The following is a 57,671-nucleotide window of genomic DNA, read 5'->3' on the forward strand; positions in this document are numbered from 1 at the left end:
CATGCATTGGCATGGCCAAAACGGTTGGCAACAGATGTGCCTGCACTCGATTTATTTGAGACGGCTCAACTGAATTTTCAGCAACCGGATATTGTCAAGTTTCCAGCATTGGACCTGGCGCGTCAGGCTATGCGGGCCGGTGGTTTGGCACCGACGGTATTAAATGCGGCCAATGAAATTGCAGTTGCTGCATTCTTGCAACAACAGATCCGATTCACCGAGATTCCTCAGGTGGTGGATCATACTTTGCAAGTTGTACAAAATGCCAAAGCAGAAAACATAGACATCATTTTACAGACTGATATGATCGCTAGACAGATTGCAGAAAAGTATATTGTGAGTAAGGGAGGCTAAATCGTATGAATGCACTATTTATGATTGTTGCAGCGATTCTATTGCTTGGTCCTTTAATTGCAATTCACGAATTTGGTCATTATTGGGTGGCACGTAAACTTGGTGTCAAGGTTCTGGTCTATTCAATTGGTTTTGGTCCAACTTTATTAAAATGGCAGTCTAAAAAATCAGGGATTCAATACCAGCTTTCTGCTTTGCCACTTGGTGGCTATGTCAAGATGCTGGATGAGCGTGAAGGTAATGTTGCTGAGCAAGATTTACCGTATGCCTTTAACCGGCAGTCTCCTTGGAAACGCATCGCCATTGTTGCTGCGGGCCCATTGATTAATCTGTTTTTTGCAGTGTTTCTGTTCTGGATTTTGTTTCTGCCGGCACAAGAGCAGTTGAATACCCGTATTGGTAAAATTATGCCAAATACACCGGCTGCTCAAGTTGATCTGAAGGTGGGTGACAAGATTGTCAATGTTGATGGTCAAACAACACCAACATGGGAAAAACTGAATTATGCGCTGGTAAATCGTGTCGGTGAAACCGGGCGGGTTTCGATCATCGTTGATCGTGCGGGTACTGAAAAGCAGGTGAGTCTACCGATTAAAGATTTCCTGAAAGATCAAAGTCAGTCTCCTTTGGATGTGCTAGGTTTCTTGCCTTACCGTCCGGTTATCCCGGCTAAAGTCAAAGAACTGAGTGCAGATGGTGCAGCAGTACGTCAAGGCATGAAAGTGGGTGATCAGATCGTTGCAATCGATAATGTTGCAATGAAAGACTGGTTTGATGTCGTCGATGTGGTTCAAAGTTCACCGGAAAAATTGTTGAATATTGATGTGTTGCGCCAAGGCCAGATTGTGCATTTGCAGGTCATGCCGCAAGGTCAGCGTGACAATATGGGCAATACCACGGGTGTACTGGGTGTGAAGAGCGATGCAGGCAAGATCACGATTCCAGCTGAATATAAACAAACCATTCAATACTCACCGATTGAAGCTTTAGGTGTTGCCGTCGATAAGACCACTCAGCTCTCAGGCATGATTTTTAATTCAATTATCAAGATGGTACGTGGCTTAATTGGTCTGGATAACCTGTCTGGTCCAATCACCATTGCCAAAGTGGCTGGACAAAGTGCGGAAATGGGATGGCAAACCTTTATCTCATTTATGGCGTTGATGAGTGTCAGTCTGGGAATCCTGAATTTGTTGCCGATTCCGATGCTGGATGGTGGTCATCTCGTGTACTACTTTATCGAAGCAATTCGTGGTAAACCTGTTTCTGAACAAATACAGATGTTTGGTCTAAAAGTTGGTATGGTACTGCTCGGTAGCATGATGCTTTTGGCTTTATTTAACGACTTCATGCGTTTATAACAACGCAAATGGAATTTAACTTACTGGAAAATATATGGGCATGCGTCACACACATTTATTAATGCCTTTGGCACTGGTTAGTGCGATGGCAGTGGTACAACAAGCATACGCTGCAGATGAGTTTCTTGCGCAAGATATACGAATTGATGGCTTAGTGCGTTTAACACCTGCAAGTATCTATTCTATGTTACCAATAAATAGTGGCGATAGAGTAAGTGATCCGATGATTGCTGAGGCAATTCGCACTTTGTATGCTTCTGGTTTATTTGATGACATTAAAACTTATAAAGAAAATAATGTCTTAGTCTTTAAAGTTGTTGAACGTCCAGTGATTTCAAAGCTGGAGTTCAAAGGTAATAAACTGATTCCTAAAGAAGCCTTGGAACAAGGCTTGAAGAAAATGGGAATCGCGGAAGGTGAAGTCTTCAAAAAATCTGCCTTACAGATCATTGAAACTGAGCTGGAGCAGCAATACACCCAGCAAGGTCGTTATGATGCTGACGTCACCGTTGAAACAGTTGCACGTCCAAATAACCGTGTTGAGTTGAAGTTAAACTTTAACGAAGGTACTGCGGCAAAAGTTTTTGATATTAACATCATCGGTAATACCGTGTTTAGTGATAGCGATATCAAACAGGCTTTTGCGGTAAAAGAAAGCGGCTGGGCTTCTGTGGTAACCCGTAATGACCGTTATGCACGTGAGAAAATGGCTGCCAGTCTGGAAGCTTTACGTGCTTTATACCTAAACAAAGGTTATATCAATTTTAATATTATCAATTCACAACTGAACATCAGTGAAGATAAAAAGCACATCTTTATCGAAGTTTCAGTAGATGAAGGTAGCCAGTTCAAGTTTGGTGAAACCAAATTCTTAGGTGATGCACTTTATAAACCAGAAGAGCTCACGGCACTTAAACTGTATAAAGATGGCGAAACCTATTCACAAGAAAAAGTAAATGCGGTTAAACAGCTTCTGCTGCGTAAATACGGTAATGCAGGTTATTACTATGCAGAAGTAAATGTTGTACCTGAAATCAATAATGAAACAGGTATTGTTAACCTGAATTATTATATCAACCCAGGTCAGCAAGTAACGGTACGACGTATCAACTTCACAGGTAACAGCAAAACTGCAGATGAAGTGTTGCGTCGTGAAATGCGTCAAATGGAAGGTGCGTTGGCGAGCAATGAGAAAATTGATCTTTCCAAAGTCCGTTTAGAACGTACCGGCTTCTTTAAAACGGTTGATGTCAAACCGGTTCGTGTACCAAACTCTCCTGATGAAGTTGACTTAAACGTTAATGTTGAGGAACAGCATTCGGGAACAACTACACTGGCTGTCGGTTACTCACAAAATGGTGGTGTAACCTTCCAGGCGGGTTTGAGCCAAACTAACTTTATGGGTACAGGTAACCGGGTTTCAGTGGACTTATCCCGTTCAGAAACTCAAGATTACTATAACTTAAGTGTGACTGATCCGTACTTCACCATTGATGGGGTGAGCCGTGGTTATAACGTTTACTATCGTAAAACCAAGTTAAATGAAGACTATAACGTTAACAACTATGTAACGGATAGTATTGGTGGTAGTTTAAGTTTTGGTTATCCGATTGATGAAAACCAAAGTTTAAGTGCCTCTCTAGGGGTTGACCAGACTAAGGTACGTACAGGTCCAAGTGTTTCGACTTATATTCGTGATTATTTATTGGCCAATGGTGGTAAAGAGACACACCGTTCAGCGGATCGCTGTAAAGTAGATTTAGTGCCTATTATGGGACCAGATCCTAGTGATCCTACGAAACAGATCGTTACCGGCTATGAGCCATGTCCTGAAGATCAGGTTTACTCATTTGGTGATCAGTTTGAAGGTAAATATCTAACTTATAACCTAAACTTAGGTTGGTCTTATAACACTTTAAACCGTCCAATTTTCCCAACGTCGGGTATGTCACATCGTGTGGGTCTAGAAATTGGTCTACCGGGTAGTGATGTTGACTATCAAAAGATGACTTATGATGCGCAAGCGTTTAAATCACTAGGTGCAGGCTTTGTACTGCGTGGTTATGGTAAGCTCGGCTATGGTAATGACCTACCGTTCTATAAAAACTTCTATGCAGGTGGTTATGGTTCGGTCCGTGGTTATGACAACAGTACCCTAGGTCCGAAATATCCAAGCGTTATTTTCCAGGAAACTGGACAGAATGATCCAGATCCTGAAGAAGTCGGTGGTAATGCACTGGTTCAGTTTGGTACCGAGTTGGCCTTACCTTTACCATTTAAAGGCGATTGGGCACGTCAGGTTCGTCCAGTGTTATTTGCCGAAGGTGCACAGGTCTTCGATACGCAGTGTGATGTTCCAAAAGGTAAGGTCCGTATTGATGGTCAAGATGTAGATATCAAACAATATTGTAAAGACAATTATAATTTTGATTTCGGCAATATGCGTTATAGCGTTGGTGTCGGTTTTACCTGGATTACCATGATTGGACCATTGTCACTTAGCTATGCATATCCGCTGAATGATAAGAAAGGCGATGACACTAAATCTATCCAATTTGAAATCGGTCGTACTTTCTAAGTACGGCCTCGCTTAGCGCTGTAAAATATATAAAGGATGCAATAATGAGAACATTAACAAAGCTGATGTTAGGTTTAGGATTAACAGTTTCTGCAACGGTCAATGCTGCAGGACTGGCTGTAGTTGATTTGGCTAAGGTTGTAGAAAGTAGTACTTATCTTAAGCAACAAAATGCAAGTTTGAGCCAGTCGGTAAAACCGACTTCAACCCGTCTTGAGCAATTGGGTAAAGAACTGGAGTCTTTACAACAAAAAGCACAGACTGATGGCCAAAAAATGAATCAGGCCGATATTCAGAAGTTAACTGCTCAATATCAGTCAAAATTGAGTGAATTCAATTCAACTCAGCAAGGTTTACAAACCAAAGTTCAGTCGAGTTTGCAGGCGATGAATACAACTTTTGAAACACGTGTGAAGCAAGCTGCTGAACAATTGCGTAAAGAGAACAACTTAGACTTTATTTTGAATAAAAATTCTACGATTGCCTCTGACGCTCAGTATGATTTAACTGATAAAATGATTCAAAAGGTTAATTCAATTAAATAATCAATGAATAGACGTAGTTATCGTTTAGAAGAAATTGCTCACCTTGTCAAAGGTGAGTATTTCGGTGCACAAGATTTTCAGATCTCGGGCTTGGCAAGTTTAGAACATGCGCAAGAAAATCAGATCTGTTTCGTGAATGGCGAAAAATATCTAACTCAGGCTGAAGCCAGTCAGGCGGGTGCCTATATCGTCACAGCCTCGCTGAAATCACAACTGATCGATAAACAAAACTTTATTGTTGTCGATAATCCTTATCTCGCATTTGCGACTTTAACGCATATATTTGAAAAAAAGATTAGCCAACGCGGTATTGAAAGCACCGCCAAAATTCATCCCTCTGCAATGATTGCCGATGATGTATATATTGGCCACTATGTTGTAATTGGTGAAAACTGTGTGGTGGGTAACAATACGATTATTCAGGCACATGCTTTTATTGATGATGAAGTCGAGATTGGACAAGACTGTTTTATTGATGCACATGTCACCATTACCGGTGCTGCAAAACTGAAAGATCGCGTGCGTATCCATGCCAATACCGTTATTGGTACAGAAGGTTTTGGCTTTGCACCGTATCAAGGCAAGTGGCATCGTATTGCACAACTGGGTTCGGTTCGGATCGGAAATGATGTACGAATCGGTTCAAATTGCAGTATTGACCGTGGTGCACTGGACGATACAGTTCTGGAAGATGGTGTCATTATTGATAACCTTGTGCAAGTTGCTCACAATGTGCATATTGGTGAAAATACCGCGATCGCAGCCAACTGCGGAATCGCAGGTAGTGCACGGATTGGCAAAAACTGTATCATGGGCGGTGCCTCAGGGGTGGTTGGACACCTTACAATTGCAGATAATGTGACACTTACTGCAATGTCAATGGTCACAAGAAATATTTCTGAGGCTGGAACGTATTCTTCTGGCATGGGACTTTTTGAAAATAGTCACTGGAAAAAGACGATTGTGCGTCTCAGACAATTAGCAGATGTGCCATTGACCCAAATCACTAAAAGGCTTGATCATATGCAAGCTCAATTAGAGTCCCTTGAATCAACCTTTAAGTTACGTAAATAATTTATTATGACTGAGTCTACATCTCCAGCATTTACGATGCCTGAATTACCCATGGATATTCTTACCATTCGTGAATATTTACCCCATCGTTATCCATTTTTATTAGTTGATCGCGTTACGGAAATAACTGAGAACAGTATTGTCGGTTATAAGAACGTCTCGATTAATGAAGAGTTTTTCCAAGGGCATTTCCCGACTTATCCAATTATGCCTGGTGTTCTAATGATTGAAGCATTAGCACAGGTTTCTGGAATCTTGGGTTTTGTCTTAACTAATCAAAAGCCGAAAGCAGGTTCACTGTTTTTATTCGCAGGTGCAGAAAAAATCAGATTTAAAAAACAGGTTGTTGCAGGTGACCAGCTTGTCTTAAAATCTGAACTTGTGATGCAAAAACGTGGCATTTACAAGTACAATTGTACTGCTAGCGTTGATGGCATTGTTGCTGCAACGGCAGAGATTATTATTTCACACCAGAAAATAGAGCAGACATGAGTAGTCAAAATTTAATACATCCCACAGCAATTATTGACCCGTCTGCAGAAATCGCATCTGATGTACAAATTGGTCCGTATTGCGTTGTGGGTCCAAATGTAAGTATTGACTCTGGTACAAAATTACATTCACACGTTGTTATTGGCGGTTTTACGAGAATTGGTAAAAATAATGATATTTTCCAGTTCTCGAGTATTGGGGAAATTTGTCAGGATTTAAAATATCAGGGCGAAGAAACCTGGTTAGAAATCGGTGACCACAACTCGATTCGCGAACATTGTACCTTGCATCGCGGTACGGCTCAGGATCATGGCCTGACCAAAATTGGTAGTCATAACCTGTTAATGGTAAACACGCATATCGCGCATGACTGTGTGATTGGGAACCATAATATTTTTGCCAATAATGTCGGTGTTGCCGGACATGTCCATGTTGGCGATCATGTGATTGTCGGCGGTAATGCGGGCATTCACCAATTCTGCAAAATCGATTCATATAGCATGATCGGCGGTGCAGCACTCATTCTTAAAGATGTACCAGCTTATATCATGGCCTCCGGTAATCCAGCGCGTGCTTACGGTATGAATATCGAAGGAATGCGTCGTAAAGGATGGTCTCGTGATACGATTCAGGGTTTACGAGAAGCTTATAAACTGATTTATAAATCGGGCTTAACCACTGAACAGGCGATTGAACAGATTCGTAATGAAATTCTGCTCAAAACACCTGAAGCCCAGCTGTTCATTGATTCATTGGAACAATCCACACGCGGTATCGTGCGTTAATCAATGACGAGAAGCAAAAAAAGACACATGAGTGTCTTTTTTTATGCCTGATTTTCTTCCTCGACAAATAACTGCCGATACTGTTTTGGCGAATGTTCAAATGTGCGTTTAAAGGCTTGGCTAAAGGCCGTTTCTGAGGAATATCCGACTTTATTGGCAATCTGCTGAATTGAGTAGTTACTTTTACGTAAGTATTGGCTGGCCAGACGCATACGATGTTGCTGCAAATAGGCCAGAGGTGATTCACCAATTACCTCATGGAATAAGCTGGCAAACTTGGAACGTGACATACAGCATTGTTCTGCCAGTGATTCCACTGTCCAAGCGTCTTCAGGATGATTGTGAATGGCCGCCAGACTATTACTGAGCTCAGGATGATTTAAAGCACTAAGCCAGCCATGTTGACTTGAGATTTGTTGAATATGATCGCGAATACATTTGATTAATAAAATATTGACTAAGTGATCGATGATGATATCGCGACCGGCCTGAATATTCTGTGTTTCTAAGGCCAGGAAATGTAAGCCGATTTGCAACCATTCCGGTGCATTGGTATCGCCATGTTGCAGATGGATTATTGGCGGCAAGGCCTGAATAAAAGGGCGTGCCATGATGGTATCAATCTGACAGCGTATCGTCAGAATCAGATTTTTTTCAGCGGAATCAGTACCAAATTCGATAGCGTCTTCTTGATGTCCATCAAACAGTTTAGATATATCTACCGCATCGACCAGTTTGGTAATGGCATTGTCTGCTCCTGTATGAGCTTTACCTGAAGGAATAACTACAATTTCACCCGCATGGGCAGTTAAACTATTTTGTGCATCAATTTGAATAAAAACAGAACCTACCAGAACAATATGTACAAGCAAAGCCGTTTGATCTTGGCAAATGAAACTCCATTCTCCTTGAGTTTTCAAGTAGATATATTCAGTGTGGTTTAAATGAATATCCGCAAATATTTTACTTAAAGCATCCATATGATTTTTTAACGATGTATTCATTTAAATTATAGAGAGCTGCGCCAATAACTCAATATGTGTTTATAGGACAAAAACAGGGGGAATGATGCCAAAGACTTTGACATAGCTTTTTTGGACGCTTGCAACTGTCATGAATTCCATAATTCATCAAAATATACTTATATATACAAAGACATGGATAAGATGATGAATGCGCCAGTAAATGTTGAGCAAGAACTTACGCCAGTAAGCATTCCAAAGTCAAAAACTCAGTTGGATCGTAAACGTTATTTATGGGCGATTAGCCCGGCTTTACCTGCCATTGGGATTGGTATTTTAGCAGGTTATCAATTTGCACCACGTCCATTGAAAAAAATCTTTGCTTTAGGTGGTCCAATTGTTTTACACATTGTGATTCCAACAATTGATACGATTATTGGGAAAGATGCCAATAATCCGACAGATGAAGATATTAAGCTGCTGGAAAAAGACCCGTATTATTCTCGTTTGGTGAAAAGTTTTATTCCCTTACAATATGCCGCCAATGTCTATGCCTGTTATTTAACCAGTCGTAAAGAAACATCATTCTTAGACAAAATCTTATTGGGCATCTCAATGGGAGCCGTCAACGGGATTGCAATTAATACCGCACATGAGCTGAGTCATAAACATGATCGTATTGATCATATCTTGTCGCATCTTGCATTGGTGCCAACGGGTTACAACCATTTCCGTATTGAACATCCTTATGGTCACCATAAGCGTGCTGCTACGCCTGAGGATCCAGCATCTTCACAAATGGGTGAAACCTTCTATGAGTTTTGGCCGCGTACCGTAATCGGATCTTTCAAATCGGCAATTGAGATCGAAACCACACGTTTAAAACGTAAAGGCAAAGAGTTCTGGTCAACTGAAAATGAATTGCTCCAAGGCTGGGGCATGAGTGCTGCATTTCATGGTTCAATGATTGGTTTGTTTGGTAAGGGGGTAATTCCTTATTTGGCCACTCAAGCGTTCTATGGCATTAGTTTGTTTGAAATTATTAACTATATTGAACACTACGGCCTAAAACGTCAAAAAGACAAGAATGGTAAATATGAACGTACCATGCCTGAGCATAGCTGGAACAATAATAATATTGTGACCAACCTGTTCTTGTATCAATTGCAGCGTCATTCAGATCATCATGCTTATCCAACCCGTCCATTCCAGGCATTGCGTCATTTTGATGAGGCGCCAGAGTTGCCAAGTGGATATGCGAGTATGCTATTGCCTGCCTTGATTCCACCGCTATGGTCAAAAATGATGGATAAGCGGGTATTTGATCATTATAAAGGTGATTTGAATAAAGCGAATATCTATCCAAAGCGTCGTGCCAAACTATTTAAAAAATTTGGTGTAGTGGATCAATCTTTACAACAACTTTCGGTTGTGACTGAAACGACTAAATAATTCAAAAAGTATCTTCAAAGCAAGGCACTGATGAGTCATCATCAGTGCCTTTTTATTTTCTTGTATTAAAACTTTAACCAAGTACGGATTTTACATATTCTTGCTGTATATCTATGTATAACTTAAAAATAATCTTATCAGCGATGTATGAGGCAAAGATGACAAAACATTATGATTATATTGCGATTGGTGCTGGAAGTGGCGGAATTGCCTCGGTAAATCGTGCCGCCATGTACGGGAAAAAGTGTGCCTTAATTGAAAAAGCCGAGCTTGGGGGAACCTGTGTCAATGTAGGCTGTGTACCTAAAAAAGTGATGTGGTATGCGGCGCATGTAGCTGAGGCCATCCATAAATATGGTCCAGATTACGGTTTTAACAGTAAGGTTGAATCTTTCGACTGGCACACCTTAATTAAAAATAGACAAGCATATATCGATCGGATTCATCAGTCCTATCAAAATAGCCTAAGCAATAATAAGGTTGATCTTATTCATGGCGCGGCTCATTTTATTGATAAAAATACCATTGAAGTCAACGGTGAGCGATTTACTGCAGATCATATCCTGATTGCAACAGGGACCCAGCCATCATTACCCAATGTTGAAGGGGTTGAATATGGTATTGATTCAAATGGATTCTTTGAACTGACCGCTTTACCAAAGACCACTGCAGTGATCGGTTCGGGCTATATTGCGGTTGAGCTGGCGGGTGTACTCAATGCTTTGGGCTCACAGGTCGGATTATTTATTCGTAAGGATTTACCGGTAAGACGCTTCGATGCATTTGTGAGTGAAACCCTGGTAGAAGTCATGCAAACAGATGGTATTGCGGTTCATACTCAAGCTGTGCCAACGAAAATCACAAAAAATGCTGATGATTCCGTTACCTTGTATTTAGAAAATGGTGAAAGCCATACGGTGGATTGCTTGATCTGGGCAACTGGACGGGAACCGAATACGACCAGTTTGAATCTGGAGAATGCCAATGTGCTGCTGGATGATCGCGGCTATATTCAAGTCGACAAATACCAGAATACCTCACAGCAAGGAATTTATGCGGTGGGCGATATTACCGGGAAAATGGAGCTGACTCCGGTTGCTGTGGCTGCGGGGCGTAGACTGTCTGAACGTTTATTTAACCATAAACCGGATGAGCATCTGGACTACGACAATATTCCGACCGTGGTGTTTAGCCATCCACCTATTGGCACCGTAGGAATGACTGAAAAAGAGGCGATTGAACAATACGGTCAACAAGCGGTAAAAGTCTATAACTCATCTTTCACTGCGATGTACAGTGCTATTACCCAGCATCGTCAGCCCACCAAAATGAAACTGGTTTGTGTGGGTGACAATGAAAAAATTGTCGGTATTCATGGGATCGGCTTTGGCATGGATGAGATTTTGCAAGGTTTTGCGGTGGCTCTAAAAATGGGAGCCACTAAGCAAGATTTTGATAATACGGTTGCGATTCATCCTACCTCGGCAGAAGAGTTTGTGACGATGCGATAAATGGCCGTAATCCAATATCATGCTTGAGATCGGAATCTGGTTTAGCTCATGCTTAAACTGGATTTCGAATTTAGGATTTATTTGGTTAAAGTCATTTCTATAAATAACAGTTTTTCTTGGCTATTAAGTCTGATATCCACCTCATTAAAATGAATATTATGGGGTTGATTAAACGAGTCAAGCGTCCTGAGTAATTGTTGCTGATCTTGATAGATATATAAGCTTTGGGGCTTTGCACATATTGTTTCTATTTGCCTGATATATTTATTTGTCCCATACACGATAAAGGAATCGTGCACTTTGTAATCATAGTGGTGCTTAAACATCTCAGGTGGGTGAACATAATGAAAAGTCAGATAAGGAAAACGCCATCTGGTTTTAATCGTCGGGTTTATACAGTTAAACATTTTATTTTCAAAAAATAGGCTGGGTTTTGTTAGAAATTGAGCCTTGATTTGGCTGGTTGTCGATGTATCGAGTCGATAGATGGTAATAAATTTTCGAATACTGACATCTTGTTGCGTATATTGGATAACCGGATCATTCAATTTGATAGGCAGAAAAATATATTGATTGATTGAGGTCATTTGCCTAAATGCTGCCTTAATATAGTCAGCTTGCTGATAGCGATAAGACATATATAGACTTAAACAGGCAAAAAAAATCAAAGAACAAATAACCAAGATAATAATCAATATATTTTTTATGATTAGAATTAAGGGGTCTTCAAATCTTTGCAGTTTCGGCATAGGAAGATATTTTTATTATACAAGTTAAAAGCTGGAAAAGACTTTAACGCCTTTTCCAGCTCAAGCAAAGTTATTTCAGTTCACTTGATGATTTACCTAATTCACGACGGGCAATGATCAATTGCTGGATCTGTTGTGTACCTTCAAAAATATCCAGAATTTTTGAGTCACGCGCCCATTTTTCCAGTAATTCATCTTCGCAATAACCGACACTGGCAGCCAACTCGACACATTTCAGCGTAATTTCATTACCTATACGGCCTGCTTTGGCTTTGGCAATGGATGCTTCTTTGGAATTTGGCTTTTTATTGTCTGCCATCCAGGTTGCCTTGATCATTAATAAGCGCGCAGCTTCCCACTCGGCTTCCATACGATAGATTTGTGCAGCTAGGTTTGAGGTCTGTAAGTAGGGTGTTGCATAGTCAGGATCAAGCTGATCTTTAAAAATTTCCTTGATACGCTCTAAAGAGGCTTTGGCACACCCAATTGCCATTGCTGCGACCAGTGGACGGGTGTTGTCAAAGGTTTCCATTACACCAGCGAAACCTTTAGCCACATCAATTTCTGGATTTCCCAATAAATTGGCAGCAGGAACACGGCAGTCAATAAAGCTGATTACCGCAGTATCAGAGGCTTTAATGCCCAGTTTATGTTCCAGACGCTCGACTTTCATGCCTGGTGTGCCTTTAGCAACGACAAAAGACTTGATCGCAGCACGACCTAATTTTTTATCCAGCGTGGCCCAGACCACCACCGAGTCGGCACGTTCACCCGAAGTGACAAAGATTTTTTCACCATTCAGGATATAGTCATCCCCATCTTTGGCCGCCGTGGTCCGGATCGCAGCAGAGTCAGAACCACAACCCGGCTCTGTGATCGCCATCGCTGCCCAAGTTCCTTTGAAGCGTTCAAGTTGCTCATCATTAGCAACTGCCGCGATGGCAGAGTTCCCCAAGCCTTGACGCGGCATACTCAGTAACAGGCCCGTATCGCCATAGCACATTTCAATAATGCCGAGCGCTGCTGACATATTGCCACCATTCACAACCGTATCCGGGTTTACCGTACCACGTTTGCTGGCATTGGCTGCACCGACACCTTCACCACTTTCATTCATACCATCCAGTAAAGCCGCCAGCATATCCAGCTCTTTGGGATAGGCATGTTCAGCTTTGTCATATTTACGTGAAATAGGGCGTAAAACATTCAGCGCAGTTTCATGTGCCTGATCTACCAGCATTTTGAATTTTTTCGGATTTTGTAAATTCATTATTGTTCTCCAAAATTAAGCATGTAGGCCAGAATGCAGGATTGCAGTCGCACGCAGGTCACGATACCAACGCTCAACAGGATGCTCTTTGGTAAAGCCATGACCACCTAGAATCTGAACGCCATCCGTTCCGATTTTCATTGATTTTTCAGCACAGAGCAGACGTGCCAGATAGGCTTCACGATGGAAAGGTTGACCAGCCTCAGCCAAACTTGCAGCATTGAGCACCAGCATGCGCATGGCATCAATTTCAATCGCCATATCTGCGATCATAAAGGCCACACTTTGACGATGCGAAATAGGTTCACCGAAGGCAGTACGTTCATTGGCATATTTAATACAGTAGGCTTTGATTGCTTCGCATGTGCCAATTGCCATGGCACACCACATCAGGTTGCCCAGATCAACAAAGGCAGTGTAATCAAAATCAGCATCGCCTAAGCGTAATGCCGGGGTCTGATTGAATTGCAGCGTCGCCGTTTCAGCGGCTTTTAGGCCCATTGCAGGGTTGGCTTTGATGGCAATTGTTTCATTGGATTGCACCACAAAAATATCAGGTTGACCGTTGAACTCCGCACTGACCAAGAACACATCAGCAATGTCACCTAAAATGACCAAGCTTTTTTCACCGGTGATATAGAACTGCCCATTGGCCTCAGTTGCCGTAGTTTTTAACTGGTATGGGTTAAAAGCCGGAGTTGCCTCCTGAAATGCGAAAGTCGCCGTAACATCAGTATCTTCTGCAAACACAGGTAAATACATCGATTGCACTTGGGTTGAGCCCCAGCGGGTGATTGCATTGATAACACTAAAGGTACTGAGCAAACCTGCGGTTAAACTGAAATCACCTTTAGCCAGATTTTCTGCGATCAGGATATTGCTGACAATGTTTTGTTCTGCTGCCACACCGCCCAATGCCTCTGGCAAAGCGTAATAGTTAAGTCCTAAATCAACCAGATGTTGCCACAACTGTTCAGGGAACTGGGCCTGATGATCTGCCTCATGCGCCAAGCTGTATAGGACTTCTTCAGCAAATTGTGACATCGCGTCAACCGTCATTTGCTGTTCTTCAGTCAGGCTCAGATCAAACAGATTCTTGTTGGTCTGGTTGGGGAGACGTTGTTTGTCGAGTGGTTGCGGCTTAAATGCTTTTTGTGTTTTATTGAGTACCTTAAAGCCTGTTTTTGAACCCTGATATAATGATTTTTCTACAAATTTTCTTAATTTGAGTTGATCAAGCATTTCGCTTCCTGCGAGTTTGGTGATCAAAGATAGCCCAAACCCTTGAGCCTTATTCATCATGTTTGACATGGTTATATCCTGGAGGATGGTTGTAAATTTATGCTGACATGCCCAAGCTTAAAAGACTATGTCTTGTGTGACGGGGGAAGTGGAGAAAGATAAAGGGTAAAATGAGACTTTAATGTTATTTATGTAGTTGTTTTTTATTATTTAAAAAAAACAGGAAGAAAATAATTTTTTATAAAATTGACTTAAATGACAGGGGATTGAGTCAGCCTGAATCGCTTTATTGTTCAGTCGATTCAATCCGTTATTGCTTGGTTAGGGTTTAATCCAGACCTTCGGTTAATATGACGATATATTCACCTGCCAAATCACGATGCTTTTTGGCTTGCTGATAGGCATCGCTGTGATACCAGTCCTGTGCTTCCTGCATCGTGCCAAATTTAATGATGGCAACGCCGTCGCTTTCAATATTTTCCAGAGCAATCGCTTGTCCATAAAAAACAATCGGTTCAGCTGAAAAACCTTGACTGGCCTGGCGTGCCAAAGTGGTGTAGGTTTTCATTTCATCTTTATTTTTTAATTCTTTACGAATCAAAATGATATAAGCGCTCATGGATTTTCCTGCATTAAACTGAGGGTGAACATAGCCTATTTTGAAAGGCCTTGATGGATCGTTAAGGGGTATCCATCAAGCACTAATTTTAAGCTGCGCGGGCAACCAAAGTTAAAATATCATAGGTTGCCACCAATTCATCTCGTTGATTTTTTACCTTGATATCCCAGACCACAACGCCGTGTTCAGGTTGAGATGGATCTTTTTGCGGTTTAGGTGTTTTCTGCTTACAGGTCAGTTCAACACGAATCGAATCACCAATTTTAACCGGCTCAACAAAACGTAAGTTGTCCATACCATAATTGGCAATCACAGGACCTTGGGCGGCATCGACAAATAATCCCGCTGCTGCTGAGACAATGAAATAACCATGGGCGACACGCTCACCAAAGAACGAATCAGCCGCAGCAATTTTATCGGTATGAGCATAAAAATAGTCACCGCTGAGGCAGGCGAAATTCACAATATCTGCTTCAGTTACAGTACGGCGTGCAGTCAGTAAACGCTCGCCAATCACCAGCTCATCAAATGATTTTTTGAATGGATGAACGCGGTCTTGATTGATATTTGCACCTGCGGTCCATGAATGGGTGACCTGAGTCAGGCTATTAGGTGAACCTTGAATTGCGGTACGTTGCATATAGTGTTTGACTGCACGGATGCCACCCAGTTCTTCACCGCCACCAGCACGACCAGGTCCACCGTGAACGAGATGCGGCAGTGGAGAACCATGTCCGGTACTTTCTTTGGCTGATTCTTCATCCAGAATATGGACACGCCCGTGCCATGGCGCAATTTTCTGGATGATCTGTTCAATATTTTCATCCGCATTTTTTACTACTGAGGCCACCAGACTGCCTTCACCACGAGCCACCAGATCAGCCAGTTCGTCGATGGATTGATAAGGCATCAAGGTACATACCGGGCCGAATGCTTCCGTGGTATGCACTGAGACGGCTTCTAATGGTTTTTCGCATCGTAAGAGTGTTGGTGGAAAGAAGGCACCTTTTTCTGGATGGTCCGCATTAAATTTGAATGCGCTATCTCCACCAAATACAATTTGGGCTTCTTTTGCCAGTTCAGCCACTTTGGCTGCCACATCAAGCTTTTGTTTCGGGCTGGCCAATGCGCCCATCGTCGTATCCGGTTTTTGTGGATCACCCACCACGACTTTTGCCAGTTTAGCGCTCAGTTTTTGCTGGACTTGTTCAAGCAGAGCATGAGGAACAAAGGCACGGCGAATGGCAGTACATTTTTGTCCAGCTTTGGTGGTCATTTCACGAAATACTTCGCGTACAAACAGGTCTAGCGTTGCTTCATTCGCTTCTGGACTGAGAATCGCGCTATTGACTGAATCTGCTTCCATGCTGAATGGAATTGAATATTTGTTTAAATGCGGATGATTACGCAGCTTTTGCCCGGTATAGGCCGAGCCGGTAAAGGTCACACAGTCCTGCGGGCCTAAATAATCAAATAGATCATTAATTTGACCACAGATCAGTTGTAGTGAACCTTTGGGTAAGATACCTGTTGCAACAATCGCCTCAACAACCGCTTGGGTCAGTTGGGCACCCTCAGTCGCGGGTTTGACAATACATGGCACGCCAGCCAATAAGGTTGGTGCAATTTTTTCCAGCATGCCCCAGATCGGGAAGTTAAAGGCATCGATATGAACAGCAACACCAGCTTTAGGGCTTAAAATATGCTTGGCACCAAAAGTGCCGTTTTTAGAGAGCTGAATCCAGCTATCTTCAGTAATGATTTTTTCATCATTGAGTTCACGGCGCACTAGGCTTGAATAGGCGAATAAGGTCTGAATCCCGCCTTCGATATCAATCCAGGCATCTTTACGGGTTGCACCAGTGGCATGCGCCAGGCCGTAGAACTGTTCTTTTTGTTCAAGTAAATGCTGGGCAATTTGTTTTAAGGCATGGGCACGTTGATGAAAAGTCCAGTTTGCCAGTTCAGTACCATTTTGCTTGGCATACTTGACCACTTGCTGCATGTCGATGCCATGACTGCTGACGGTATAGATCGGCGCACCCGTAATCGCATGGATAACAGTACGCGTATCTTCGTGGCTGGAATGCCAGATTCCATAGACATAAGACGCCAGTCTGGTTAATGGCTGGCTTGAGCTTTGTTCATCAATATCCTTGGCTGTTTCTTCTTGGTGTGCTTGTTCAAGCATGATCAAACTCCATTTTTATGTGATACATCAATTCTAGAAATATTAAAAATATGATTCATAATTTCATATTGAACGCGTTAAAAGTCAACCTTATTTTGTTTTAAAGTCGAAATAAAATTTTTAATAATATAATTAAAATTAAATAAATCAATATTTTGAATTTGATTTCATGGTTGATTTTAATTTGATACAAAAATATTGATTGACTTTGTTTTGTGTGTATCGAAAAATAGATTCATGGATGAAATCCTCAAGGAATTGACATATGGAAAATAATTATCAGAAATTTGAGCACAATATTGCCAATGACATCACCATCGAAGCCAAGGATGAAATGCCTGAGGCCTATCGTAAAACCTTGATTCGCCAGATTGGACAACACGGTCATTCGGAAATTGTCGGCATGCTGCCAGAAGGTAACTGGATTACTCGTGCACCGACCTTAAAACGTAAAGCGGTATTACTGGCGAAAGTCCAGGATGAGGCAGGACATGGTCTCTATCTTTACAGTGCGGCTGAAACCCTGGGTGCAGACCGTGATGAGATGATGGAAAAACTGATTGATGGGAAAATGAAATATTCATCGATCTTTAATTATCCAACGGTGAGCTGGGCTGATGTCGCGGCGATTGGCTGGTTGGTGGATGGTGCTGCAATTGTCAATCAGGTGGCCCTATGTCGTACTTCTTATGGGCCGTATGCGCGTGCCATGGTGCGGATCTGTAAAGAAGAAAGTTTCCATCAACGTCAGGGTTTTGAAGCCATGATGGCATTGGCCGCTGGTTCACCAGAACAAAAACAAATGGCGCAAGATGCGGTGAACCGTTTCTGGTGGCCTGCTTTAATGATGTTTGGCCCAAGTGATGAGCATTCTCCAAATAGCGCACAAAGTATGGCATGGGGAATCAAGCGCTTTAGCAATGATGAATTGCGCCAGAAGTTTGTCGATAACACTGTGCCACAAGTATTACAGCTTGGCCTAACAGTGCCTGATCCTGACTTGAAATGGAATGAAGCAACCGGTCATTACAGCTATGGCGAGATTGACTGGCAAGAGTTTAATGAAGTGATTGCGGGTCGTGGGCCTTGCAATCATGAACGGATCGAGGCACGCCGTAAGGCTTGGGAAAATGGCAAGTGGGTGCGTGATGCAGCCGTGGTCTACGCCAAAAAACAGCAAAACCAAGTCAGTAAAGTCGCTTAAAACAGAATTGATGGAAAAATTTAAGGATATCGTAATGGAAAATAAGAACAATTGGTCGCTTTATGAAGTGTTCGTGCGGAGTAAACAGGGTTTAAGCCATCGTCATGTGGGTAGTTTAAGAGCGCCTGATGACGAGATTGCACTGCAACATGCACGTGATGTGTATACCCGTCGCAATGAAGGCATCAGTATCTGGGTGGTTCGTTCAGAACTAATCAAATCATCACAACCGGATGAAAAAGCCGAGTTTTTTGAACCTGCACTGGACAAAGTCTATCGTCATCCGACGTTCTACCATATCCCTGATGGCATTGAGCACATGTAAGGGAGTATGCAAATGAACAATATCGCTTTATCTAAGTTTTTATTACATATCGGCGACAGCCAACTGGTGTTGGCACAACGTCTAGCCGAGTGGTGTGGTCATGCGCCTGAACTGGAAATTGATATTGCATTGGCCAATATTGGTCTGGATTTGCTCGGTCAATCCCGAAATTTCCTGACCTTGGCAGGGCAATATGAAGCCGAAAAGCGTGATGAAGACCAGTTGGCCTATTTCCGTAATGAACGTGAGTTTCTGAACTTACTATTATGCGAACAACCGAATGGTGATTTTGCGCAAACCATCGTGCGTCAATGGTTAATGGATCATTACCATGTGCTGTTATTAACCGCTTTAGCTGAATCGGCAACGCCAGAAGTTGCTGCATTGGCGGTGAAATCCTTAAAAGAAGCCAAGTATCACATTCGTTTCTCCACCAGCTGGATGGAGCGTTTAAGTCTCAGCACAGCAGAGGCGCATCAACGTGTACAACAGGCATTAGACAACTTGTGGCGCTTTAGCGCTGAACTGTTCGAACTCACGGCGGAAGAACAGGTACTGGTTGAACAAGGCATCATTCCTGATGTATCCAGTGAAAAAGCGCAATGGGATCAGGTCGTCGCAGCAGAACTGAAGCGTTTTGAATTGAGCATTCCTGCAAATGGTGCCTACCGCCGTGGAGCCAAGCAGGGCTTGCATACCGAGCATCTGGGTTATCTGCTGGCTGAAATGCAATCCATTCAACGTAGTTATCCTGAAATGACTTGGTAAGGCAAGGAGTGTCGCCATGCATATGATTCGTCATTGTATTGACCAATGTTGGGATGTTTTACACAAGGTCAGCGATCCAGAGATTCCAGTGCTGTCGGTGGTGGATTTGGGCATGATCCGTGGCGTGGAGTTGAATGAACAGCAAGAAATTATTGTTCGATTGACACCAACTTACAGCGGTTGTCCAGCTACTGACTTGTTAAAAGTACAGATTGTCGAAGCACTGACAGCAGAAGATTTGATTCCCGCAAAAGTCATCATTGATTTATCAGAAGCATGGACCACGGACTGGATGTCGGACGCTGGCAAACAGAAACTGCAAGCCTATGGCATTGCTCCACCAGAAGGTACGGCACAGCAATGCGGAACGCATGTACATCTGAGCGATGGTGTGGTTTGTCCCCATTGCAAAAGTCGTAAAACCCGACTGTTAACCGAGTTCAGCTCCACCGCTTGCAAAGCCTTGTACAAATGTCAGGACTGCCTTGAACCCTTTGATTATTTTAAATGTATTTAAAGTCTTGGATAAGGAAATCAGCCATGAGCCAATTTATTCCATTAAAAGTAAAAACAATTACACCACAGACTGATCAGGCGATTTGTATTGCCTTTGATCTGGCCGTAGAACAACAGCAACAGTTTCAATTTCAGCCAGGGCAGCATCTCACTATTCGCCATTTAACTGAAGCTGGGGAAATTCGCCGATGCTATTCAATCTGTAGTTATGCACCAAAAGAAGACATCAGCATTGCTGTGAAAAAGATTGAGCAGGGCCAATTTTCCAACTGGGCCAATGAACATTTAAAAGTAGGTGATGTGCTGGAAGTGATGCCACCGCAAGGGGTGTTTTTTCAGAAAGCGGCGCGAACCGGCGGTCAGGCGTATTTAGGGATTGCTGCGGGCAGTGGCATTACTCCGATCCTATCGATTATCAAACAGGTGCTGTTCGAGCAAGACTCGGCGAATTTCACCTTGTTATATGGCAATCGTTCGTGGAAACAGACCATGTTTGCCGAGCAGATCATGGACCTGAAAGACCAGTTTAAAGAACGTTTTCAGCTCATCAATATTTTCTCTCGGGAATTCAATGACAGCGAGTTACTGAATGGCCGGATTGATGAAGACAAGCTCAAGCAGTTATTTGAACATGACGTGTTAGAACCAGACTTTGACCATGTCTTTGCCTGTGGTCCTGATGAAATGATGGACACGGTTGAACGTCTCTTACCGGATTACGGGGTGGCTAAAGAACGCATTCATACCGAGCGTTTTAATACCGGGCATGTCCGTAAACGGTCAGCGGAAGTCGATGCCAATCGTAAGGAAGAAAAAGTCAATATCGTACTCGATGGACGAGAGTTGATTGTTGCGGTTGGACAAGAAGACGAAAGTATTCTGGATGCTGCCTTACGTGCAGGTGCGGATTTGCCTTATGCCTGCAAAGGTGGCGTCTGCGCAACCTGTCGCTGCAAGGTACTGTCAGGTGAAGTGGATATGTTCTTGAATTATAGCCTTGAACAGGATGAGGTGGAAAAAGGCTATGTGCTGAGCTGCCAGACCTTACCCAAAGGCGCAAATGTGCGTTTGAGCTTTGATGAGTAGAGTAACAGTGATGCAAACATTGATTCAGGTGGAAACACCGACGGATGGTGTCAGGCTGTTGAGCTTGAATCGTCCAGAAAAACGCAATGCCTTGAATAATGCCACCTTACAGTATCTATGTGATTTGCTGGAACAGGCTGAACACGATGCCCAAGTGAAAGTGGTTGTGCTAACCGGCAATAGCAATTGTTTTGCTGCGGGTGCAGACCTGAGCGAGTTAGCGGCAATGGATGCGGTGTCCTTACAACTCGATATTCGTCCAAAGCTGTGGCAAAAAATTGACAGTTTTAGCAAACCTATCATTGCAGCAGTGAATGGTTATGCCTTGGGTGCAGGATTTGAACTGGTGTTGCATTCGGACATGGTGATTTGTGGTGACAATGCCAAATTTGCCTTGCCGGAAATTGGCTTAGGCATGTTACCCGGTGCGGGCGGAACACAGCGTTTAGGCCGTCTGGTGGGACAGCAACTGACCATGCGCTGGGCCATGACGGGTGAAATGATCCCAGCTCAGCAGGCACAGCAACATGGCATCTGTAGTGAAGTGGTACCGGCTGCGCTTACCGTGGAATATGCCATTCAACTGGCAAGCAAGATTGCCAAGCAGGCACCTTTGGCAATTCGGGTGATCAAGCAATCGATCAAAAGTATCCATGAAACCACATTAAGTCAGGGACTGAAATCCGAACGGCAAAACTTTGTCTGGTTGGCAGCCACCAAAGATCGAAATGAAGGCATTAATGCATTTTTTGAAAAAAGAAAACCAGTTTTTAGAGGTGAGTAAAAATGGACTATAACAATATTATCGTGGAAGAAAAAAATGCGGTGGGTTACTTAACCTTTAACCGTCCACAGGCCTTGAATAGCTTTAATGTAGACATGCACCGAGAAGTCGCAGAAGTTTTGAATCTCTGGGCGAAAAAACCGGAGGTTCGCTGTATTGTGATCAGCGGTGAAGGCCGTGGTTTCTGCGCAGGACAGGATTTGGGGGATCGTGTCGTTGATCCGAACGCTGCGGCACCCGATCTGGGATATTCGATTGAAACTTACTATAACCCGCTGATTAGAACCCTTGTGAATATGCCGAAGCCCGTGATCTGTGCCGTAAATGGCGTGGCGGCGGGGGCCGGAGCAAATATCGCCTTGGCCTGCGATCTGGTGATTGCCGCCAAATCTGCCAACTTTGTGCAAGCCTTTTGCCGTTTAGGTCTGGTACCTGATTCGGGCGGAACCTGGTTCCTGCCACGTGCAGTCGGTCATGCGCGTGCTATGGGGCTCGCGTTGCTGGGTGATAAATTGCCTGCTGAAACTGCCAAAGAATGGGGCATGATCTGGGATGTCGCTGAAGATAGTGAATTAAAAAGCAAGGTCACAGAGCTGGCGGAACGTCTTGCCAAGCAACCGACTTTTGGTCTGTCACTGATCAAAAAAGCGCTGCATCAATCCAGTAACCATAGCTTTGATGAACAAATGCATTTAGAACGTGATTTTCAGCGTATTGCTGGGCGTTCGGAAGATTATCGTGAAGGGGTTCAAGCCTTTATGAATAAGCGCGAGCCAAATTTTCAGGGGCGTTAAGCATGATGAGTTTCGATTTATCCCATGCCAAAATCGCCGTGATTGGCTCGGGGACCATGGGAGTTGGGATTGCCCAGTTGGCGATCATTAATGGTCACGCTACGATTCTGTATGATCTCGATCGCGAAAAGGCTCAGCAGGCGGTTGATGGATTACATCAGACTTTTGCCAAACTGGTTGAAAAAGGCAAGTTAACGCATGAGCAGGTTCAGCAGGCATGTTCCCGTCTAAGCATTGCCAACGGTATAGACGATTTAGCAAATGTGGATCTAGTGATTGAGGCCGTGGTTGAAAAACTGGAGGTCAAGCAGGCATTGTTTCAACAGCTTGCAAGCATTTGTAGTGAACAGACTATTTTTGCCACTAATACCTCTTCAATCTCAGTCACTGCCATTGCAGCAGGGATTCCACAGCCTGAACGTGTGGTGGGTTTACATTTTTTCAATCCTGCACCAGTAATGAAGTTGGTCGAAATTGTCCAAGGTTTAAAAACGCCAGTTGCCTTATGTCAGGCCTTAAAAGCCTTGATGCTGGTTTGGAAAAAAATCCCGGTGCTGACCAAATCAACCCCTGGTTTTATTGTGAACCGGATTGCCCGTCCATTTTATGCAGAAGCGTTTCGTGCCTTGCAAGAACAGGTCACCAGCTATGATCAGCTGGACTATGCCTTAAAGCAGTGTGGTGGTTTTGCCATGGGGCCATGTGAGTTAACCGATCTGATTGGGCAGGATGTGAATTTTTCTGTGACCCAAAGTGTGTATGAAGCGTTCTTTTATGAGCCACGTTACCGCCCAAGCCTGATTCAGAAAGAACTGGTCGATGCAGGCGCATGGGGACGCAAATCAAAACAAGGTTTTTATCATTACGATGCAAGAAACCAGTATTCGACATTTCAACCTCAAGCCCTGAGCACCACACCTTTTCAAGCACAGATACAGGTTAAAGGTACATGGTCTCAGTTACCAGAGTTATTCACACGCCTGGCACTCAATAGCGGGACTGAACATGAAGAAAATATCATTCAGATAGACGATATTGATCTGCGCTTAAGTCAGGGTGAATCTGCCCACCTGAACTATCTAAGCCGTAAAACGGTATTGATGGACTGGCATCATGATTTTGTGCAGGCGCAAGCGGTGGTACTGAGTCATAACCCGTTATGCCAAGCCGATGATCTGGCAAAAGTTGAGGCATTTTTTGCCCAATATCAGATTCATGTGATCTGGATTACAGACCATCCTGCATTATTAACTTTACGTACCATTGTCTTGCTGATCAATGAAGCCTGCGAGGCCAGCCTGCACGGGATTGCCACTATGGAAGATATTGATAATGCCATGCGATATGGGGTCAATTATCCTAAGGGACCGTATCAATGGATGATGCAACTGGGCGCAGCGTATGTGCTACAAACCCTCAATAATTTATATGCCATTTATGGCGAAGAAAAATATCGTGCAAGTCTTTATCTCAAGCAATACGTGGCAAAGCAACAAAGCCTGGCGCTCGATGATTCAAAAGATTTAACCGCATGTGCATAAAAAGGAGTGATCATGGAAGACGTGTTAATTTGTGATTTTATTCGCACCCCGATTGGCCGCTATGCTGGTGCGCTCAGCTCGGTACGTACCGATGATCTTGCGGCATTGCCTATCAAACATTTAAAAGAAAAACATGCACATTTACCGTGGCAGGATTTAGATGAAGTATTTTTAGGTTGTGCCAATCAGGCGGGTGAAGATAACCGTAATGTGGCACGTATGGCAAGCTTGTTGGCGGGATTACCAGAAGCGGTTCCTGCCATGACCGTGAATCGTCTTTGTGCTTCAGGGCTGGATGCAGTAGGTTTGGCGGCACGTTCGATCAAATCGGGCGAATCACAATTTGTACTGGCGGGCGGGGTCGAGTCGATGAGTCGGGCACCTTTTGTGCAAGCCAAGCCAACCGAGGCTTTTGGTCGTAGCCCTGAAATCTTTGATACCACCATTGGCTGGCGTTTCATTAATAAAAAAATGAAAGCTGACTATGGGACGGACAGCATGCCTGAAACCGCTGAGCATGTGGCTGAAAAGTACCAGATCAGTCGTCAGGATCAGGATGCATTTGCGCTTCGGAGTCAACAAAAAGTGGCTGCGGCACAACAAGCCGGCTTTTTTGAGGGTGAAATACTGCCTGTTGAACTGGCCGATCGTAAAAAGAAGATCACTGTCTTTTCACAGGATGAGCATCCGCGTGCCGATACCAGTCTGGAGAGCTTGGCAAAACTGAAAGCTCCATTCCGTAAAGAAGGTGGTTCGGTGACGGCGGGTAATGCATCGGGTGTCAATGATGGCTCGGCGTGTGTGTTGCTGACCAATCGTCAGTTTGCCGATACACATGGCTTAAAGCCGTTGGCACGTGTGGTGGCGATGAGCAGTGCCGGGGTTGAACCGAAATATATGGGTATTGGACCAGTGCCTGCAGTACAAAAATTGTTGAAACAAACGGGTCTGAGTCTGGATCAAATGGATGTGATTGAGCTGAACGAGGCTTTTGCCGCCCAGTCATTAGCTTGTATGCGAGAGTTAGGTCTTCAGGATGATGATACGCGTGTTAATCCGAATGGTGGCGCGATTGCACTCGGCCATCCGCTTGGGATGAGTGGCTCGCGTTTGGTGATGACCGCAACCAGAGAACTGAAAAGACGCCAAGGTAAATACGCGCTTTGTACCATGTGTGTCGGTGTTGGGCAAGGTGTCGCCCTGATTTTAGAAAATATAGCTTAATTCAATTGAAACGAAACGGTTCGAATAATATAACGAAACAGGAGAGACGGCAGTGGATAGCCTCATCACAGAAGACGTAGAAAAAATGACGCTTGCGGAGTTGCGAGCGCTTCAAACCCAACGGTTAAAACAGACATTGACTTATGTTTATGCCAATAGTCCGGTCTATAAGAAAAAGTTTGATGATGCAGGTGTGCATCCCGATGATTTCGTGACACTGGATGATTTGGCCAAGTTTCCATTTACCACCAAACAGGATTTACGTGATAACTATCCCTTTGGCATGTTTGCAGTTCCGCAAGAGCAGATCGTTCGTTTACACGCATCTTCAGGTACCACAGGAAAGCCAACAGTCGTGGGTTATACCCAAAAGGATATCAATACCTGGTCGGATATTGTGGCGCGTTGCTTGCGTATGGCGGGCTTGAGTGCCAAGGACATGATTCAGGTGGCTTATGGTTATGGCCTGTTTACCGGTGGTTTAGGTGCACATTATGGTGCTGAACGCTTGGGTGCAACCGTGATTCCGATGTCAGGTGGTCAGACCGAGAAACAGGTACAACTGATTCAGGACTTTAAACCAACCGCGATCATGGTCACACCATCGTATTGTGTCAGTATTATTGAAAAACTTGAGCAGCAGTTAGGCAGTGCGCGGAATACCTCGTTAAAGGTGGGCATTTTTGGTGCAGAACCCTGGTCTAAAGAGTTACGCCGTGAGATTGAGGAGCGCCTGAATATCAAGGCACTGGATATTTATGGCTTATCGGAGATTATGGGCCCGGGTGTCGCCATGCAATGTCTGGATGAAGGCGAAGGGCTGACCATCTGGGAAGATCATTTTTATCCTGAAATCATCAATCCTGAAACTGGTGAAGTGTGTAAGGATGGCGAACTGGGTGAACTGGTATTTACGACCATTACCAAAGAAGGTTTGCCGATTATCCGTTACCGTACCCGTGATTTGACCCGTTTGCTGGCAGGCCAAAATCTGGCGATGCGCCGTATGGACAAGATCGTAGGACGTAGCGATGACATGCTGATTATTCGTGGCGTAAATGTATTCCCGACCCAGATTGAAGAACAGATTCTACAAGTTCCAAGTCTGGTACCGAACTACGAAATTCTGGTTGCCAAGCAAGGCCATATGGATACCTTGCATATTCGTACCGAGATGTGCCATAACTGCGACATGCAGGCACAACAACTGGCCCAGCAACTGATGCAGCGGATTAAAACCATGATTGGTATTTCCGTGACAGTCGAAGTGGTGAATGAACTGACTTTGCCGCGCTCGGAAGGGAAGGCAAAACGGGTCATTGATATGCGTCAGATTGCTTAACATTATGAACATTCAGGGTATAGTATCGTCTATATCCTGAATCTAAACGCCAAGATAAACCTATGAGTGTAAAGTTACAGCAAATTATTGATTCGATCATCCAGAATGAAACCTTAAGTGGCACGTCTCTGATTACAACCATTTTTGGGGATTCAATCTTGCATCGTGGCGGTAATATTAGTCTTGCCAGCTTGATCCAGTTGATGGAGCTGTTCAATTTTAATGATCGTGCTGTCAGGACTTCGGTTTTTCGTTTGGTCAAAAATGAATGGTTGGGTTCAGATAAAATTGGTAGAACCAGTTTTTACCGGATTACAGATGCTAGCCGTTTCAAATACTTACAGGCTGAGCAACGGATTTATAATGACCAGATGAAAGAATGGGATCATTGTTGGGATCTGATCCTGATGTCGAGTCTGGATACCGACAATAAGGCTTTTCTCAAGAAAGAACTGGAATGGCTGGGCTTTGCCAATATTTCGACCAACCTGATGGCGTACCCGGGTTCGAATCGACTGCAATTGCAAAAACTGCTGGTTGATCTCAACATGAGCGAGCAGGTGGTGGTGTTTAAGGCTGAGACCTTACAGTTATTTAATAACTCGACTGACACCATCAGCCGTATGTTAGAGACCAACTGGCCGATTGATGAGTTGCGTCAACGTTACCTGCAATTTCTGGATATGTTTCGGGAGATTGGTGCAATCTTGATGCAAGAGGATGAACGTATTGAACCGATTCAAGCCTTTCAGATCCGGACCTTGCTGATTCATTATTATCGCCGGATTTTACTCAAGGATCCTGCTTTGCCGTTAGAGCTGTTGTCGACAGACTGGCCTGCAGTCAAGGCACGAACTTTGTCCATGAATATTTATAAAAAAGTCTTTGAAGCTGCAGATGATTATTTCCTGTCGGTTGCGGCAACCTCGGAAGGGCCTATGCCCAATGCGACTGCACATTTTTGGCGGCGTTTTGGTGGCTTGAGCCAAAATAATGAGAGAGTGGTTGATGCCTTGTTACAGTATTGATGGGGTAATTCCTGTCGTTCATCCTGATGCATTTGTTCATCCGACGGCAGTGTTGATTGGTGATGTCATCATTGAAGCCGGCGTCTATATTGGTCCTTTTGCCTCATTACGCGCTGATTTTGGCCGGATCCATATCAAGCAAAATGCCAATGTCCAGGACAATTGTATCATTCATGGTTTTCCTCAAAGCGTCACCCTGATTGAAGAAATGGGACATATTGGTCATGCTACGACCTTGCATGGCTGCCGTATTGGCAAGAATGCCTTGATCGGCATGAACAGTGTGATACTGGACTATGCCGAGATTGGTGAAAACAGCATTATCGGTGCCAATAGTCTGGTGAAAACCAAGGATCATATTCCAGCCAATGTACTGGCTATGGGCAGTCCTGCAAAGGTTGCGCGTGATTTATCAGAACAGGAACGTGCATGGAAAATCAAAGGTACGCAAGAATATATCCAGCTGACACAGCGCTGTTTAGACAGCATGACCGAGGTTAAGCCCTTAACAGCCGATTCATCTGAACGTAAAACCTATCAGGATTTTCAGTCGGAGCATCAGATTAAACCCGGTACCTAAGTCATTAGCTTGAGTTTAAGGTATTCAGATGTTTTTATTTTAGAGATCAGCGAATCAATAATTCTCCAGATTAGCTCGATGATGGTCCATAAATTGTATGCAAATATGAGTGGTATCTCAGTAAAAAGTTACCGAGTTTATCAGTAACTTTTTAGCTCCTTCGTCATATTGAATAGGTCATTTTAAGATTTAAAGTTGATATTCAATATGCATTGCTTAAGCGAATCTTTTGTTTTCTGAGAACTTTGTAAATAAACAGAAAAGCACCCATCGCTAACCAGAAACTGCCAAATTTTAAGGCGGATGAATCAAGGTTAATCCACAGACAGGCAATGCTAATGACCGAGAGTAGTGGTAGGAAAAGATTGAAAAATTTATTTCTAAATCCTGAACGCTGTCCTTCTTTAATGTAAAACCTGACAAAGACTGACAAATTAACAGCGGTAAAGGCAACCAGAGCACCAAAGCTGATCAGGCTGATCACTTGAGCCAGATTCAAAAACATGGCACTTAAAGAAATAAATCCAACAAATAACACCGAGAAAAATGGAGTGCCAAGTGAGCCATGCAGCGTGCCAAAATACTTTTTAGGGAAAATATTATCTTTACCCATGATGTAGAGTAAGCGAGAGGCACTGGCATGTGAGGCAAGACCAGAAGCCAGCGTATTCATAATCTGTCCGCACAGGAAAATTGACTGAAATAGTGCGCCGCCGACATAAAGTACGATTTCTGGCAATGCTTCTGACGGATGTTGGAAACGTGCATTGGTAGGATAATACAGCTGAATGAACCAGGAAGCGCTAAAGAAAATCATGCCACCAAAAAGTGTGGTCAGGAGAACCGCATAAGGAATCGTCTTGGTGGGATTCTTGGTTTCATTCGACAGCGTGGTCACCGCATCAAAACCCAGAAAAGAAAAACACAGTACCGATGCGCCTGCAACCAGCGGCAGTAACTCCTGTGGGCCTGTCCATAAAGGATTTAAGGTCAGTACATATTCATAACCTTGTGTGCTTCCAATGCCTTGAATCACCAGATACACAAAAATGATCATCAGGATAATCGGTGCAAACACAAAAATCAGACTGAGGTTGGCGAGTAAACGAATCCTGAAGCAATTGACTAAGGTGACCAGACCCGCCGAGACCATGACCCAACACCAGTACGGGACACTGGGAATGAGGGCGGTTAAATAAAGGGCTGCCAGCAAGACATTGATTAAAGGCAATAATAAATAGTCGAGTAAGGTACACCAGCCGACAAACAAACCACTTTTCGGTCCTATGCTTTCCGCGGTGTAGGTATAGGCAGAACCTGCTTTTTCAGAGTGTTTGCTAAATCGTGCATAACTAAAAGCTGTCAGCAGCATGGTGGTCAATGCCAATAAATAAGCCAAGGGCACATGACCATGAGTGATGCCTGACACAATGCCAAAGGTATCAAATACTGTCATCGGGGTCATATAAGCAATGCCGATCACAGTCACTTGCCATAATGAGAGTTTTTTAAATGAAGCAGATTGTTGTTCCATAATGTTGCAACCTGATCTATTGTTGTTTTCTATCCAGAAAAGCACATGTAATTTTTAGGCAAAAAAATCCCCTGGCTCGTTGTAGCAAGCCAAAAAATTAGAGATTTAGAGGAGCGTAGGCGTTAAACCTTGAATTGAGGTTTGATTAACGCTAAATCATGACTAACTGGAGCGATTGACTCGGTAAGCTATTCAAAGACGTATGAGTCAGGTTCTTGAGAAGTGTTCCAGTTCGGATACTAATGTCATTTGAGGTAATGACGCGGGCAATATTATTGGTAATGGCGGCTTTTTGTTTGATATTTTTTAGTTTTGGAAGCAGCACTTTTTCCAGTGCAGAAACCAGTACATCAATTGCAATAACACCAACGAACTGATTCTGTATCATCACAGGATGAGCCATGGTAATGGTATAAGCGCCATTGCAGATATAGTCGACATAAGGCCCATAAGTACAGGGTTGTTTATTTTTCGCAGGTTGCTGGAACCATTCAAAAGTACGGAAATCCAGAAAACGTTGGGCATTCTGGTAGTTTTCAAGCTGTGCTTGCTGTAATTGATTTTCTTTTTTATACCACCATTCCAGTGTCCAGTATTCCTGCTCGGTGCTTGTTGCGGGACTATAGCTGGCAAAGCCCATACCTTGACTATACTGGCTTTGATGCAGGGCAAGCTTGATTTCCTGCTGCAGTTGTTTACGTTCAGTGGTAGACAGTTTGATGTCTTTAAGCTTTGCTGTTTTATCTTTGGCTAGAATCTGACTCGCTTTGTTGGCAAGACGTTCTGCCAGAGTAGAAGTCTCTTGAGTGACTTGCTCAAGCAGCGTTTGAAGCTCTTGTATGGGTGTCTGTTGGGTCATTCCGATAACTCCTAAAATTCCATATTTTTGAGATCTATGCTTTTTAGATATCCCTTTTTTTATTGTTTTTAATTGATTGATAACTTGTATTGGAGCATTTGATCCGTTTGCATAGAGATGATTTTTCTCGCCTGGAGAACTGCTTCATCCTCATTTCCCTGAGTAAATGATGACAAAATTTTATGGTATTGATCTACAACTGTTTGGTGAAAGACATCATCTTGGTACAAAACAGCAATAAGTGGGGCCCATTCTGCCTGTATCGAAAGTTCCTGATTGGCCAGTCGCGCTGATTGGGCAAATGAGGTCAGGGTGAGCAGACAGCGTAAATCAAGTTGCGCTCGTATGTCTGCTTCGCTGGCTTGATGAAATTGTTCAACCATTTCCTTGATTTTAGCCAGCTCATCTTCGGTGGTTCTTTGTGAGGCCAGATAAGCACTATGACTTAAAATCGCACTATGAAATTCACCAAGATCAGCCAGATATTCACTGGAGGCCTGACGTAAAGGATGCAGACTTAGACGTAAATCGGCAGGTAATTCACACACAAAACTTCCGCCATTTCGGCCACGTCGCGTATCAATTAAGCCTTTTACCCGCAAGGTCGTGAGCGCTTCACGTACCGTGATAGGCGAAACACCCATTAAACGAGCTAGGTCAGCTTCATTCGGAAGCTGTTCCTGACTTTTAAGCAGTCCTGAGATAATCGCATTTTCCAAACGTTCAACCACCTGTTCAGAGCGGGTCGATTGTGTGATCGGTGCAAAGATTATCGTATATGCTGACATAGCTAGTTCTCTAAAAGCGAAGCTGAATGACTTCGCTTAATGATACGGATCATGAATTAAAACACGCCAAAATTGTGTATTGCCTTTTCATCTTCTGGAACAGCAGGGATTGCATCCCAAAGTTCCGCAATTTTGCCATTTTCGAGACGCCACAATTCAAAATAGGCATGTCGGTTTCCTGCAATACTGCCTTCTGAATGAGTCAGCACAAACTGACCATCGGCAATGCTTCGGTGCGTTTTGGAGTATACCAAACCTTCACCTTGATTACGGATTTTGTTCAGGAAATCAATGACTGAATTTACCCCGTCACCTATATCAGGACTATGTTGCAGGAAATGATCGCCGTCCGTATAGGTTCTGAACGCTTCATAATCCCCGTCAATCAAGACCTTTTGAAAAAAATCTCGGATGATTTTACGGTTTGCTTCACGGTCGGCATGATGATCAATCTGGGTCGGGCCATCCAGTTGGGTACGTCCACTGATATTGGGCTGCGCTTCAGGCACCAAACCGTCCCAATGCTCAACGATCTTGCCATCTTTAACCCGATAAATGTCAAAACCGACCAAAGGTGTTTCATCTAGCCCATGAAAGCGACCGTGAATCGCCACCAAATCACCGTCACCCAATACACGAATCGGTTCGTGGCGAATGTCTGGACAATCCTGAATCAGTTGACGAAGACCGGACAGGCCATCTGTAACCAATGGTGAATGCTCGATAAAGTCTTTAGAAAAATAACGTTCTAAAGCACGAGGATCATGTAAATTAAACAAGACATGATGAGCCTGACTAACAAAGCGTTTGGTTTCCTGAATATCCATTCTATGCTCCTATCTGTAGCTTGTGTCTTAGTCATTTGAACTCATAACATGTTTGATACGTGTGTATTCTTCAAACCCATAACCTGATAAATCTTTGCCATAGCCAGATTTCTTGAAACCACCGTGTGGCATTTCAGCAGTTAATGGAATATGGGTATTGATCCAGACTGTACCAAAATCTAACTCGCGTGATAGACGGGTTGCGCGGGCATGGTTGGTGGTCCAGACACTTGAAGCAAGGCCATAGTCAATATCATTGGCTTTTTCAATGGCATCCGCTTCATCTTTAAATTTCTGCACCGTGATGACAGGGCCAAAGATTTCATTTTGAATGGCTTCATCTTGTTGTTGTAAACCGCTAATTACGGTGGCTTCGAAATAGAAACCTGGACGGTCGGCATGTTTACCGCCAGTTTCGACTTTTGCATGTGCGGGTAGTTTTTCAATAAATGACTGCACATTTTTAAGTTGATTGGCGTTATTTAATGGGCCATAAAGTGCATCTTGATCATCAGGCTCACCAAAACGTGTATTTTTTGCTGCTTCTACCAGTTTTGCTAAAAACTCATCATGCACAGATTCTTCCACGATCACACGTGTCGCTGCGGTGCAGTCTTGACCAGCATTAAAGAAACCTGTCATGGCAATCATTTCTACTGCTTTATCAATATCTGCATCGGCAAATACGAGGACTGGTGCTTTCCCACCCAGTTCAAGATGTGCTTTGGCTAAGTTGGCAGCGGCAGAAGCAGCAACTTGTAAACCAGCGCGAACTGAACCTGTAATTGAAACCAGAGCAGGGGTTTTGTGTGAAACCACTTTAGCGCCAACATTGGCTTGACCTAAGAGTACATTGAATGCGCCTTTAGGGAAAAATGGCGCTGCAATTTCTGCCAGAAGCAGGGTGCTTTCAGGTGTGGTGTCGCTTGGTTTCAACACCACAGTATTACCAGCCGCCAAAGCAGGCGCAATTTTCCAGACCGCCATCATTAATGGATAATTCCAAGGCGTTACCTGACCCACCACACCGACAGGTTCACGACGGATACTTGAGGTCAAGCCTTCTAAATATTCACCTGTTGCTGAGCCATTGAGTAGGCGAGCCGCACCCGCAAAGAAACGAATCTGATTTGCACAAATTGCCACTTCTTCAGAGGCGATCAAATGCTTGAGTTGGCCAGTATTGCGGCTTTGCGCTTCGATTAAACGTTCTGCATTTGCTTCCACCGCATCTGCTAAATCAAGTAAAGCCTTTTGACGAACAGCGGGCGTACTGCGCCCCCAGATTTTAAAGGACTGTTTTGCTGCTGCATAAGCAGCATCGACTTCTGCGTCAGTTGCATTAGGTGATGCAGCATAAACTTGACCTGTTACCGGACTGATAAGATCGAAATAATCCGTTCCTTTTGCTTCTACATATTCGCCGTTAATAAAATGTTTGAGTTGAATTTTAGACATCTGTCGTTCCTTGTCTTTAGGTTTTAAAATATAACATATAAAACTATATGTATTATGTTTTAAAATTTCTGTCAATTTTTTTTATGCATCAAATTTGAAAAAGGATTAAGATTTTAAAAACTGAGAATGCTAAGCAACTGATATTTATTTAAATCTAGCTGGGTGATTTTTTTTACTAAAAATGGACGCTTTCCCATTTTGTTTAAAAAGGCTTTATTGGATCTGTGAGCAATATTTAGACAAGATTGATGACCACAATAAACTGATTGGGTTTTTTGTGAGTAAACAAAGAAGGGGGTAAGGTTTTGATTTTTATATTACATTGCGCAGCTCATTGGCGGTATTACGTAACAAAGGTAGAATTTGCTGAACCAGATAATCCTCTTGCACCCGATTGGTTTGCGACATGCAGTTAAGTGCCGCAATGGCTTGACCTTGGGCATTCAGTACCGGTACTGCAATCGCAATCACACCCAGCTCATGCTCTTCTTTTGATAAACAATAGTCCGACAATGAAATGCTTTTCAGCACCTCTATAAATGTAGCTTCATCGATAAGGGTGAAAGGGGTTAAACGCTTTAAGCCATAGTTTTTGACCCAATCGCGCTGAGCCTGCTCAGACAATGCTGCCAATAACACCTTTCCTGTAGAGGTGGCATGTGCGGGTAGGCGGTTGCCTAGATGCATGCCATAAGGACTGACCCGCAGGTTGTCATGTTGGGGAAGATAGCTACGGGCAATCGGAACTACTTCATTGTCATCCAAAACGACCAAAGAAAAAGTCAAAGACGTCTGGGCACATAAAAGATTGAGAAAAGACTGGGCAATTTTAGGCAGATGGGCAGAACTCAGATAAGAGCTGGAAAATCGAAGTACCCGATGGGTCAACCAGAAATAATGCTCATCGGTATCTAAATAGCCTAAGTATCTTAAGGTTTTTAAATGTCTACGTGCGGCTGTGCGGCTAATACCTGTACGTTCTGCGACCTGTGTGACATTCAAACGTTGGCGATCAATGCCAAAGGCTTCAAGTAAAGCCAGACCTTTGGCCAAACCCGCAATATAGTCTTCCTGACGAATACGTTCATGAGAACTCGGGTGCTCTAAAAAAGCATCAGTAGAGGACATCCTTCCTTCCTTGTTATTTTGCATGTTTTGTCCGCTATTCGGACACATGGAATGATAAACGGTTCTTTTTGGTTTGCATACATCGTATACAAAACTTAAAAGCAGTAGTTTAAAAGTCAGGAGATAACAAGGAAGATGTAATGGATATTTTAAAGACGCAAGTTGCAATTATCGGTTCTGGCCCAGCGGGTTTGTTACTGGGGCAACTGTTATATAAGGCTGGCATTGAACATGTCATCATTGAGCAACGTAGTGCTGAATATGTCGCTTCACGCATACGTGCAGGCATTTTAGAGCAGGTATCGGTTGACTTACTGAAACAGGCTGGTGTAGATCAACATTTAAAAGAGAAAGGATTACCGCATTCAGGGATTGAAATATTAACCAATGGGCAGAAACATCGTGTTGATTTATCTGCACTGACAGGTGGTAAACAAGTCACTGTGTATGGTCAAACCGAAGTCACCAAAGACCTGATGGCTGCGCGTGAAGCTGCACAACTGACCTCGTTTTATGAAGCGGAAAATGTGCAAGTCAAAGATTTTTATGACGCACCGCAAGTACATTTTGACTATCAGGGCAAAGCCTTTCAAATTCAGTGTGATTTTATAGCCGGTTGCGATGGCTATCATGGTATCTGTCGAGCCAGTGTGCCTGAGGACAAGATTAAAACCTTTGAAAAAGTTTATCCATTTGGCTGGTTAGGCGTATTGGCCGATGTACCGCCAGTGGCAGATGAACTGATCTATGTACAGTCTGAACGTGGTTTCGCGTTATGTAGTATGCGTTCAGAAACCCGTAGCCGTTATTATTTACAGGTGCCATTGACGGATCATGTCGAAGACTGGTCAGATGAGCGATTCTGGGAAGAATTGAAATGTCGTCTAGATCCCGAAAGCCGTGAACATTTAGTCACTGGTGCATCTATCGAAAAGAGTATTGCGCCGTTGCGTAGTTTTGTGACCGAGCCGATGCGGTTTGGTAAAATGTTCTTAGCTGGAGATGCGGCGCATATTGTACCGCCAACCGGGGCCAAGGGTCTTAATCTGGCTGCTTCGGATATTGCTTATCTATCGAATGCATTGATTGAGTATTACACCGAGGGTTCAAGTCAGGGCATTGATGAATATTCGGAAAAATGTCTACAACGGGTCTGGAAGGCCGAGCGTTTTTCCTGGTGGATGACGCATTTGCTGCATCGTTTTGAAACCGAAAGCGAGTTTGACCATAAAATCAAGCAGGCTGAACTCAGTTATATTCTAGGATCGACAGCGGGCAGAACCACTTTGGCAGAGAACTATGTGGGACTGCCTTATGAAATTCAAAAAATGCCAGAAACTTGTGCTTAACAGCATAACTTTTAATAAATAGCGATAAAAAAGCCTGTGCATATGAATGGACAGGCTTTTTATTGTGTCACTGGAAATGATTGATCACGTAAATTGACGAATCATTTTGCGGACATTGGTTTTTGCATCGATTACGGTCATAAAGGTGTAGGCACCAATGAATTTACGGCTAATAAACATAAACTCTTTCGGCGGAACCGAGAAATAACGGGATGCCATCGATTGCCCAGCCTGTTGCATCACACGGCTATGCAACTGACTTTTTTTCCAGTCATAACGGTCTTGATCATCCATAATCCCCGCAGGCATATCAGGATTATTTTCTGGACAGCTAAAGGCTTCCGTGGCAATCAGGAATACATCCGCCATACCAGGTTTAACGCTTTCTGGCATACCATCAAAGAATTCATAACCCTTCATGGCTTTGACCATCGCGGTCTTGTCGTGATCATAACCCGCCTGAATCAGGTTGCGAGCTACAGTCAATAAATTATTGTCAAACTGACGAATTGCACCGAAGTCGAGTAAAACGATTTTATCGTTAACTTCATTGCCATCACCCAAACGAACCAGATAATTACCAAAGTTCGGATCGGTCTGCATTTCACCCCATTCAAACAATTCACGCACTGCAATTTCTAGAGAAGCTTCACCCAACTGGTTACGGCGTTCTTGTGGAAGAGAAAGCATGACAGGACTGTTCACCGGAACACCACGTTCAAAGGTCATGCAAAGTACTTTTTCAGCGCAGAACTCGTCCACAATTTGTGGAACGATATAACGCGGATCATCTTTCAAACGTTCAGCGAAACGACGTGTGGTTGCAGCTTCAATTGCATAATCCACTTCACGATGCATCATGTCACGGACTTCATCAAACCATTGATCAAACTCACGGGTTTGCGGCACCATTCGTGTCAGTTTCAGCATATTCTTAAACAGATTCATATCTGAGTCGATTGCTTCAGCCACACCCGGATACTGGATTTTAAGCACCAGTTCCTGCCCATCTGACTTTCGGGTCGCACGATGAACCTGAGCCAGTGAAGCTGTGCCAATCGGTTCATGATCGATAGTTAAATCGTCAAGTTTTGAACCTAACTGATCTTGCAAGTGTGCCTTGATTGCAGGCCAGGCAAGGGCTACGGTCTGATTATTCAGGGTATTTAATGCCTGGGTAATTTCTTCAGGCAAGAAATGCTCGCCATATAAGGCCATCATCTGGCCAATCTTGACGATTGAACCTTTAAGTTTGCCAATTTCAGAAACCAAATAATGCGCCTGTTCAGCCATGGCTTTTTTACGTTTCTTCTCTTTTTCTTCTTCACTGGAGAAAAGAGAAGTTGCACTTGCAGTTGCCCAACGTGTTCCAGCAAGTAAAGATGCTTTTGCGATAGATAAGCGACGATCCACCGAGGAGGTTTTTAGATTCTTAAGCTTATCGTTCTGATCTGACATGAAAGAAAAATCCTATGCTGAAATCGGAGGGTTGAAAGCCGAGATATGAATTGTAGCGGATATTACCGCTTTTGAACGTATTAAAACAGTTCAATCTCTTGAATTATCAGTCTAAATTTGTGAAATAGGGTAATTGTGTACAAATAGCCTAAGCATATATCTTATTCCTATTTGGTATTCATATACATATGTCCTAAATTTTAAACTGAATTTTTAATGTTGCCCGTTTCATCAGTGTGGCTCGATGGGTATGAATATGTTTAACCAGCATTCGTTTAACCTGACTGTTGTGAAAACCGAGTGCATACGCCTTCACAATAATAATACTGGGCAGGGTAAAGAAAAAATACTTGGTGTCATCTGGCGTTGCTTCTTTAAACACACCTTCTTCTATCAGTAAATCCTGCAAGAACTGTTTTTCAGCCTGTACAGTAGAAGAAGATTCGTCATCCCAATAATTCTGGCGCATCGCCATCAAATTGTTATGTTTATAACTCATGAATTATTTGAGCCTGTTCATTTCATCTTTAGCCAATATATGAGGTTGTCTCAGGATTTATCAAGAAGAGATTTATATCCAAAATAGCCTAAGCAAATTTAAACTTTCATTTTTAAAGTGCTACACTTATCCTACTTTTATTCTGAAAGCAAAAATACTGAATAGATATGACGCCCGCTTGTAAATTACTGGAAAAAAATAAAATACCATTCTCAATTCATGAATATGAACATGATGTCAATGCAAAAAGTTTTGGACTGGAAGCCGCAGAAAAGTTGAATCTCAAGGTTGAAGAAGTATTTAAAACCTTAATGGTGACAGATGAAAAAAATTATTTCATCGCCATTTTACCGGTCCATCATCAACTTAATCTGAAAAAAGTAGCAGCGGCAGTCGGTTGTAAGAAACTGCAAATGGCAAATCCAAAAGATGCTGAACGTTTAACTGGCTATCTGGTCGGCGGGATTAGTCCTTTGGGACAAAAGAAACGACTGAAAACCGTGATCGATGCCACGGCGCAAAGTTTGGCGAAAATTTATGTCAGTGGGGGTAAAAGGGGACTGGATATTGGATTAAATCCTCAGGATCTGGCTAAGTTACTGGGCGCCGAATTTGCTGATATATTGGATGTTTAAAAATAAGGCTATTCGCAATTTGATCCTTAAAGGGCTCATGCTTGAAACAACGATAGATATCAGCCGATATCTATCGTATTTGATATTGGAAATTACCATTTATGCGTATAAGAGACTTTCGCGGTTACGCCACTCGCTAATAGGTGACTGGTGTTGTTACTATTTCTCATAAGCTGGCTATAAAGCGGATAGTATTCACGATTGAACATATTCTCGATACCAATCGTCATCGTATCCTGTTTATTGATGGCAAAACTGCTGATTAAATCCGCTGTGGTATAGGATTTGACATCATAGCGTCCAAAGCCATTGTTACCATTGAGACGGTAGTCTTCTGCACCAAAATACGTCGCCTGAATACGGTTGGTCCAGGTATCGGTCGGGCTATAGGAAATATAGGCGGTCACTTTTAACGGCGGGATACGGAAACCTGTCATATCCTGTTCGGTATGACTATTTTGCGGGGTTTCACGACCTTTCATCCAGGTCACACTCCCGCCAGCACCCCACACTTTGGCATCTTCAAGATAATCCAGTGTCGCTTCTACACCCGTTACTTTTTCCTTGGTTCGGGTCAGAATTAACCCGTTACCAAAGGATTGTACGCCACCTAGATCGGAAGTTGAGTGGAATACGGCCAGACTGGAGCTGAAATTGTTGAAATGGCCATTCCAGCCCAGTTCATAATTGTCCACTTTGACGGGTTCTAAGAATGACGAGCTTAAGTCAAAATTTTTTCCTGCATTACGAATAACCACACCCACATCAGGTAGCTGGAAGCCTTGATTAAATGAGGCATAAATCGAATGTTCATCGCTGGCTGCAAAGGTAAGATTGGCATTGTAGAGCCATGCATCCGCCTTTACTTTTCCACCCTGAACGGTATAAGGAACAGATTCTTTTAACTGGGACAAGGGTACAAAGCTGTTAATTTTGGCAAAACTGTCTTCATAGCGTGTGCCAACTTCAGCCGACCATTGATCGTTAAAACGATGCTTCAATTGCACAAATCCACCCATGCTCTGGGTGGTGAGTTCAGGTAAATAAATCAGCTTTCCATTTTTGACGAATTCCAGCCCACCAGATTGATCATAGATATCTTGATCGAAAGTATCTAATGGCATTTCACTCTTTTCACGGCTAAAATCACCACCCCAGACCAGTGAACTGTCACCCAGAAACTCAAGCGGCGTTGTAACGGTTAAGCGACTCCCGAGCACATTATTGTTTTGGTAGACCTGATCGACCTGTCCACCTCGGGTAGGGACTTTACGGGCATCAAATGGCGAAAAGCGGGTGAAAAAGTCGCGATAATAAATTTGGGCATCCACCTTATTACCGAAGAAATCTTTATGGCTATAGGTCAGATTATAAATCTGGTTTTCATTTTTATTTTGTTGTTTTAATTTCAATCCCTTAATGGCTTTTGCTGGGACACTACCAGGCGGTAATTGGGCAACACTCGGATCCGAAGCATAGTCGGAATCCTGTTCGGCATTATAATAGTTTGCAGCCAGTTGTAGATACTGATTATCGTCCAGGTGATAGCCGAGTTTAGTACCGATACTATAGGCATCGGCATCAAACAGATCGCCCTGACTCGGTTCGGGTGCAACCCGTTTCCCTCTTGCATCATAGGGGCTGCCAATTCTTTGATAGCCAAAATCCAGAGCATAATCGAAGTCATTCAGACTGCCTGAAAAATATTGATGAATATCGCCACTGAAGGCATCGGAACGGATATTGGTGAGCGGACTCTGTAAGCCGATCACGGTTTTAGCAGCAGGTTCACCGCCAGCCGCTTTAGTGGTAATTGAAATGGTGCCACCCGCTGCGCCGCTGCCATAAATTGTATTACTGCCGCGTATGACTTCAATACTACTGATACTTTGCGGATCAATCGCAGAAAGTCCTCTGGATGTATCCCGCGTTAAATTCATCGGCACGCCATCGACCAGAATCAGTGCATTACGTCCACGTAAGGTTTGCCCGAAATCGGTAATGGTGCGGCTTGAATCGGATAAGCCGGGGACTGCTTTAGCCAGCACAGTCGCGAGATTGCCGGATGAGGCATTTTTTAAAAGTTCAATTTGCTGTTCATCCAGTCGCGTGACTTGCTTGGCAGAAGAGGAGAGCTCATCGGAACGTGACGCTTGCACGGTAATGGTGGGTAGTTGCTCGGGTTTTTCGCCAGAGAGAGTTGCTTCAGTGGAAGTCGCTGCAAAAGATGCATTGGAAAATAAAATGAATCCCCCGATCGATAGAAAGGGAATAATACCTTTTGCATCTAAATTTTTATCTAAGCTTTTATAGCGCTTCATCATCGTTCCTGTGATCTCAGCCTGAGATTGTTTTTAAATTTTCGGCATTATAGTGGAGAGAATAGTGACCAACGCAATAGGCGAAATCATCATTTTATTCTTTAACGTTGTTAGCGGGTGTTGTTGGATCTGCGGAACATAGTATTTTGATAATACAGGCACATAAATGCATCATTTTGGGATATATTTCTCTAATGTGCTGTAATTTAAGAAATTTTAAAATCACAAAAAACTATCAATATTGAGTGAATCATCATTTTATTAAATGAAAACGATTATTATCTTTTTGTATCTGATTTCACTTGAGAATAATAAAAAGCAAATCATTTCAATGCATTGAATTGTTTTATAGTAGCAAAATACAGAATTGAAAATACAAATGATAATAATTATCATTAGCTACATCTTAAACGGACCTAAGTTCCGTTCAGGATATGTTTATGGCCTAAAACATTTCGAAAAATAAATCAGATCTCTGGATAGAGGAAACAATCGGATGCAATCACTTGCCAATCGGTTGGCGATACAACATTTCGTCAACGCCTACACGCAAGAAACAGGCAAAGGTCACTTGCTTAATAAAAATCAGCAGAGTCCACAACAGCAAGCGTTTAGCCAAGGTTTGACGCTGTTAACCATTCCGATCCACTCCATTCAAGCACAATGCTATTTCCCGTTGGTCTATGTCAGTCGAGTCGGGCGACATCGCTTAGCCGATTTTCCGCAAATTATTGTTCATGGACAAAGTAGAACCTTTAGTCCCGTTGCTATTGTTGGCCTGTTACTGGAAGAACTGGTTTTTGAGTCCGAGCTTGCATTAGATGCCGCTTCTCTAGTGGAAAAATGGATTCAGAGCCGCGATGCTTTACAGCAGTTTTTAGTCCAGCGTGAACATGACTTCGATGATCTGGTCAAGGCAGGACAGAATTTCATTGAATCTGAACAGGCTTTAGTCCTTGGGCATAGCATGCATCCTGCACCAAAGAGCCGGACGGGTTTCGTACATGAGGACTGGTACAAGTTTTCTCCGGAAAATAAGGGACAAACTCAACTGCATTACTGGTTTGTGCATCAGGATTATATTGCTGAAGGTAGCGCGACTGATGAAGCCATTTCAGCCCAGCTTAAAAGTGCATTGCAATGGTATTTGTCTGAACAGGATCTTAAGCTGCTCAACACCCATACCGAATATAAGTTGCTGCCTTTACATCCTTGGCAGGCACGTTATCTGCAAAGCAAGCCGTGGTTTGAGCGTTTGAAACAAACCGGACAACTGATTGATCTGGGTTTACGTGGTTGGCAATTTGCACCGACCACTTCAATTCGGACACTGGCAAGTTTTAATGCGCCGTGGATGGTGAAACCGTCACTGTCGGTGATGATTACCAATTCAATCCGTGTCAATCTGGCAAAAGAATGTCACCGTGGTGAACTGACCCATCGTTTATGGCACAGTGAGTTTGGCCAGAATATCTTAAAAAACTGCCCAACTCTGAAAGCGGTCAATGATCCTGCATGGATGGCTTTGCAAATTGATGGTGACGTGGTCAATGAAAGTATCTGTATTTTCCGTGATCAGCCTTTTAGTCCACAACAGCAAGTGACCTGTATTGCTTCATTGTGTCAGGACCATCCGGGCAAGGCTTTAAATCGTTTTAATGCGCTTTTCGCAAACATTGCCAAAGCACATCCTGAAATGGATCTTGCCGAGATCGCACTGGACTGGTTTGACCGTTTCCTTAAGGTGAGTTTGCAGCCGCTGATGTATCTCTATCATCGTTACGGGATGGCATTCGAATCGCATCAGCAAAATGTGCTGCTGGAAATGGAGAATCATTTTCCCAAAACCTTATGGCTACGTGACAATCAGGGCTTTTACTATATTGAAGAATTTGCTACTGAAATTTTAAAGGCCTTACCTGAGCTAAAAGAAAAAGCATTTGCAGTGGGGCCGAAAGATTTCGTTGATGAGCGTTTCAGCTATTATTTCTTTGGCAATACCTTATTCGGCATTATTAACGCGATTGGTGCAACGGGCCATATAAGCGAAGATATGCTGCTTGAGCATTTGAAGGTATTCTTGCAGGATTTATTGCAGCAGTATCCTGACAGTACCTTGTTACAAGGCTTATTGTTTAATGAAACCTTGCCATATAAAGGTAATTTGCTGACACGCTTGCATGAGCTGGATGAATTGATTGCGCCTGTTGAGCATCAATCTGTGTATGTGCAATTGCAAAATCCGCTGTTTATTGAGCAGAAGGATGTGAGCTATGCTTGATTTTATCGGCATTGGCTTGGGGCCTTTCAATTTAAGTCTGGCCAGTTTGCTGCAAAACAAAAGTGACCTGCAATATCGCTTTTTTGAGCAAAAGGATGGCTTTGACTGGCACGCGGGCATGCAGTTACCCAATGCTTTACTGCAAGTGCCGTTTATGGCGGATCTGGTCAGTCTGGTTGAACCGACCAGCCCTTATAGTTTTCTCAATTATTTAAAGCATCAGCAACGTTTATATAAGTTTTACTTCCGTGAAAACTTATATATTCCACGTCAGGAATATAACCACTATTGTCAGTGGGTGGTGCAGCAACTCGAGCATATCTGCTTTAACAGCCGTGTTTTGGATGTGCAACCGATCAAGGGCGGTTTTGAGGTCGAAGTTCTGGCGAATGGTGAACAGCAGCGCTACCAGACACGTCAATTGGTACTGGGAATCGGCACAGTGCCACATTTACCTGAAAGTTTGCAGCAGGCCTATCCAAAAACAAAGCAATGCTTACATTCGGCTGAATATTTAAAGCACTGCCCAGCACAGTTAAAAGGCAATGTAGTATTGATTGGTTCAGGCCAGTCCGCGGCAGAAATTTTTATTGACCTGTTTGATCGTCAATATGCGCAAGGGAAAACAACGCCTGATTTCCATTTGCATTGGCTGACACGCTCTGCGGGTTTTTTTCCAATGGAGAATACGCCATTAGGACTAGAGCATTTTAGTCCTGACTATATGCAGTATTTCTATCATTTACCTGCAGGATTAAAGGCTACATTACCTGCGCAACAAGCCAATCTGTATAAAGGCATCAGCAGTAAAACCATTCGTGATATTTACGAACGGCTGTATCACCGCAGTATCGGCGGTCAGCAGACTAATGTGACCTTGGCTGGACATCACCAGTTACAACATGCTGAAGTGCTGGAAAACCAGAAAATCCGTTTGCGTTTCGAGCACCAACAGCAGGGTGAGCATTATGTACTGGATGCAGGTAGTGTCATCGCGGCCACAGGTTATCGTTATCCTAAACCTGCTTTCCTGGACAACCTGCAAAACTTGATTCGCCTGGATCAAACCCAGCGTTGGCAAGTTAGTGCCGATTTTGAGGTGAACTATCAGGGCGATGGACGAATTTTCCTGCAAAATATGGAAGTTTTCCATCATGGTGTCGGGACGCCAGATCTGGGTTTGGGCGCGCATCGGGCCGCTACGATTGCCAATCAGTTATTAGGCAAAGAGCTGTTTAAGCTGGATCAGGCCCAGTCTTATCAGCAATTTGGTGTAGCACCTGCTGCACAGTCAGATCAACCTGTGCGAAATCCTGTGCAACTGGCCGATTCAGGATTAACCCGTGTTATGCATAAATCCGGTCAGCTTCGGCATACTTCTCCCGCTTTTTATGCACAAGTAAAGTTGTCAGAGCACATTGACTAAGGTCAACAGAGGAATCGCACATATGGAACGGTCTTCTGTACCCATCAATCCGGCGGCGCACGCGGGCTTGCAGCGTTATGTTTTACTCACGGTCATGTTAGGTACCGGTACCGTCAGTTTAAACAACAGTAGTTTTAATCCTGCCATACCTCAACTGATGCAGTATTTCCAGATTGGTGAAGTCTGGGCAAGCTGGGTGGTGGTCGCGTTTTTACTGGCGATGAGTATCAGCTTGCCACTGGCGGGGTATTTCAGCCAGCGTTTTGGCAAAAGGAAAACTTATCTAACGGCGTTGTTATGTTTTGCCTTGGCATCAACACTCGGTGGCTTATTCAACCAGTTTGAGTCGGTCCTGATTGCAAGAGCGCTGCAAGGTTTTTGTAGTGGCCTGATGATTCCATTGTCACTGGGGCTGATTTTTTCAGTCACGCCAAGCGAGCAACGGGGTGGGACCACAGGTTTGTGGGGCGCCATGATCATGCTGACTTTGGCGATTGGGCCGATGTTAGGCGCACTGGTTCTGGTCTGGCTCGACTGGCAGGCTTTGTTCTTTATTAACCTGCCTGTTGCCTGTATCGCATTATGGTTGGGATATCTGTACCTGCCTAAAGAACAAGGCGATATCAACCAGTCTTTTGACTGGATCGGTTTTGGTTGCCTGAGTCTGAGCATTATTTTGTTATTAGGTACTTTGAGCCAGATTCATCGACTTGAAGATGTCGCACAGCCGTTCTATTGGTTATTACTTGCATTGAGCATCTTAACATTCTGGCTATTCGCCAGAAGACAGAAAAATCAGACCAGTCCATTGATTGAGCCGGCATTGTTTGCGGCAACAGGTTTTCGATTCAGTTTGATGATCTGTGTGGCGCAAACGGTGGGTCTGTTTATTGGCATGTTGCTGGTGCCGTTGTGGATTCAGCAGAGTTTGCAACTTAGCCCACTCTGGACAGGGTTTGCCTTGATGAGTAGTGCCTTGGTCACCGGTTTATGCAGCCAGCCTGCAGGTAAATATCTCGATCGTTACGGCGCCGCAAAAATTATGAGTCTGGGCTTACTCATTACCGCATTGGCTTTTGCCTTGCTGGCATGGGCACCGGTCAAAAATGTCTGGTTCATTATCTTCTGCATGATGTTGCATGGTCTGGGGATGGGACTGTCCTATATGCCATCGACCACGGCAGGGCTCAACAGCTTACGTCAGCAACAACAGCATCTGGTTACTCAGGCGGCGGCCTTAAACAATCTGTTTCGTCGGATCTTTGCCGCAGTTGCCGTGGTACTGGCTGCCTTGTATCTGCAATTACATCAGGATCTTTTGCACACCACTCCTCCTACCGCACTGGATTCATTTAAGGGTATTCAGGACATCTTTATTTTTTGTACGGTCCTGATCCTGTGCGCTTTGCCCTATGCATGGCGCTTTCCAGATCAACACAAAATCAATGAATTCAATAATTAGGAAGACAAATATGGGACAATTACATCCAGTTTTATCCAATACACATATGCTTCAAAATACCTTTCAAGCCTGGCAACAGCCACAACCGGAGCAGGCGAAAGAGGTTGAACAACGTGTGATCAAGCAACTGTTACAAGCTTTGATTTTTGAAGAAATTATTTGCGCTGAGCATGATGGTGAAAATTTTGTGATTCAGGTACAGGATCGCCAACAGCAAGCGGTTCAGTATATTGCCAAAGGGCAACGTCAATACAGCTATAAGCTGGTGCGACTGGCACGTGATCAGGAGGTACTTCGTCAGGATGCCCAAGGCAATACACAGCCAGCACGCCTAAATCAGGTCATTGATGAGATCCTGCGCTCGATTGCCGATGCTGCCAAAGTGGAAGATTTTATTTTTGAATTAAAGCGTACCTATATTCATGACCTGCAATCACAAGGCTGTTTTGAAAACTACAGCTTGCCTGCAATTCAGTATCCATACGATATTCTGGAATCTTATTTGATGGATGGGCATCCCTATCATCCATGTTACAAATCCCGTGTCGGTTTTAGTCTGCAAGACAATGTCCGTTATGGGGTGGAGTTTGCCCAGCCGATGGCTTTGGTCTGGTTAGCCGTACACCGGAAGCTGGTAGCACAAAACCATTCCAGTCATATTGAAAAAGACGCATTTTTTAAAGAACAATTGAATGAATCGGACTTTATCCAGTTTCAGCAACAGCTGAATGAGCAAACCCAAAATGCCGCTGAATATGTCTGGATTCCGGTCCATCCTTGGCAATGGGAAAATTACCTGATCTCGATTTTTGCACAAGAAATTGCCGATCAGGACATCATTTATTTAGGGCATAGCCATGACCGTTATCTGGCACAGCAGTCATTGCGAACCGTCACCAATTTACAGCATCCGGAAAAACCGTATATCAAGCTTTCCATGAGCTTGACCAATACATCAAGTTCACGTGTATTAGCAAAACATACCGTGATGAACGGGCCGATTATTACCGACTGGTTGCAACGCCTGATTGATCAAAGTGAAACGGCGCAACAACTGGATTTTGCGGTATTGCGTGAGGTTTACGGTCTGAGTGTAGATTTTACCCGTTTACCGGCTTCGCATGCCCAACAGGCCTATGGCACCATTGGTTGTTTATGGCGTGAAAGCGTGCATCAATATCTACGTGAAGGCGAAGATGCGATTCCGCTGAATGGGGTGAGCCATATTCAAAAAGATGGTCAGGCCCTGATTGCACCGTGGTTACAACACTACGGAGTTGAGCAATGGACACGTCAATTGTTGAAAGTGGTCATTACGCCATTGATCCATTTGCTATTTGCCGAAGGGATTGCGACGGAATCGCATGGACAAAATATTATTCTGGTGCATCAACAAGGTTGGCCAACCCGTGTATTGCTCAAGGATTTCCATGATGGCGTACGTTATAGCCCGTCACATCTGGCTCATCCGGAACTGGCACCTGAACTGGACCAGTTGCCGCCTGAACATGCCAAAACCAATAGCATGTCCTTTATCTTGACGGATGATCTGGACGGGATTCGTGACTTTAGTTGCGCCTGCCTGTTCTTTGTAGCCTTGACTGATATTGCGATTTTCCTTAATCAGACCTACACCGTTGCTGAACAGGATTTCTGGCAGTGGGCTGCCGAAGTCATTCGGGACTATCAACAACAACATCCTGAACATCATCAACGCTATCAAATCTTTGATGTCTTTGCCGAAAAGTTACGGATTGAATCATTAACCAAACGCCGTTTGTTTGGTGATGGTCGTATGCAGATCAAGTTTGTTGATAACCCGTTGGCGCCGTTTAAAGCGCAGGGCAAGTGAGGTTATTGATGAATGCACTTCAACCTGTCTATCAATTGACTGACAGAACCATTTTACTAGACTTTGTAAATGCTTTACTGGTGGAAGCCCTGATTCCTGAACAGTATATTGTGGATGATTCAACCGCACAGTCCAAACTGGATGTATTCGGTTTTGACTTAAAACAGCAGTTTAATCATAGGCCTGAGCAGCAGTACGTGGTGCTGTTGCCTGAGCAAATATCATACAATTGTGTTGTTTTTGCTGTACAGTCAGGCATTACGCAAGCGTGGTCTTTTGCGGCCGAGTCGGAAATTTTACGAATTACAGCAGGTAATCAGCACACGCAAGTTCACCCGATTGAATTATTTGAGCTGTTTGAATGTCTGCAACAGATCGGACTGTTTCAGCACTGTCAGGCCGACAAGCTGCAGCTCTTTTCAGAACAAATCCAGAAATGTTTAACGCAATATCGTTTGCTGCAACAGCATCAAGTCGATGCCCATGATCTGATTCATCAAAGCCCGGCGCAGGTGTTTCGTGTTTTAGAGCAATATGCGGGCTATCGGGATCGGCCATATCATCCTTTATCCAAGTTAAAGGAAGGGCTGAGCCAGCAAGAGTATCTGCAATATTGTCCTGAATTTGCACAGGAACTGAGTATTCACTGGGTGGCTGTGCATAAAGACAAAATGATGTTTGGTGCTGGTGTCGAGGATATTTTTACCCAGCAGCCGAGCCAGATTTTCATTAACCGTGCCGAACGCTATCAACTGAAACAGGAAATGTTCCAGCGCGGATTGAGTGAAACGCATATCGCCATGCCTGTGCATCCGTGGCAATTCCAGCATTTATTTCAGCAATTCTTTGCTGAGGATATTGCGTCAGGCATCTGTCAGCCTTTGAGTTTTATCTCAACAGGCATGTATGCCAGTGCTTCGATGCGTAGTCTTTTGTCTGAGAATATTCCACAGCAAAGCCTGAAACTGCCGATTGGCATTAAGGCGCTGGGTTCATTGCGTTTTCTGCCGATTGTAAAAATGATTAATGGTGAAAAAAACCAGAAGTTATTGCAGCAGGCACGGCAAAAAGATCCCGTTTTGCAGCAAAAATTATGGCTGTGTGAGGAGACGCAATGGTGGTCTTATTTGCCGGAAAAACAAGATGATCGAAGTGCGGATAATGAATGGCTATTTGTAGAGAAGCCGACTCATCTGGCCGCTCAACGCCGTCATATTCCAGCTGAACTGCTGCAACAGCCTTATCAACTGATTCCGATGGCCAGTCTAGGACACATTATTCCAGGGCAACCTGCCGTGTTTGATTATATTTTACAGCTACAACAGCTACAGAATGATGCTGCACAGGTTTTGGAGCAGTTTGCCAAATTATGTGTATGCTTTTTTGAGGTGAATTTACGTCTGTTCCGTTTGGGACTGATGGGAGAAATTCATGGACAAAACCTATGTCTGGTGCTTAAGAATGGTCAATTTGATGGTCTGATGTTTAGAGATCATGATTCACTGCGTATTTATCTGCCATGGGTGCTGCACAATGGTCTGGATGATCCAGATTATTTAAGCCCGCATGATTTCAGAAATACGCTTTATCATGATTCAGCCGAGGCCTTGCTGTTTTATATCCAGACGCTAGGAATTCAGGTCAATTTAGGTTGTATTGTCGAAACGCTGGCAAAGTATTATCACATCCCAGCAGATCAACTGTGGCAAGTACTAGCTGAACAATTACAACACGTTCTGGAAAAACTGGACTTTCAGCCTGAGATTCAAAGCCAGTTGCAGGCCTTACTGTTTGAGTCACCAAACTGGCCTTATAAACAGCTGATTCGACCTTTGCTAGAACAGGATACCCGTATTGGCAGCATGCCGTCAGGAATCGGGGAAACCCGAAATCCACTTTGGCATGTTTTAGCTCAATCTGCGTAAATTGCAATGAATATGTGTCGCCATTTTCAAGCAGAGGTGGAAAGCTCTTTTTCAGTGCTGCAACAGCATCTGAAACTGGAAATATATGGTTCCAACCAGCAGGCAATCACGCTGGCAGATCTATTCGATGACTCGATTTGTCGGCAGGTGCTACAGGATTTTGCGACACGTATTCATGCGAAGAATCAGAGATGTGCCACTTCACTTTTTATTAAATATTGGGTCACGCTGTGGATGCTGCCTTTTTTGTACTGTCAGGCGGCATCGCTCCCGTTTGTAAAATGGCAGCCTTCGATCTTTATCGTAGAGCTACCTGAAACATGGAACTGGGAAAGACGACTGCAACTAGCTGATTCGGCAATGTATTCTTTTCAGGTGATGTCTCTACAAGAAATTGACGTCATATTGCTACAGTTCAATGATTTATTGCAGCAGATTGCCCGTGTTGGGCGCGTTTCTTATGCATTACTTTGGGAAAATGTCGCTGTGCGTGTGGTGCAATTTTATCATGCTTTGGCGCAGAAAAATCTAAGCAAAGACATGCATACCCAACTCCAACAGCAACGACAGTTGCTAAAAGCAAAATCGGCAAAAAGTTTTAACTTGCAGGAAAACCCTTTTTTAAAGCTGTGGAATAACTGGCATCCCGAATACAACACCTATATGCGACAAAAGTGCTGCTTCTATTTTCAACTGGAGGAAGCAGGTGGGGAGCTATGCCGAAATTGTCCCTTGCAGCTGAAAAAAACAACAGAGATGAAATCATGAATCAAGTTATCCAGCCCGAATGGCTGGTTCAAGCCTATAAAAACATTGCCACCTCGACCATCGGGCATGTACTGGATCTGGGACATGTCCCACAGATTTTTCCGATGTCCCCACAACAGCATCTGGTGGGTCTGGTCAGAACCGTGCGCTTGCAATCCAAGAATGCCAGTCAGTTGCGACAGGTATTGCTGAGCTGCCAGCCCAATGAAGTACTGCTCATCGACGCCAGATATGACTTGCAACGGGCATGCTGGGGAGAGCAGAGAAGTGTCGCCGCGATTCATTGCGGTTTGGCTGGTGTGGTGGTGTTGGGCGCGGTCACTGACCGACAGGCATTAATGCAGCTCAAATTGCCGGTTTTCGCTCAATCCGTGAGTTGTCTCACCACACGAAATGAAGGAGAAAGTCTGGTCGAAATGGATATCGGCATCGAGCTCAATCAGTTTACGGTGCAATCCGGTGACTTGCTGATTGGTGATGCAGATGGAGTTTTTATCTTAAAACCAGACATGGCGGCAGCCTATCTGGAACAGTTCCAGCAGCTGGAGCAGGCAGAAAAAGACCGGAAAAACAATTTTTTTAAACAAGAGAGGAAAGAAGATTATTATTTTTAATAAAAATCATTCTCATTAAAAATTAAATTTAGTATGATGGCGTGCCTTTTGGATATTTTTTGAGTGATAGAAGGGCTCTGGAGAAAAGAGAAAATGAAAGTCAATAATGAGTTTAGGGCAAAACAAGTACTGTTTAAAATGACACCATGTTGCCTTGCTGTTCTGGCCATGTTTGCACAGCATGCCCATGCTGAAACTGCTGTATCGGGGGATATTGCAGTAAGCGCAGCGCCCACACAGAAGCCTGTTGCACAATTAGAAAAGATTGTCGTCACAGCAACACGTACACCAAAAAATATTGCAGAAATTGCCGGTACGGTTCAGACCATTGACCGTCAGCAGATTACGCAACAGGCAACCGCTGGGCGTAAGGTTGCCGATGTTTTGGCACAGTTGGTACCGTCTTTGGCACCCAGCAGCGGGACCACCAGTAATTATGGTCAAACCATGCGTGGCCGCAATGTACTGGTCATGATTGATGGGGTATCACAGACTGGTTCACGTGATGTCTCTCGTCAGTTGAACAGTATTAGTCCAAGCATGATTGAGCGGATTGAAGTAATCTCTGGTGCAACCAGTATCTATGGTTCTGGCGCAACGGGCGGCATTATCAATATTATTACCAAACGTGCAGATACTTCAAAGCCACTCAGCTTTGAAAGTAAAGTGGGCATTACCTCTTCAGATACTTTCCGTGGGGATGGATTGGCGTATGAAGTTGGACAATCGGTGTCGTTTAAACAGGGCAATGTTGATGGTTTTCTCGGGGCAAACTTTACCAGTCGTGGTTCTCAGTTTGATGGCGATGGTGACCGCATTTCTCTGAGTCCTTGGCAAGGCAGTACCATGGACAGCGATACGATTGATGTCAACGGACGTTTGAATGTTAATCTGACCGATCAGCAAAGCCTGAGCTTTGGTGCACAATATTATAAAGATAAGCAAGATACAGATTACGGCCCGGACTATTCATATTTGCCGACCACGGGCACAAGTAATGATATGGGAACACCAAGCTATAAAGCTATTAAAGGTTTAAAGCTGAGTAAACCGCTATTTACTGAACGCTATGCAGTAAATTCACAATATCAGAATCAAGATTTCCTAGGTCAGGTATTGAATGTGGAAGCCTACTATCGAAATGAAAAATCAAGATTTTTCCCTTATGGTTTAACCACTAAAACAGTTAAGACGGTAAACCAGTCGCAATCTGAAATCGAAGTTGCAGGCCTGCGTTCGACCATGCAATCAGACTTTAATATTGCCGATCGAGCGCTGAAATTAACCTATGGCCTTGATTATGACTGGGAAAAAGACAAGCAATATATTGATATTCTGGCAACCGAATATCCTTATTTAGTCTATACCCCAACAGGTCAGCGTAAAGGTTATGGGCCAAACACCGAGATCCAGAATATTGGTGCTTTTGCCCAAGGTGACTATGCTATTAATGATCAGTTGAATATTCAGGCCGGCGTTCGCTATCAATATATTCAAGCAGATACTGACGCATATATTCCAAGCCGTGAGTCGAATATGGTACCAGCAGGTTCGACCCATGATGATAAACCGCTATTTAATTTAGGTGCGGTGTATAAACTGAATGATGCACAGCAAGTCTATGCAAACTTCTCACAAGGTTTTAGCTTCCCGGATGTGCAGCGCATGCTGCGTGATGTGTCGACTTTTACGGTTTCAACTTCGAACTTGCAACCCATTACGGTAAACAGTTATGAGTTGGGCTGGCGTTTAAATCAGGATGATGGTTTAAATCTGGGTTTAACAGGTTTCTATAATAGCTCTGATAAAACTGTTCAGTTTAATAACCGGGCAGCTAAAATTGTCGATACGGACCAGCGTGTTTATGGAGCGGAGGCCACTGTAAGTTATCCATTCATGGATAATTACAAAGTGGGCGGAACACTGGGCTATACCCGTGGTCAATATAAAGATGCTGCAAACCAGTGGCATGAACTTAATTCTTTTGCAGTCGCGCCAGTAAAAGGGACTTTATTTGCTGAATGGGACAACGATGAAGGCTATGGTCTTCGAGTACAGATGCAGGCAATTAAAGGGACTAATAAAGCCTATAATGATGATCGTGACTTAGCTGCGCGTGCCAATGCCAGTCAAGACGATGCATTTAAAGCAGCTGTGAAGGCCGATGCCAATACCGCGGCAAAAATTAAGGGCTACGCCACTATGGATGTATTGGGACATGTGCCTGCCGGAAAAGGTCGTGTAGATTTTGGGGTATATAATGTGTGGGGTCTGCAATACGAGACAGTATTTGCTCAGCAGGCAGCGGTTTCAAACGGGAATCCATTATTGGCGATCCCAGCGGAAGGCCGGACCTATGGTTTAAGTTATACCATCAGCTATTAGTTGGAACATCGGAAGAAATATCTGTGCATATGCAGATATTTCTTCATTTTATTTTGGCTTTTACAGATCAAGGCAATACCGATGCGCCGTACAGAACAACAAGAACCTTTTAACTTAACTTATCGCAGCGTTTTTTTCATCTGCCTGGCTGCCTATTGTTATAGTTCCTGGCTTAGTCTGGTTTTAACGGATTGGCTTCCTTTTGCCAAAGCTGAAAATGTCTATTTTGCAGTTTTTCTCAGTTTCATCTTTTTTATCTTTTACGTGATATTGACCAGTGCAATCGTGTCTAGACGCTGGTTCTGGATCATCAATAGCTCAGGCATATTATTACTGGCAAGCTACTGGCTCATGCGCAAGTGGGGAATCGGTTAAGATGAATTTTCGTCAAATACAGGCCATTCTGCATCGCTGGTTTGGCATTATGGTGTTATGGGTCATCTTTTTTATTTTCTTAACCGGGTCGATTGCCTATTTTCGTACAGAAATTAATGTATGGGCACAACCTGAGGCGCTCAGCCAGATTCAGAGTCTACCGACTCCCCAGACTTCGGCACAAACGGCGTTTAATTATCTCAACCAGCACGCTGCTGATGCAAAAAGATGGCGTGTGATGGTTGCCAGTGAACGTATGCCGGTCAATCTGCTTCAATGGCAGGACCAGACAGGCAAACACCAACAGCTCCAAAATCCCGTGACAGGAGAGTTACTCCATCCCGTACGCCAGAGCTTGGCGGGCGATTTCTTTTTTAAATTGCATTACACCTTATATCCTCTGCCGAGCAAGATCGGCAGTTTCATCGTGGCCATTGTCGCCTTGATCTTATTAATCAGTTTGATTACGGGGGTGATCACGCATAAAAAGATCATTAAAGAATTTTTTGTGTTTCGTGCCTTCAAAGGTCAGCGTTCCTTACTTGATCTGCATCATATAACGGGAGTGATTACATTTCCTTTTTATCTGGTGATGGCATTTACCGGGCTACTGATTTTATTTTATCTGGTGTTGCCGTGGGGGCTATCCAAACACTATGCGCAAGACGGTATACCCCAGTTCTATAATGAGATGCAGTTTGTAAAAATGGCAAAGCCACAACCATCCTCGTCTCAGCACAACATGCAGCCATTTGAACGCTTTATTCAACAATTGCCCGCGCAGGCACAAACAGGTGCAATACTCGATAAATTTGAAGTACAGAAACCGAATACGCCAGAGGCGATGATCACCTTTGATTATAATTATAAAAATATTATTACCCTAAATACCCCACAATATATTTTTGCAGCCCATACTGCCGAACCACTGGCTCAACCCCGAAACTTATCTGCCATTGCTCAACTGGCTTCATCTTCTTACGGAATTCATCTGGGTTATTTCGCCTCGTACTGGATGCGTTTGATCCTGTCAGTGATGGGGATTATGGGATGTGTAATGTTGGCTGCAGGTGCCTTGCTATGGCAGAAAAAACGCATGAAAGAAGTGCATGCTTTTAGCTATAAGCTGGTCCAGCATCTCAACTTTTTTACTTTCCTTGGGCTACCGCTGGCCTGTGCCAGTTATCTATTGGCAGGAAGACTGTTACCTGTAGCATTTGAACCGCGGGGGAGTTATGAAGTCTCTGCCTTTTATCTCACCTGGCTGTTGAGCTTGCTTATCAGTCTGTTGCTGCGTACCCGAACGGCTATGTTACTGGTATTGGCAATGACAGCGGCGGTTCTCTTCTTGATTCCTCTCAGTAGTTTTGTGATGGTACCAGAGGCTGCTTTATGGCAGAGTCTCAGCCATTCGCGTTGGTCACTGGCTGGGGGAGATTTGGTGCTGCTCGTGATGGGTGGACTTTATCTCGGTGCAATTCATTTTTATCTGTCCAGATTTAAACCTGCAGGAGCCTCAACATGAGTTTTGCAGCACTTTGCTGGGCCTTGGTTGCTTTTATACAAGGCTGCATGCTGAGTCAGTATGGACAGAAGCAACTGCAATATGTCTGGTTGAATGCAAGCAGGAGAAAGTTGTTAGTTTTTTCTGCCATTATTTTTCTAGCATGCTCTTTGGGACTGAACTGTTGGTCTGAAGGCAGCTCGGTTGGGCCACTCAGCTGGGTATTTGTGATCTTACCCGCGGCCTTCTTTTTACAGGTGCTGGTTTTTTATCTGTTTAGAAAACACTTTGTACAGATCTGGTGCTGTGCAATGCTGGCTGCGCTTGTTTTTAGCTTAACTGGCAATTAAAGGTGTGGCGTATTCAATGGCTGAGGGCTATTTAACGATTTTTTCTCGGATTCAGTTCATTAACAAAAAATGAGAAAAACAACGGTTGCTGTCTTAATAAAATTGATTATCATTATCATCTAATATTAAAGGCAAGGAATATCTGCATGCTTACATTGTCACAAAAACTTCCTGATTATTTTGAGTATTATGAAGACGGGACACAATATTACTTACGCCAGGTTCAATATCCGCAGGATATTCCTTTATTGCACCAATGGATGCATGAACCCCATGTGATTCCACAGTGGCAACTGAACAAGACTGAACTTGAGCTGCAGGTCTATTTTGACAAAATGCTGGCCGACGACCATCAACGCTTATTGATTGTCGGCGTCGATGGGAAGGATGTGGGTTATACCGAAATTTATGAAGGGAAGCGTGATCGTTTAGGCCGTTACTATGAAGGTGATGATAATGATCTGGGCTGGCATTTACTGTTCGGCGATAAGTCGGTTTTTGGTAAAGGCTTTTTAAGACCAACCATCCGTCTATTGAGTTTCTATATTTTTGAAAATTCGCCTGCACGCAAGATTGTAGGGGAGCCAGACCACACGGTAAAACCTTATGCAGCGGTTGTTGCTGATCTTTGTTATGAAAGTCAGCGTCTCATCCCGATGCCTGAAAAAACAGCCATGCTCTATTACTGTTTTAGAGAAACGTTTTACGACAAGTTTGGCGAGTATTATACCGCATCACAACAACAGCATAGCCTGCAGCAGTCTCAAGATTTAAGCCTGACTTAAACTGAATTTAAGCGTTAAATTGAAAATAAGCCTCAACGGAAGTTGAGGTTTTTTTATGTGGAAAACATCATTTTAAAAATAAACAATATATTGATATGTAAAATTAAAAAGTATTTTTGATGAATAAAACAACATATTGTTATTTGCTGAATTTACGAATATCATAACTAAATTACGAATAAAGTAATAATGGATTGAAAAATTATAGTTAAAGCAACATGGAGAAGGAATCACCATGAAAGAAGTTGCATTAAATGATTTGATTGACCAGCAAGGTGTCGGACCTTATCAAAAATTTATTCTATTTACCTGCTTATTGTTGATGATCATGGATGGCTATGACATTCAGGCCATGGCCTATGCCGCGCCGATGATTATCGAGGCATGGGGTGTCGAAAAAACCATGTTGGGTGTGGTGTTTAGTGCCAGTTTGTTTGGATTGTTTGTAGGTTCATTTATTTTAAGTTCACTGTCGGACCGTTATGGCCGCCGTCCGATCTTGTTGATCTCAACGTTAGTATTCTCTGTACTGATGTTATGGACACCCCATGTTGCCAATATTGAACAGCTTGCGGTCATACGTTTTATTACGGGCATTTTCTTGGGCGGCATCATGCCGAATGCCATGGCCTATAGCTCTGAAATTGTGCCCAATAAATATCGTATTTTGACCATGATGGTGATTTCCTGTGGTTATACAGTCGGTGCCAT

At 43.6% G+C, this 57,671-nt stretch carries 51 protein-coding genes (2 of these 51 running past the window's edge); 36 read left to right on the forward strand and 15 right to left on the reverse strand.

Going from position 1 to position 57,671, the window contains the following annotated elements:
* The 7 genes in view from ispC to lpxA are tightly spaced (at most 44 nt apart) and all read left to right on the forward strand, a layout consistent with a single transcriptional unit that may run on beyond the window.
* Nucleotides 1–354 carry the 3' end of a 1-deoxy-D-xylulose-5-phosphate reductoisomerase gene (gene ispC, locus J699_RS17165; protein WP_032869078.1) on the forward strand. Its footprint begins 843 nt before the window's first position, so 354 of the gene's 1,197 nt are visible here — the last part of the coding sequence; its start codon lies off the left edge, out of view; its stop codon occupies nucleotides 352–354.
* Nucleotides 355–359: 5 nt separating this feature from the next.
* On the forward strand, nucleotides 360–1,715 hold the full coding sequence (gene rseP, locus J699_RS17160) for an RIP metalloprotease RseP (RefSeq protein WP_009515636.1): 1,356 nt from the start codon (nucleotides 360–362) through the stop codon (nucleotides 1,713–1,715).
* A 34-nt stretch (nucleotides 1,716–1,749) separates the two neighbouring features.
* On the forward strand, nucleotides 1,750–4,293 hold the full coding sequence (gene bamA / locus J699_RS17155) for an outer membrane protein assembly factor BamA (RefSeq protein ID WP_032869079.1): 2,544 nt from the start codon (nucleotides 1,750–1,752) through the stop codon (nucleotides 4,291–4,293).
* 44 nt (nucleotides 4,294–4,337) lie between these two features.
* Complete coding sequence (locus J699_RS17150) at nucleotides 4,338–4,838, forward strand: OmpH family outer membrane protein (protein ID WP_032869080.1); 501 nt, start codon at nucleotides 4,338–4,340, stop codon at nucleotides 4,836–4,838.
* A gap of 3 nt (nucleotides 4,839–4,841) precedes the next feature.
* Nucleotides 4,842–5,912 carry a UDP-3-O-(3-hydroxymyristoyl)glucosamine N-acyltransferase gene (gene lpxD, locus J699_RS17145; RefSeq protein WP_005285599.1) on the forward strand — a complete coding sequence of 357 codons (1,071 nt, stop codon included), beginning with the start codon at nucleotides 4,842–4,844 and terminating at the stop codon, nucleotides 5,910–5,912.
* A 6-nt stretch (nucleotides 5,913–5,918) separates the two neighbouring features.
* Nucleotides 5,919–6,404: a 3-hydroxyacyl-ACP dehydratase FabZ gene (fabZ, locus tag J699_RS17140; RefSeq protein WP_004772011.1), complete on the forward strand. Its 486-nt coding sequence runs from the start codon at nucleotides 5,919–5,921 to the stop codon at nucleotides 6,402–6,404.
* Nucleotides 6,401–7,189 carry an acyl-ACP--UDP-N-acetylglucosamine O-acyltransferase gene (gene lpxA, locus J699_RS17135; RefSeq protein ID WP_009515668.1) on the forward strand — a complete coding sequence of 263 codons (789 nt, stop codon included), beginning with the start codon at nucleotides 6,401–6,403 and terminating at the stop codon, nucleotides 7,187–7,189. The genes fabZ and lpxA overlap by 4 nt, the downstream gene beginning before the upstream one ends.
* 41 nt (nucleotides 7,190–7,230) lie before the next feature.
* Here the strand turns inward: lpxA and J699_RS17130 are convergent, their stop codons facing one another.
* The gene (locus J699_RS17130; RefSeq protein ID WP_032869235.1) at nucleotides 7,231–8,169 is read right to left on the reverse strand and encodes an AraC family transcriptional regulator; all 939 of its coding nucleotides are present in this window, start codon (nucleotides 8,167–8,169) and stop codon (nucleotides 7,231–7,233) included.
* A 189-nt stretch (nucleotides 8,170–8,358) separates the two neighbouring features.
* On the opposite strand from J699_RS17130, the gene J699_RS17125 reads away from it, so the two are divergent.
* Complete coding sequence (locus tag J699_RS17125) at nucleotides 8,359–9,603, forward strand: alkane 1-monooxygenase (RefSeq protein ID WP_032869081.1); 1,245 nt, start codon at nucleotides 8,359–8,361, stop codon at nucleotides 9,601–9,603.
* Between the two features lie 158 nt (nucleotides 9,604–9,761).
* A complete protein-coding gene (gene gorA / locus J699_RS17120) occupies nucleotides 9,762–11,114 on the forward strand; it encodes a glutathione-disulfide reductase (protein WP_032869082.1) in 1,353 nt (450 codons plus the stop codon).
* A gap of 77 nt (nucleotides 11,115–11,191) precedes the next feature.
* Here the strand turns inward: gorA and J699_RS17115 are convergent, their stop codons facing one another.
* The 5 genes from J699_RS17115 to paaZ all read right to left on the reverse strand — a co-directional run bounded on the left by J699_RS17115 (nucleotide 11,192) and on the right by paaZ (nucleotide 17,185).
* A complete protein-coding gene (locus tag J699_RS17115) occupies nucleotides 11,192–11,752 on the reverse strand; it encodes a hypothetical protein (protein WP_131224136.1) in 561 nt (186 codons plus the stop codon).
* Between the two features lie 181 nt (nucleotides 11,753–11,933).
* Complete coding sequence (locus J699_RS17110) at nucleotides 11,934–13,133, reverse strand: acyl-CoA dehydrogenase family protein (RefSeq protein WP_032869084.1); 1,200 nt, start codon at nucleotides 13,131–13,133, stop codon at nucleotides 11,934–11,936.
* Nucleotides 13,134–13,148: 15 nt separating this feature from the next.
* Nucleotides 13,149–14,435, reverse strand: coding sequence for an acyl-CoA dehydrogenase family protein (locus J699_RS17105; RefSeq protein WP_171070866.1), 1,287 nt, complete (start codon nucleotides 14,433–14,435; stop codon nucleotides 13,149–13,151).
* Between the two features lie 268 nt (nucleotides 14,436–14,703).
* Nucleotides 14,704–14,994, reverse strand: coding sequence for a DUF1330 domain-containing protein (locus tag J699_RS17100; RefSeq protein ID WP_032869086.1), 291 nt, complete (start codon nucleotides 14,992–14,994; stop codon nucleotides 14,704–14,706).
* Between the two features lie 88 nt (nucleotides 14,995–15,082).
* Complete coding sequence (gene paaZ, locus J699_RS17095; protein ID WP_032869087.1) at nucleotides 15,083–17,185, reverse strand: phenylacetic acid degradation bifunctional protein PaaZ; 2,103 nt, start codon at nucleotides 17,183–17,185, stop codon at nucleotides 15,083–15,085.
* Between the two features lie 265 nt (nucleotides 17,186–17,450).
* On the opposite strand from paaZ, the gene paaA reads away from it, so the two are divergent.
* The 12 genes from paaA (at nucleotide 17,451) to J699_RS17035 (ending at nucleotide 28,377) form a co-directional block, all read left to right on the forward strand.
* The gene (gene paaA / locus J699_RS17090; RefSeq protein ID WP_032869088.1) at nucleotides 17,451–18,389 is read left to right on the forward strand and encodes a 1,2-phenylacetyl-CoA epoxidase subunit PaaA; all 939 of its coding nucleotides are present in this window, start codon (nucleotides 17,451–17,453) and stop codon (nucleotides 18,387–18,389) included.
* A 34-nt stretch (nucleotides 18,390–18,423) separates the two neighbouring features.
* Nucleotides 18,424–18,714 carry a 1,2-phenylacetyl-CoA epoxidase subunit PaaB gene (paaB, locus tag J699_RS17085; RefSeq protein ID WP_005230234.1) on the forward strand — a complete coding sequence of 97 codons (291 nt, stop codon included), beginning with the start codon at nucleotides 18,424–18,426 and terminating at the stop codon, nucleotides 18,712–18,714.
* A gap of 12 nt (nucleotides 18,715–18,726) precedes the next feature.
* Nucleotides 18,727–19,482: a 1,2-phenylacetyl-CoA epoxidase subunit PaaC gene (gene paaC, locus J699_RS17080; RefSeq protein WP_032869236.1), complete on the forward strand. Its 756-nt coding sequence runs from the start codon at nucleotides 18,727–18,729 to the stop codon at nucleotides 19,480–19,482.
* Nucleotides 19,483–19,498: 16 nt separating this feature from the next.
* Nucleotides 19,499–19,999 carry a 1,2-phenylacetyl-CoA epoxidase subunit PaaD gene (paaD, locus tag J699_RS17075; protein ID WP_032869089.1) on the forward strand — a complete coding sequence of 167 codons (501 nt, stop codon included), beginning with the start codon at nucleotides 19,499–19,501 and terminating at the stop codon, nucleotides 19,997–19,999.
* 23 nt (nucleotides 20,000–20,022) lie between these two features.
* Complete coding sequence (gene paaE / locus J699_RS17070) at nucleotides 20,023–21,084, forward strand: 1,2-phenylacetyl-CoA epoxidase subunit PaaE (protein ID WP_032869091.1); 1,062 nt, start codon at nucleotides 20,023–20,025, stop codon at nucleotides 21,082–21,084.
* A gap of 10 nt (nucleotides 21,085–21,094) precedes the next feature.
* On the forward strand, nucleotides 21,095–21,868 hold the full coding sequence (locus J699_RS17065; protein WP_032869093.1) for an enoyl-CoA hydratase-related protein: 774 nt from the start codon (nucleotides 21,095–21,097) through the stop codon (nucleotides 21,866–21,868).
* Nucleotides 21,869–21,870: 2 nt separating this feature from the next.
* Nucleotides 21,871–22,662, forward strand: coding sequence for a 2-(1,2-epoxy-1,2-dihydrophenyl)acetyl-CoA isomerase PaaG (paaG, locus tag J699_RS17060; RefSeq protein WP_032869095.1), 792 nt, complete (start codon nucleotides 21,871–21,873; stop codon nucleotides 22,660–22,662).
* Between the two features lie 2 nt (nucleotides 22,663–22,664).
* The gene (locus tag J699_RS17055) at nucleotides 22,665–24,203 is read left to right on the forward strand and encodes a 3-hydroxyacyl-CoA dehydrogenase (RefSeq protein ID WP_032869097.1); all 1,539 of its coding nucleotides are present in this window, start codon (nucleotides 22,665–22,667) and stop codon (nucleotides 24,201–24,203) included.
* A 12-nt stretch (nucleotides 24,204–24,215) separates the two neighbouring features.
* A complete protein-coding gene (gene pcaF, locus J699_RS17050) occupies nucleotides 24,216–25,427 on the forward strand; it encodes a 3-oxoadipyl-CoA thiolase (RefSeq protein ID WP_032882671.1) in 1,212 nt (403 codons plus the stop codon).
* Between the two features lie 52 nt (nucleotides 25,428–25,479).
* The gene (paaK, locus tag J699_RS17045) at nucleotides 25,480–26,769 is read left to right on the forward strand and encodes a phenylacetate--CoA ligase PaaK (RefSeq protein WP_032869101.1); all 1,290 of its coding nucleotides are present in this window, start codon (nucleotides 25,480–25,482) and stop codon (nucleotides 26,767–26,769) included.
* A gap of 62 nt (nucleotides 26,770–26,831) precedes the next feature.
* Nucleotides 26,832–27,797, forward strand: coding sequence for a PaaX family transcriptional regulator C-terminal domain-containing protein (locus J699_RS17040; RefSeq protein ID WP_032869103.1), 966 nt, complete (start codon nucleotides 26,832–26,834; stop codon nucleotides 27,795–27,797).
* Nucleotides 27,778–28,377, forward strand: coding sequence for a carbonic anhydrase (locus tag J699_RS17035; RefSeq protein ID WP_032869105.1), 600 nt, complete (start codon nucleotides 27,778–27,780; stop codon nucleotides 28,375–28,377). The genes J699_RS17040 and J699_RS17035 overlap by 20 nt, the downstream gene beginning before the upstream one ends.
* Before the next feature lie 202 nt (nucleotides 28,378–28,579).
* Here J699_RS17035 and J699_RS17030 read toward each other — a convergent pair whose 3' ends face one another.
* The 6 genes from J699_RS17030 to pobR all read right to left on the reverse strand — a co-directional run bounded on the left by J699_RS17030 (nucleotide 28,580) and on the right by pobR (nucleotide 34,971).
* Complete coding sequence (locus tag J699_RS17030; RefSeq protein ID WP_032869106.1) at nucleotides 28,580–29,911, reverse strand: APC family permease; 1,332 nt, start codon at nucleotides 29,909–29,911, stop codon at nucleotides 28,580–28,582.
* Nucleotides 29,912–30,062: 151 nt separating this feature from the next.
* On the reverse strand, nucleotides 30,063–30,770 hold the full coding sequence (locus J699_RS17025; RefSeq protein WP_032869107.1) for a cache domain-containing protein: 708 nt from the start codon (nucleotides 30,768–30,770) through the stop codon (nucleotides 30,063–30,065).
* A 68-nt stretch (nucleotides 30,771–30,838) separates the two neighbouring features.
* Entirely contained in the window at nucleotides 30,839–31,558 is a 720-nt protein-coding gene (locus tag J699_RS17020) for a FadR/GntR family transcriptional regulator (protein WP_032869108.1), read from the reverse strand.
* 56 nt (nucleotides 31,559–31,614) lie between these two features.
* Nucleotides 31,615–32,385, reverse strand: a complete 771-nt coding sequence (locus J699_RS17015) for a nuclear transport factor 2 family protein (RefSeq protein ID WP_032869109.1) — start codon at nucleotides 32,383–32,385, stop codon at nucleotides 31,615–31,617.
* Between the two features lie 27 nt (nucleotides 32,386–32,412).
* The gene (locus J699_RS17010) at nucleotides 32,413–33,843 is read right to left on the reverse strand and encodes a gamma-aminobutyraldehyde dehydrogenase (RefSeq protein WP_032869110.1); all 1,431 of its coding nucleotides are present in this window, start codon (nucleotides 33,841–33,843) and stop codon (nucleotides 32,413–32,415) included.
* A gap of 312 nt (nucleotides 33,844–34,155) precedes the next feature.
* On the reverse strand, nucleotides 34,156–34,971 hold the full coding sequence (pobR, locus tag J699_RS17005; RefSeq protein WP_032869111.1) for an IclR family transcriptional regulator PobR: 816 nt from the start codon (nucleotides 34,969–34,971) through the stop codon (nucleotides 34,156–34,158).
* 140 nt (nucleotides 34,972–35,111) lie between these two features.
* Between pobR and pobA the strand changes: the two genes are divergently transcribed.
* On the forward strand, nucleotides 35,112–36,320 hold the full coding sequence (gene pobA / locus J699_RS17000) for a 4-hydroxybenzoate 3-monooxygenase (protein ID WP_032869112.1): 1,209 nt from the start codon (nucleotides 35,112–35,114) through the stop codon (nucleotides 36,318–36,320).
* Between the two features lie 84 nt (nucleotides 36,321–36,404).
* Here pobA and J699_RS16995 read toward each other — a convergent pair whose 3' ends face one another.
* Nucleotides 36,405–37,778, reverse strand: a complete 1,374-nt coding sequence (locus J699_RS16995; protein ID WP_032869113.1) for an ABC1 kinase family protein — start codon at nucleotides 37,776–37,778, stop codon at nucleotides 36,405–36,407.
* Nucleotides 37,779–37,971: 193 nt separating this feature from the next.
* A complete protein-coding gene (locus tag J699_RS16990) occupies nucleotides 37,972–38,277 on the reverse strand; it encodes a hypothetical protein (protein WP_005285659.1) in 306 nt (101 codons plus the stop codon).
* Between the two features lie 167 nt (nucleotides 38,278–38,444).
* Here J699_RS16990 and ybaK point away from each other — a divergent pair, with 167 nt between their 5' ends.
* Nucleotides 38,445–38,912 carry a Cys-tRNA(Pro) deacylase gene (gene ybaK, locus J699_RS16985; protein ID WP_009515382.1) on the forward strand — a complete coding sequence of 156 codons (468 nt, stop codon included), beginning with the start codon at nucleotides 38,445–38,447 and terminating at the stop codon, nucleotides 38,910–38,912.
* A gap of 92 nt (nucleotides 38,913–39,004) precedes the next feature.
* Here ybaK and J699_RS16980 read toward each other — a convergent pair whose 3' ends face one another.
* Entirely contained in the window at nucleotides 39,005–41,233 is a 2,229-nt protein-coding gene (locus tag J699_RS16980; protein ID WP_032882672.1) for a TonB-dependent receptor, read from the reverse strand.
* Nucleotides 41,234–41,729: 496 nt separating this feature from the next.
* Between J699_RS16980 and J699_RS16975 the strand changes: the two genes are divergently transcribed.
* From J699_RS16975 to J699_RS16915, 13 genes are all read left to right on the forward strand, one after another.
* A complete protein-coding gene (locus J699_RS16975) occupies nucleotides 41,730–43,514 on the forward strand; it encodes an IucA/IucC family protein (RefSeq protein ID WP_032869115.1) in 1,785 nt (594 codons plus the stop codon).
* On the forward strand, nucleotides 43,507–44,940 hold the full coding sequence (locus J699_RS16970; protein WP_032869116.1) for a lysine N(6)-hydroxylase/L-ornithine N(5)-oxygenase family protein: 1,434 nt from the start codon (nucleotides 43,507–43,509) through the stop codon (nucleotides 44,938–44,940). The genes J699_RS16975 and J699_RS16970 overlap by 8 nt, the downstream gene beginning before the upstream one ends.
* Nucleotides 44,941–44,962: 22 nt before the next feature.
* Entirely contained in the window at nucleotides 44,963–46,402 is a 1,440-nt protein-coding gene (locus tag J699_RS16965) for an MFS transporter (RefSeq protein WP_032882673.1), read from the forward strand.
* A gap of 10 nt (nucleotides 46,403–46,412) precedes the next feature.
* Nucleotides 46,413–48,254: an IucA/IucC family protein gene (locus J699_RS16960; RefSeq protein WP_032869118.1), complete on the forward strand. Its 1,842-nt coding sequence runs from the start codon at nucleotides 46,413–46,415 to the stop codon at nucleotides 48,252–48,254.
* 8 nt (nucleotides 48,255–48,262) lie between these two features.
* Nucleotides 48,263–50,179: an IucA/IucC family protein gene (locus J699_RS16955; RefSeq protein WP_032869119.1), complete on the forward strand. Its 1,917-nt coding sequence runs from the start codon at nucleotides 48,263–48,265 to the stop codon at nucleotides 50,177–50,179.
* Between the two features lie 6 nt (nucleotides 50,180–50,185).
* Nucleotides 50,186–50,947, forward strand: coding sequence for a (2Fe-2S)-binding protein (locus tag J699_RS16950; RefSeq protein WP_032869120.1), 762 nt, complete (start codon nucleotides 50,186–50,188; stop codon nucleotides 50,945–50,947).
* Nucleotides 50,944–51,561 carry an RraA family protein gene (locus J699_RS16945; protein ID WP_032882674.1) on the forward strand — a complete coding sequence of 206 codons (618 nt, stop codon included), beginning with the start codon at nucleotides 50,944–50,946 and terminating at the stop codon, nucleotides 51,559–51,561. Before J699_RS16950 ends, J699_RS16945 begins: the two co-directional genes overlap by 4 nt.
* 93 nt (nucleotides 51,562–51,654) lie before the next feature.
* Nucleotides 51,655–53,946 (forward strand): TonB-dependent receptor, encoded by a 2,292-nt coding sequence (locus J699_RS16940; RefSeq protein ID WP_032869122.1) that lies wholly within the window; start codon nucleotides 51,655–51,657, stop codon nucleotides 53,944–53,946.
* A gap of 81 nt (nucleotides 53,947–54,027) precedes the next feature.
* Nucleotides 54,028–54,321, forward strand: coding sequence for a hypothetical protein (locus tag J699_RS16935; protein ID WP_032869123.1), 294 nt, complete (start codon nucleotides 54,028–54,030; stop codon nucleotides 54,319–54,321).
* Nucleotide 54,322: 1 nt separating this feature from the next.
* On the forward strand, nucleotides 54,323–55,846 hold the full coding sequence (locus J699_RS16930) for a PepSY-associated TM helix domain-containing protein (protein WP_032882675.1): 1,524 nt from the start codon (nucleotides 54,323–54,325) through the stop codon (nucleotides 55,844–55,846).
* Complete coding sequence (locus J699_RS16925; protein ID WP_032869125.1) at nucleotides 55,843–56,175, forward strand: hypothetical protein; 333 nt, start codon at nucleotides 55,843–55,845, stop codon at nucleotides 56,173–56,175. Before J699_RS16930 ends, J699_RS16925 begins: the two co-directional genes overlap by 4 nt.
* A gap of 146 nt (nucleotides 56,176–56,321) precedes the next feature.
* A complete protein-coding gene (locus J699_RS16920; protein ID WP_032869126.1) occupies nucleotides 56,322–56,960 on the forward strand; it encodes a GNAT family N-acetyltransferase in 639 nt (212 codons plus the stop codon).
* Nucleotides 56,961–57,195: 235 nt separating this feature from the next.
* Nucleotides 57,196–57,671, forward strand: partial view of an MFS transporter gene (locus J699_RS16915; protein WP_032869129.1) — the start only. It continues 835 nt past the right edge of the window; the window shows 476 of its 1,311 coding nt (coding positions 1–476); it begins with the start codon at nucleotides 57,196–57,198; its stop codon lies off the right edge, out of view.

Source organism: Acinetobacter sp. 1000160, assembly GCF_000588715.1.
Taxonomy (GTDB): Bacteria; Pseudomonadota; Gammaproteobacteria; order Pseudomonadales; family Moraxellaceae; genus Acinetobacter; species Acinetobacter courvalinii.

Coding starts and splice junctions, on each gene's coding strand:
- rseP (WP_009515636.1), top strand. CDS start 360: ATGAATGCACTATTTATGATTGTTGCAGCGATTCTATTGCTTGGTCCT.
- bamA (WP_032869079.1), top strand. CDS start 1,750: ATGGGCATGCGTCACACACATTTATTAATGCCTTTGGCACTGGTTAGT.
- J699_RS17150 (WP_032869080.1), top strand. CDS start 4,338: ATGAGAACATTAACAAAGCTGATGTTAGGTTTAGGATTAACAGTTTCT.
- lpxD (WP_005285599.1), top strand. CDS start 4,842: ATGAATAGACGTAGTTATCGTTTAGAAGAAATTGCTCACCTTGTCAAA.
- fabZ (WP_004772011.1), top strand. CDS start 5,919: ATGACTGAGTCTACATCTCCAGCATTTACGATGCCTGAATTACCCATG.
- lpxA (WP_009515668.1), top strand. CDS start 6,401: ATGAGTAGTCAAAATTTAATACATCCCACAGCAATTATTGACCCGTCT.
- J699_RS17130 (WP_032869235.1), bottom strand. CDS start 8,169: ATGGATGCTTTAAGTAAAATATTTGCGGATATTCATTTAAACCACACT.
- J699_RS17125 (WP_032869081.1), top strand. CDS start 8,359: ATGAATGCGCCAGTAAATGTTGAGCAAGAACTTACGCCAGTAAGCATT.
- gorA (WP_032869082.1), top strand. CDS start 9,762: ATGACAAAACATTATGATTATATTGCGATTGGTGCTGGAAGTGGCGGA.
- J699_RS17115 (WP_131224136.1), bottom strand. CDS start 11,752: ATGTCTTATCGCTATCAGCAAGCTGACTATATTAAGGCAGCATTTAGG.
- J699_RS17110 (WP_032869084.1), bottom strand. CDS start 13,133: ATGAATTTACAAAATCCGAAAAAATTCAAAATGCTGGTAGATCAGGCA.
- J699_RS17105 (WP_171070866.1), bottom strand. CDS start 14,435: ATGATGAATAAGGCTCAAGGGTTTGGGCTATCTTTGATCACCAAACTC.
- J699_RS17100 (WP_032869086.1), bottom strand. CDS start 14,994: ATGAGCGCTTATATCATTTTGATTCGTAAAGAATTAAAAAATAAAGAT.
- paaZ (WP_032869087.1), bottom strand. CDS start 17,185: ATGCTTGAACAAGCACACCAAGAAGAAACAGCCAAGGATATTGATGAA.
- paaA (WP_032869088.1), top strand. CDS start 17,451: ATGGAAAATAATTATCAGAAATTTGAGCACAATATTGCCAATGACATC.
- paaB (WP_005230234.1), top strand. CDS start 18,424: ATGGAAAATAAGAACAATTGGTCGCTTTATGAAGTGTTCGTGCGGAGT.
- paaC (WP_032869236.1), top strand. CDS start 18,727: ATGAACAATATCGCTTTATCTAAGTTTTTATTACATATCGGCGACAGC.
- paaD (WP_032869089.1), top strand. CDS start 19,499: ATGCATATGATTCGTCATTGTATTGACCAATGTTGGGATGTTTTACAC.
- paaE (WP_032869091.1), top strand. CDS start 20,023: ATGAGCCAATTTATTCCATTAAAAGTAAAAACAATTACACCACAGACT.
- J699_RS17065 (WP_032869093.1), top strand. CDS start 21,095: ATGCAAACATTGATTCAGGTGGAAACACCGACGGATGGTGTCAGGCTG.
- paaG (WP_032869095.1), top strand. CDS start 21,871: ATGGACTATAACAATATTATCGTGGAAGAAAAAAATGCGGTGGGTTAC.
- J699_RS17055 (WP_032869097.1), top strand. CDS start 22,665: ATGATGAGTTTCGATTTATCCCATGCCAAAATCGCCGTGATTGGCTCG.
- pcaF (WP_032882671.1), top strand. CDS start 24,216: ATGGAAGACGTGTTAATTTGTGATTTTATTCGCACCCCGATTGGCCGC.
- J699_RS17040 (WP_032869103.1), top strand. CDS start 26,832: ATGAGTGTAAAGTTACAGCAAATTATTGATTCGATCATCCAGAATGAA.
- J699_RS17035 (WP_032869105.1), top strand. CDS start 27,778: ATGCCTTGTTACAGTATTGATGGGGTAATTCCTGTCGTTCATCCTGAT.
- J699_RS17030 (WP_032869106.1), bottom strand. CDS start 29,911: ATGGAACAACAATCTGCTTCATTTAAAAAACTCTCATTATGGCAAGTG.
- J699_RS17025 (WP_032869107.1), bottom strand. CDS start 30,770: ATGACCCAACAGACACCCATACAAGAGCTTCAAACGCTGCTTGAGCAA.
- J699_RS17020 (WP_032869108.1), bottom strand. CDS start 31,558: ATGTCAGCATATACGATAATCTTTGCACCGATCACACAATCGACCCGC.
- J699_RS17015 (WP_032869109.1), bottom strand. CDS start 32,385: ATGGATATTCAGGAAACCAAACGCTTTGTTAGTCAGGCTCATCATGTC.
- J699_RS17010 (WP_032869110.1), bottom strand. CDS start 33,843: ATGTCTAAAATTCAACTCAAACATTTTATTAACGGCGAATATGTAGAA.
- pobR (WP_032869111.1), bottom strand. CDS start 34,971: ATGTCCTCTACTGATGCTTTTTTAGAGCACCCGAGTTCTCATGAACGT.
- pobA (WP_032869112.1), top strand. CDS start 35,112: ATGGATATTTTAAAGACGCAAGTTGCAATTATCGGTTCTGGCCCAGCG.
- J699_RS16995 (WP_032869113.1), bottom strand. CDS start 37,778: ATGTCAGATCAGAACGATAAGCTTAAGAATCTAAAAACCTCCTCGGTG.
- J699_RS16990 (WP_005285659.1), bottom strand. CDS start 38,277: ATGAGTTATAAACATAACAATTTGATGGCGATGCGCCAGAATTATTGG.
- ybaK (WP_009515382.1), top strand. CDS start 38,445: ATGACGCCCGCTTGTAAATTACTGGAAAAAAATAAAATACCATTCTCA.
- J699_RS16980 (WP_032882672.1), bottom strand. CDS start 41,233: ATGAAGCGCTATAAAAGCTTAGATAAAAATTTAGATGCAAAAGGTATT.
- J699_RS16975 (WP_032869115.1), top strand. CDS start 41,730: ATGCAATCACTTGCCAATCGGTTGGCGATACAACATTTCGTCAACGCC.
- J699_RS16970 (WP_032869116.1), top strand. CDS start 43,507: ATGCTTGATTTTATCGGCATTGGCTTGGGGCCTTTCAATTTAAGTCTG.
- J699_RS16965 (WP_032882673.1), top strand. CDS start 44,963: ATGGAACGGTCTTCTGTACCCATCAATCCGGCGGCGCACGCGGGCTTG.
- J699_RS16960 (WP_032869118.1), top strand. CDS start 46,413: ATGGGACAATTACATCCAGTTTTATCCAATACACATATGCTTCAAAAT.
- J699_RS16955 (WP_032869119.1), top strand. CDS start 48,263: ATGAATGCACTTCAACCTGTCTATCAATTGACTGACAGAACCATTTTA.
- J699_RS16950 (WP_032869120.1), top strand. CDS start 50,186: ATGAATATGTGTCGCCATTTTCAAGCAGAGGTGGAAAGCTCTTTTTCA.
- J699_RS16945 (WP_032882674.1), top strand. CDS start 50,944: ATGAATCAAGTTATCCAGCCCGAATGGCTGGTTCAAGCCTATAAAAAC.
- J699_RS16940 (WP_032869122.1), top strand. CDS start 51,655: ATGAAAGTCAATAATGAGTTTAGGGCAAAACAAGTACTGTTTAAAATG.
- J699_RS16935 (WP_032869123.1), top strand. CDS start 54,028: ATGCGCCGTACAGAACAACAAGAACCTTTTAACTTAACTTATCGCAGC.
- J699_RS16930 (WP_032882675.1), top strand. CDS start 54,323: ATGAATTTTCGTCAAATACAGGCCATTCTGCATCGCTGGTTTGGCATT.
- J699_RS16925 (WP_032869125.1), top strand. CDS start 55,843: ATGAGTTTTGCAGCACTTTGCTGGGCCTTGGTTGCTTTTATACAAGGC.
- J699_RS16920 (WP_032869126.1), top strand. CDS start 56,322: ATGCTTACATTGTCACAAAAACTTCCTGATTATTTTGAGTATTATGAA.